Source organism: Nannocystis sp. (genome assembly GCF_016714285.1).
GTDB lineage: Bacteria > Myxococcota_A > Polyangia > Nannocystales > Nannocystaceae > Nannocystis.
On record NZ_JADJNN010000003.1, the window covers coordinates 570,277 to 626,913 of the forward strand.

49 protein-coding genes and 1 tRNA gene (2 of these 50 cut by a window edge) are annotated in these 56,637 nt (G+C 70.5%); 28 read left to right on the plus strand and 22 right to left on the minus strand.

All coding sequences use genetic code 11. The features are described from left to right. A protein-coding gene (locus IPJ59_RS09950) for an HAD-IG family 5'-nucleotidase (protein ID WP_293271075.1) crosses the window boundary here: on the minus strand, positions 1-1,160 show its 5' portion. The gene continues 382 nt to the left of window position 1, outside the view; 1,160 of the gene's 1,542 nt are visible here — the first part of the coding sequence; it begins with the start codon at positions 1,158-1,160; the stop codon falls past the left edge of the window. A gap of 217 nt (positions 1,161-1,377) precedes the next feature. Here IPJ59_RS09950 and IPJ59_RS09955 point away from each other — a divergent pair, with 217 nt between their 5' ends. Beyond that, positions 1,378-2,088: a Crp/Fnr family transcriptional regulator gene (locus IPJ59_RS09955; RefSeq protein WP_293259040.1), complete on the plus strand. Its 711-nt coding sequence runs from the start codon at positions 1,378-1,380 to the stop codon at positions 2,086-2,088. A 4-nt stretch (positions 2,089-2,092) separates the two neighbouring features. On the opposite strand, the gene IPJ59_RS09960 is transcribed toward IPJ59_RS09955, so the two are convergent. The 3 genes from IPJ59_RS09960 to groES all read right to left on the minus strand — a co-directional run bounded on the left by IPJ59_RS09960 (position 2,093) and on the right by groES (position 5,020). After that, complete coding sequence (locus IPJ59_RS09960) at positions 2,093-2,914, minus strand: SDR family NAD(P)-dependent oxidoreductase (RefSeq protein WP_293271077.1); 822 nt, start codon at positions 2,912-2,914, stop codon at positions 2,093-2,095. Between the two features lie 120 nt (positions 2,915-3,034). Beyond that, on the minus strand, positions 3,035-4,678 hold the full coding sequence (groL, locus tag IPJ59_RS09965) for a chaperonin GroEL (RefSeq protein ID WP_293259036.1): 1,644 nt from the start codon (positions 4,676-4,678) through the stop codon (positions 3,035-3,037). A 48-nt stretch (positions 4,679-4,726) separates the two neighbouring features. Further along, positions 4,727-5,020, minus strand: coding sequence for a co-chaperone GroES (gene groES / locus IPJ59_RS09970; RefSeq protein WP_293259034.1), 294 nt, complete (start codon positions 5,018-5,020; stop codon positions 4,727-4,729). A gap of 302 nt (positions 5,021-5,322) precedes the next feature. On the opposite strand from groES, the gene IPJ59_RS09975 reads away from it, so the two are divergent. Further along, positions 5,323-5,901, plus strand: coding sequence for a hypothetical protein (locus IPJ59_RS09975; protein WP_293271079.1), 579 nt, complete (start codon positions 5,323-5,325; stop codon positions 5,899-5,901). Continuing rightward, the gene (locus IPJ59_RS09980; RefSeq protein WP_293271081.1) at positions 5,898-6,512 is read left to right on the plus strand and encodes a hypothetical protein; all 615 of its coding nucleotides are present in this window, start codon (positions 5,898-5,900) and stop codon (positions 6,510-6,512) included. The genes IPJ59_RS09975 and IPJ59_RS09980 overlap by 4 nt, the downstream gene beginning before the upstream one ends. Positions 6,513-6,563: 51 nt before the next feature. Here the strand turns inward: IPJ59_RS09980 and panC are convergent, their stop codons facing one another. Both panC and panB read right to left on the minus strand, forming a co-directional pair. Continuing rightward, positions 6,564-7,409, minus strand: a complete 846-nt coding sequence (panC, locus tag IPJ59_RS09985) for a pantoate--beta-alanine ligase (protein WP_293271083.1) — start codon at positions 7,407-7,409, stop codon at positions 6,564-6,566. Between the two features lie 69 nt (positions 7,410-7,478). Next, entirely contained in the window at positions 7,479-8,408 is a 930-nt protein-coding gene (gene panB / locus IPJ59_RS09990; RefSeq protein WP_293271084.1) for a 3-methyl-2-oxobutanoate hydroxymethyltransferase, read from the minus strand. A 255-nt stretch (positions 8,409-8,663) separates the two neighbouring features. Between panB and IPJ59_RS09995 the strand changes: the two genes are divergently transcribed. The 3 genes from IPJ59_RS09995 to IPJ59_RS10005 are packed head-to-tail and all read left to right on the plus strand — an operon-like array spanning position 8,664 to position 13,332. Next, entirely contained in the window at positions 8,664-9,629 is a 966-nt protein-coding gene (locus IPJ59_RS09995) for a hypothetical protein (RefSeq protein WP_293271086.1), read from the plus strand. A gap of 27 nt (positions 9,630-9,656) precedes the next feature. Then, positions 9,657-11,165: a DUF1501 domain-containing protein gene (locus IPJ59_RS10000; RefSeq protein WP_293271088.1), complete on the plus strand. Its 1,509-nt coding sequence runs from the start codon at positions 9,657-9,659 to the stop codon at positions 11,163-11,165. A gap of 13 nt (positions 11,166-11,178) precedes the next feature. Continuing rightward, entirely contained in the window at positions 11,179-13,332 is a 2,154-nt protein-coding gene (locus IPJ59_RS10005; protein ID WP_293271090.1) for a hypothetical protein, read from the plus strand. Here IPJ59_RS10005 and IPJ59_RS10010 read toward each other — a convergent pair whose 3' ends face one another. Continuing rightward, the gene (locus tag IPJ59_RS10010; protein ID WP_293271092.1) at positions 13,333-14,250 is read right to left on the minus strand and encodes a hypothetical protein; all 918 of its coding nucleotides are present in this window, start codon (positions 14,248-14,250) and stop codon (positions 13,333-13,335) included. Positions 14,251-14,405: 155 nt separating this feature from the next. On the opposite strand from IPJ59_RS10010, the gene IPJ59_RS10015 reads away from it, so the two are divergent. Then, entirely contained in the window at positions 14,406-15,401 is a 996-nt protein-coding gene (locus IPJ59_RS10015) for a hypothetical protein (RefSeq protein ID WP_293271094.1), read from the plus strand. Positions 15,402-15,510: 109 nt separating this feature from the next. On the opposite strand, the gene IPJ59_RS10020 is transcribed toward IPJ59_RS10015, so the two are convergent. Continuing rightward, positions 15,511-16,497, minus strand: coding sequence for an SDR family oxidoreductase (locus IPJ59_RS10020; RefSeq protein ID WP_293259014.1), 987 nt, complete (start codon positions 16,495-16,497; stop codon positions 15,511-15,513). Between the two features lie 80 nt (positions 16,498-16,577). Here IPJ59_RS10020 and IPJ59_RS10025 point away from each other — a divergent pair, with 80 nt between their 5' ends. Continuing rightward, positions 16,578-18,176 (plus strand): hypothetical protein, encoded by a 1,599-nt coding sequence (locus tag IPJ59_RS10025; protein ID WP_293271096.1) that lies wholly within the window; start codon positions 16,578-16,580, stop codon positions 18,174-18,176. A 173-nt stretch (positions 18,177-18,349) separates the two neighbouring features. Next, entirely contained in the window at positions 18,350-19,408 is a 1,059-nt protein-coding gene (locus IPJ59_RS10030) for a hypothetical protein (RefSeq protein WP_293271098.1), read from the plus strand. Between the two features lie 95 nt (positions 19,409-19,503). On the opposite strand, the gene IPJ59_RS10035 is transcribed toward IPJ59_RS10030, so the two are convergent. From IPJ59_RS10035 to IPJ59_RS10050, 4 genes are all read right to left on the minus strand, one after another. Beyond that, entirely contained in the window at positions 19,504-20,352 is an 849-nt protein-coding gene (locus IPJ59_RS10035) for an SDR family NAD(P)-dependent oxidoreductase (RefSeq protein WP_293259008.1), read from the minus strand. 24 nt (positions 20,353-20,376) lie between these two features. Next, a complete protein-coding gene (locus IPJ59_RS10040) occupies positions 20,377-21,513 on the minus strand; it encodes an acyl-CoA dehydrogenase family protein (RefSeq protein ID WP_293271100.1) in 1,137 nt (378 codons plus the stop codon). Positions 21,514-21,716: 203 nt separating this feature from the next. Further along, entirely contained in the window at positions 21,717-23,810 is a 2,094-nt protein-coding gene (locus tag IPJ59_RS10045) for a hypothetical protein (protein ID WP_293271101.1), read from the minus strand. A gap of 321 nt (positions 23,811-24,131) precedes the next feature. Then, positions 24,132-24,929 (minus strand): sterol desaturase family protein, encoded by a 798-nt coding sequence (locus IPJ59_RS10050; RefSeq protein ID WP_293271103.1) that lies wholly within the window; start codon positions 24,927-24,929, stop codon positions 24,132-24,134. A 104-nt stretch (positions 24,930-25,033) separates the two neighbouring features. On the opposite strand from IPJ59_RS10050, the gene IPJ59_RS10055 reads away from it, so the two are divergent. The 10 genes from IPJ59_RS10055 to IPJ59_RS10100 all read left to right on the plus strand — a co-directional run bounded on the left by IPJ59_RS10055 (position 25,034) and on the right by IPJ59_RS10100 (position 34,305). After that, entirely contained in the window at positions 25,034-25,756 is a 723-nt protein-coding gene (locus IPJ59_RS10055) for a hypothetical protein (RefSeq protein WP_293271105.1), read from the plus strand. A gap of 80 nt (positions 25,757-25,836) precedes the next feature. Further along, positions 25,837-27,072, plus strand: coding sequence for a serine/threonine-protein kinase (locus IPJ59_RS10060; protein ID WP_293271107.1), 1,236 nt, complete (start codon positions 25,837-25,839; stop codon positions 27,070-27,072). A 211-nt stretch (positions 27,073-27,283) separates the two neighbouring features. Next, positions 27,284-27,406 carry a hypothetical protein gene (locus tag IPJ59_RS10065; RefSeq protein ID WP_293271109.1) on the plus strand — a complete coding sequence of 41 codons (123 nt, stop codon included), beginning with the start codon at positions 27,284-27,286 and terminating at the stop codon, positions 27,404-27,406. Then, a complete protein-coding gene (locus tag IPJ59_RS10070; protein WP_293271111.1) occupies positions 27,403-28,320 on the plus strand; it encodes a hypothetical protein in 918 nt (305 codons plus the stop codon). Before IPJ59_RS10065 ends, IPJ59_RS10070 begins: the two co-directional genes overlap by 4 nt. Positions 28,321-28,363: 43 nt before the next feature. Beyond that, complete coding sequence (locus tag IPJ59_RS10075; protein ID WP_293271113.1) at positions 28,364-29,515, plus strand: hypothetical protein; 1,152 nt, start codon at positions 28,364-28,366, stop codon at positions 29,513-29,515. 100 nt (positions 29,516-29,615) lie between these two features. Then, the gene (locus IPJ59_RS10080; protein WP_293271114.1) at positions 29,616-30,395 is read left to right on the plus strand and encodes a DUF4215 domain-containing protein; all 780 of its coding nucleotides are present in this window, start codon (positions 29,616-29,618) and stop codon (positions 30,393-30,395) included. 100 nt (positions 30,396-30,495) lie between these two features. Then, positions 30,496-31,278, plus strand: coding sequence for a DUF4215 domain-containing protein (locus IPJ59_RS10085; protein ID WP_293271116.1), 783 nt, complete (start codon positions 30,496-30,498; stop codon positions 31,276-31,278). Further along, entirely contained in the window at positions 31,232-32,134 is a 903-nt protein-coding gene (locus IPJ59_RS10090) for a DUF4215 domain-containing protein (RefSeq protein WP_293271118.1), read from the plus strand. The genes IPJ59_RS10085 and IPJ59_RS10090 overlap by 47 nt, the downstream gene beginning before the upstream one ends. A gap of 133 nt (positions 32,135-32,267) precedes the next feature. After that, the gene (locus tag IPJ59_RS10095) at positions 32,268-33,416 is read left to right on the plus strand and encodes a hypothetical protein (protein WP_293271120.1); all 1,149 of its coding nucleotides are present in this window, start codon (positions 32,268-32,270) and stop codon (positions 33,414-33,416) included. 49 nt (positions 33,417-33,465) lie between these two features. Next, positions 33,466-34,305: a DUF4215 domain-containing protein gene (locus IPJ59_RS10100; RefSeq protein ID WP_293271122.1), complete on the plus strand. Its 840-nt coding sequence runs from the start codon at positions 33,466-33,468 to the stop codon at positions 34,303-34,305. Between the two features lie 109 nt (positions 34,306-34,414). Here IPJ59_RS10100 and IPJ59_RS10105 read toward each other — a convergent pair whose 3' ends face one another. The 3 genes from IPJ59_RS10105 to IPJ59_RS10115 all read right to left on the minus strand — a co-directional run bounded on the left by IPJ59_RS10105 (position 34,415) and on the right by IPJ59_RS10115 (position 37,364). After that, positions 34,415-35,242 carry a hypothetical protein gene (locus IPJ59_RS10105; protein ID WP_293271124.1) on the minus strand — a complete coding sequence of 276 codons (828 nt, stop codon included), beginning with the start codon at positions 35,240-35,242 and terminating at the stop codon, positions 34,415-34,417. Between the two features lie 253 nt (positions 35,243-35,495). Then, positions 35,496-35,564, minus strand: a tRNA-Leu gene (locus IPJ59_RS10110). Positions 35,565-35,687: 123 nt separating this feature from the next. Then, complete coding sequence (locus tag IPJ59_RS10115) at positions 35,688-37,364, minus strand: ABC1 kinase family protein (RefSeq protein WP_293271126.1); 1,677 nt, start codon at positions 37,362-37,364, stop codon at positions 35,688-35,690. Positions 37,365-37,557: 193 nt separating this feature from the next. Between IPJ59_RS10115 and IPJ59_RS10120 the strand changes: the two genes are divergently transcribed. From IPJ59_RS10120 to IPJ59_RS10135, 4 genes are all read left to right on the plus strand, one after another. Then, positions 37,558-38,373, plus strand: coding sequence for a hypothetical protein (locus IPJ59_RS10120; RefSeq protein ID WP_293258980.1), 816 nt, complete (start codon positions 37,558-37,560; stop codon positions 38,371-38,373). Between the two features lie 89 nt (positions 38,374-38,462). Beyond that, positions 38,463-39,305 (plus strand): tRNA 2-thiocytidine(32) synthetase TtcA, encoded by an 843-nt coding sequence (gene ttcA / locus IPJ59_RS10125; RefSeq protein WP_293271128.1) that lies wholly within the window; start codon positions 38,463-38,465, stop codon positions 39,303-39,305. A gap of 393 nt (positions 39,306-39,698) precedes the next feature. Beyond that, positions 39,699-39,932 carry a hypothetical protein gene (locus IPJ59_RS10130; protein WP_293271130.1) on the plus strand — a complete coding sequence of 78 codons (234 nt, stop codon included), beginning with the start codon at positions 39,699-39,701 and terminating at the stop codon, positions 39,930-39,932. A gap of 131 nt (positions 39,933-40,063) precedes the next feature. Next, positions 40,064-42,295 carry a bifunctional serine/threonine-protein kinase/formylglycine-generating enzyme family protein gene (locus tag IPJ59_RS10135; RefSeq protein ID WP_293271132.1) on the plus strand — a complete coding sequence of 744 codons (2,232 nt, stop codon included), beginning with the start codon at positions 40,064-40,066 and terminating at the stop codon, positions 42,293-42,295. Positions 42,296-42,358: 63 nt separating this feature from the next. Here the strand turns inward: IPJ59_RS10135 and IPJ59_RS10140 are convergent, their stop codons facing one another. Together IPJ59_RS10140 and IPJ59_RS10145 are read right to left on the minus strand one after the other, a co-directional pair. Next, positions 42,359-43,123: a carbon-nitrogen family hydrolase gene (locus IPJ59_RS10140; RefSeq protein ID WP_293258972.1), complete on the minus strand. Its 765-nt coding sequence runs from the start codon at positions 43,121-43,123 to the stop codon at positions 42,359-42,361. Between the two features lie 106 nt (positions 43,124-43,229). Further along, positions 43,230-44,402, minus strand: a complete 1,173-nt coding sequence (locus tag IPJ59_RS10145; RefSeq protein ID WP_293258970.1) for a methionine aminotransferase — start codon at positions 44,400-44,402, stop codon at positions 43,230-43,232. A gap of 30 nt (positions 44,403-44,432) precedes the next feature. On the opposite strand from IPJ59_RS10145, the gene IPJ59_RS10150 reads away from it, so the two are divergent. Both IPJ59_RS10150 and IPJ59_RS10155 read left to right on the plus strand, forming a co-directional pair. Next, positions 44,433-45,767 (plus strand): pyridoxal phosphate-dependent aminotransferase, encoded by a 1,335-nt coding sequence (locus IPJ59_RS10150; RefSeq protein WP_293258968.1) that lies wholly within the window; start codon positions 44,433-44,435, stop codon positions 45,765-45,767. Positions 45,768-45,862: 95 nt separating this feature from the next. Further along, the gene (locus tag IPJ59_RS10155) at positions 45,863-46,570 is read left to right on the plus strand and encodes a hypothetical protein (protein WP_293258966.1); all 708 of its coding nucleotides are present in this window, start codon (positions 45,863-45,865) and stop codon (positions 46,568-46,570) included. Between the two features lie 91 nt (positions 46,571-46,661). Here the strand turns inward: IPJ59_RS10155 and IPJ59_RS10160 are convergent, their stop codons facing one another. Next, positions 46,662-49,826, minus strand: coding sequence for a serine/threonine-protein kinase (locus tag IPJ59_RS10160; RefSeq protein WP_293271134.1), 3,165 nt, complete (start codon positions 49,824-49,826; stop codon positions 46,662-46,664). A gap of 61 nt (positions 49,827-49,887) precedes the next feature. Further along, on the minus strand, positions 49,888-50,517 hold the full coding sequence (locus IPJ59_RS10165) for an RNA polymerase sigma factor (protein WP_293258962.1): 630 nt from the start codon (positions 50,515-50,517) through the stop codon (positions 49,888-49,890). Between the two features lie 155 nt (positions 50,518-50,672). Here IPJ59_RS10165 and IPJ59_RS10170 point away from each other — a divergent pair, with 155 nt between their 5' ends. Then, positions 50,673-52,106, plus strand: a complete 1,434-nt coding sequence (locus IPJ59_RS10170; RefSeq protein WP_293258960.1) for an ADYC domain-containing protein — start codon at positions 50,673-50,675, stop codon at positions 52,104-52,106. A gap of 65 nt (positions 52,107-52,171) precedes the next feature. Here IPJ59_RS10170 and IPJ59_RS10175 read toward each other — a convergent pair whose 3' ends face one another. Further along, positions 52,172-53,125, minus strand: coding sequence for a ketopantoate reductase family protein (locus tag IPJ59_RS10175; RefSeq protein ID WP_293258958.1), 954 nt, complete (start codon positions 53,123-53,125; stop codon positions 52,172-52,174). A 234-nt stretch (positions 53,126-53,359) separates the two neighbouring features. Here IPJ59_RS10175 and IPJ59_RS10180 point away from each other — a divergent pair, with 234 nt between their 5' ends. Further along, on the plus strand, positions 53,360-53,506 hold the full coding sequence (locus IPJ59_RS10180; protein ID WP_293258956.1) for a hypothetical protein: 147 nt from the start codon (positions 53,360-53,362) through the stop codon (positions 53,504-53,506). Between the two features lie 54 nt (positions 53,507-53,560). After that, on the plus strand, positions 53,561-55,141 hold the full coding sequence (locus IPJ59_RS10185) for a c-type cytochrome (RefSeq protein WP_293271136.1): 1,581 nt from the start codon (positions 53,561-53,563) through the stop codon (positions 55,139-55,141). A 50-nt stretch (positions 55,142-55,191) separates the two neighbouring features. On the opposite strand, the gene IPJ59_RS10190 is transcribed toward IPJ59_RS10185, so the two are convergent. Next, positions 55,192-56,037 carry a hypothetical protein gene (locus IPJ59_RS10190; protein WP_293271138.1) on the minus strand — a complete coding sequence of 282 codons (846 nt, stop codon included), beginning with the start codon at positions 56,035-56,037 and terminating at the stop codon, positions 55,192-55,194. Then, a protein-coding gene (locus IPJ59_RS10195; protein ID WP_293271140.1) for a DUF4178 domain-containing protein crosses the window boundary here: on the minus strand, positions 56,034-56,637 show its 3' portion. It continues 194 nt past the right edge of the window; 604 of the gene's 798 nt are visible here — the last part of the coding sequence; the start codon falls outside the window, past its right edge — the gene reads right to left on this strand; the stop codon is at positions 56,034-56,036. The genes IPJ59_RS10190 and IPJ59_RS10195 overlap by 4 nt, the downstream gene beginning before the upstream one ends.

Below are 56,637 nucleotides of genomic sequence, written 5' to 3' on the forward strand. Positions count from 1 at the left end.
CTGATGTCGTCGGCGAGGGAGATGCGCAGCCAGGTGAGGTGCTCGATCTCCTTGAGGGTGACGTGGCGGTCGCGGCGGACGTCGAGCTCGTGCTCGAGGTCCTCGACGACCAGCGCGGTGCGCCAGCCGGAGCTCTTCTTGCTCTTCACGATGTCGCCGTAGATGTGGTCGCCGACGTAGAGGACCTCGTCGCTGTGCACGCCGAGGGCGGTCTGCAGGCCCTGCTGGTTGCCGCCGAGGTAGATGCGCCCGCGCTTGGGCTCGGGCACCGGCTTGCCGAGCGGGCGGTCGGCGAGGTCGAGCTCCTGGAAGGCGGCGGCGCCGGTGAAGAAGTCCGGCTTGCGCGCGCCGACGATGACCCAGTCGAAGTAGTCGCGCCAGTGGTCGTAGGCCGCGAGCTGACCGCCGAGCACGTAGCGCATCACGTGGTCGGTGTAGGGCAGCAGGCTGTTGGTCAGCAGGAACAGCTTCTTGCCGGCGCTGCGGAACTTGTGCAGGGTCTGGCCGAGCTCGGGGTCGATCTGGAAGTAGCGGCCGATGTCGCCCTGGATCAGGTCCTTGAGCGAGCCGTCCTGGTGGGCCTGGTCGATGCACTCGCGCACGTCGAGCCAGGCCTGCGCGTAGGTCGGCGGTCCGCTCGGCCACAGCTCGGGTCGGTGGTCGATGAGGTCGACGACCTCGGCGAACAGCGTGACCTCGGGCAGGGCGAACAGGGTGTCGACCGGGGCGAAGCGCTCGCGCTCGGTGCCGAGGCGCTGCGAGCGGTACAGCGACTTGCGCTCGGGCCGGGGCAGCAGGCGCTTGCCGTGGAAGGCGCGGCCGACGTAGCCGTGGCGGTCCATCTTGATGATGTTGCCGTAGCGCTTGTCGACGACGAGGCCGCGGATCGCGAAGGTCGGGTCGGAGCGGATCTCGCGGAGGGCCTCGGGGTAGCCGCGCTGCAGCAGCTTGTCGAGGGTGCAGCGGATCGACAGCGCCTCGAGCTCGTCCTGGCGGTAGAGCGCGAGGGTGTAGTCCATGTCGAAGCCGATGACCGTGATGCGGTCGAAGGCGAGGTCGCGGTTGGTGAAGATGCGCCGGGTGTACGGCGCCTCGAGCACGAGCTCGGCGTCGGCGAGCAGCTTGCGGATCGGTGTCGGGAGCCCGGACGCGAGGGACATGCGAGGCCCACGAGCCTATCAGGGGCGCAGGCTGCGGCCGTGATCGCGTTCTGGATCGCTGAATTAATTCGCGCAGAAACGATGAGTTGGTTTTTTTATGTGTATTGGTATCTGCATTGGACCCGCCGACGCAGGGTGCGGCGCCTTACGCTTGCCAGAGGCTTCGTCGCCCAGTTCACGCGGTTGCGAGAATTCGTGGGCTTCCGTACGGTGAGCCATGGTCGCAGCACCCCCCACGCTCAAGGATGAGAAGCGCGCGCTCTGGTACCTGCGGAAGATACCGCTGCTGGAGGGGTTATCCGCGGAGCAGCTGCGCGACCTGGTCCCGGAGGTCGAGGTCCGCGAGCTGCAGCGGCGCCAGATCGTGTACCTGCCCGGCGATCCGGGCGAGCAGGTGTTCTTCATCCAGGGCGGCCGCATCAAGTGCAGCAAGGTGTCGCGCGACGGCAAGGAGCTGACGCTGACCTACGTGGCGGCGGGCGAGTTCTTCGGCGAGCTGTGCGTGCTCGAGGGCCAACCTCGCGAGGAGATGGCCGAGGCGATGAAGAACTCGATCATCACGGTGCTGCCGCGCGAGGCCATCCGCGAGCTGCTGATGACCCAGTCGAAGATCGCGTTCCGCTTCATCAAGGTGGTCGGCGACCGCCGCCGCATGATGGAGACGAAGATCGAACACCTGGTGTTCCGCGACGTGCACGCCAAGCTGGCCGCGCTGCTGCTCGAGCTGGGCAAGGAGCACGGCAAGGAGACCGAGGACGGGCTGCAGATCGACCAGAAGATCACGCACCAGGAGATGGCCAACCTGATCGGCTCGACGCGCGAGACGATCTCGCTGACGCTGTCGGCGTTCAAGCGCAAGGAGCTGATCTTGCTGCAGGGGCGCACGGTCGTGCTCACCGACCTCGACGGGCTCGCGGCCCTGACCTGATGCGCTAGCCCCCCGTGAGGCCGCGCCGGGCCAGGTAGCGCCGCTTGGCCGCGGCGCCACGCTTCTCGAGCAGGGGTCGCAGCCAGCGGCCGAGCCCGGGCGAGAGGTAGCCGAGCGTCGACAGCTTGCCGGACATGTACGGGATGTCGACGTCGAGGCCGGTCTTGTCGCTGCGCACGCAGTCCATGACGACCGCCGCGACCTGCTCCGGGGTGACCATCGGCTGCGAGAAGGTCAGGTCGCTGACGTGCTCGAAGTCGTCGTCGAAGAAGTTGGTGTCGACCGGCCCGGGGTTGACGTTGGCGATCCGGATGCCGCGTCGCCCGAGGTCCTCGGCGGCCGAGAGGGCCCAGAAGCGCAGGCCCGCCTTGGTGCCCGAGTAGACCGCGGAGCCCGGCACGCCGAGCTTCCCGGCGAGGCTGGCGACGTTGACGATCACCCCGCCGGGGGCCATCAGGTCGGCGACCACGCGTGTCAGCACGACCGGCGCGACGAGGTTGACCGTGAACATGTCGGCGAGCTGCTGCGGCCGGTGGCGCAGCATGTCGCCGCGGTGGTGCAGGCCGGCGTTGTTGATCACCACGTCGAGGCGGCCGAGCTTCTGGATCACCGCGTCGGGCAGGGCCGTCAGCGCCTTGAGGTCGCCGACGTCGAGCGGGAAGGCGACCGCGCGCGGGCCGAGCTCCGTGCAGGCCCGCGTGAGGCGCTCGGCGCCGCGGGCCACCATCGCCACCTGGGCCCCGGCCGCGACCAGCATGCGGGCGACGGCCAGACCGATGCCAGAAGACGCGCCGGTGACGATCGCTACGTGGTCCTTGAGATCCATGGCCGCGAAGATAGCTGCAGCGTGCGCCGGCATGAAGGGCTTTAAATGGGGACGCCCCGCGCCCCACCGAAGTGGAGCCGCGGGGCGTCGCATCGAACCGCAGGGCGGTCGATGCCTGGACTACATGTCCATGCCGCCCATGCCACCGCCGCCGCCGCCGGGGCCCGGAGCCGGGGCATCCTTCTTCGGCTTCTCGGCGATCATCGCCTCGGTGGTCAGCATCATGCCGGCCACGGACGCGGCGTTCTGCAGCGCGGTGCGGACGACCTTCGTCGGGTCGATGACGCCGTCCTTGATCAGGTCGACGTACTGGCCGGTGCGGGCGTTGTAGCCGTAGCCGGCATCACCCGCGCGGACCGCGTTCATGACGACGCTCGGCTCGCCGCCGGCGTTGATGACGATCTGGCGCAGGGGCTCCTCGATCGCGCGACGGATGATGCTGATGCCGACCTGCTGCTCGTGCGTCGGGGCCTTGAGGCCGTCGAGCTGCTTCTGGGCGCGGATGAGGGCCACACCGCCGCCGGGGACGATGCCCTCCTCGACCGCAGCGCGGGTCGCGTGCAGGGCATCCTCGACGCGGGCCTTCTTCTCCTTCATCTCGACCTCGGACGCGGCGCCGACCTTGATCACGGCGACGCCGCCGACCAGCTTGGCGAGCCGCTCCTGCAGCTTCTCGCGGTCGTAGTCCGAGGTGGTCTCCTCGATCTGGGCGCGGATCTGCTTGACGCGGGCCTTGATGTCGTCCTTCTTGCCGCCGCCGTCGACGATCGTGCAGTTGTCCTTGTCGATCGTGATCTGCTTGGCGGTGCCGAGGTCCTTGAGGGTCAGGTTCTCGAGCTTCTCGCCGAGGTCCTCGGTGAGGGCCTTGCCGCCGGTCAGCACGGCGATGTCCTTGAGCATCTCCTTGCGACGGTCGCCGAAGCCCGGGGCCTTGACGGCGGCGATCTGCAGGGTGCCGCGGATCTTGTTGACCACGAGGGTGGCCAGCGCCTCACCGTCGACGTCCTCCGCGATGATCAGCAGGCTGCGGCCCTGCTTCGCCACCTGCTCGAGGATCGGCAGGAGGTCCTTCATCGTCGAGACCTTCTTCTCGTAGGTGAGCACGTAGGCGTCGCTCAGCGACACGACCATGCGCTCCTGGTCGGTGATGAAGTAGGGGCTCAGGTAGCCGCGGTCGAACTGCATGCCCTCGACGACGTCGAGGTCGGTCGTGTTGGCCTTGTTCTCCTCGACCGTGATCACGCCCTCCTTGCCGACCTTGCTCATCGCCTGCGCGATCAGCTTGCCGATCTCCTCGTCGCCGTTGGCGGAGATGGTGCCGACCTGCGCGACCTCGTCGTCGCTGCTGGTGGCCTTCGACTGGTGGGTCTTGATGTGGTTGATCACGGACTCGACCGCCTGGTCGATGCCACGCTTCAGCTCCATCGGATCGTGACCCGCGGCGACCATCTTCAGGCCCTCGCGGTAGATCGCCTGGGCCAGCACCGTCGCGGTGGTGGTGCCGTCGCCGGCGATGTCGGAGGTCTTCGAGGCGACCTCCTTGACCATCTGGGCGCCCATGTTCTCGAACTTGTCCTCGAGCTCGATCTCCTTGGCGACGGTGACGCCGTCCTTGGTGACCGTGGGGGAGCCCCAGGACTTCTCGATCACGACGTTGCGTCCGCGCGGCCCGAGGGTGACCTTCACCGCGTCGGCGAGGACATTGACCCCGCGCAGGATCGAGTTGCGGGCGTACTCATCAAAACGTACTTCTTTGGCTGCCATGGGAATTCTCGCTTGTATCTGCTGGAAGTTTGGGGGGAGGGGCGCGGACTAGCCTTCGAGCACGGCGAGGATCTCCTCCTCGCGGAGGATCATGTGCTCTTCACCGTCCAGCTTGATCTCGGTGCCGGAGTACTTGCCGAACAGGACCTTGTCCCCGGCCTTCACGTCGAGCGGGGTGCGCTTGCCGGTGTCATCCGACTTGCCCTGACCGACGGCGATCACGACGCCGCGTGCGGGCTTCTCTTTGGCGGCGTCCGGGATGAAGAGACCGCCAGCGGTCTTCTCTTCCTCGGCCATACGCTTCACCAAAACTCGATCGTTGAGCGGACGAACCTTCGTCATTGCAGTCTCCTGTGGTGCTTTTGTCAAAATGGGCGACGCCTGGCCCGCGTGGGCCCGACATTGGGCGCTCGCAGGCCGTGGACCAAACCCCCATGCCGCCGGTTTGGCGGGCTCCTGGGGGACATTGCTAGCAGTCGCCATGGGGCGAGTGCTAACGCGGCCGGAGTCTAGGACCATGGCTGTGAGCGTCAACCCCCGTCGCGGCCAATTTCAGAGCTCGCTTTGGCCCAGGGCCACCAGGTTTGCTCACATAACTTCGTGATGTGGCCCGCAGACCCTGCTAGCTTGCTGAGATGGGGGGTATGGCGATGGTCGACAAGCTCGCGTTGGATGGTTCGCTCGAGGCCTTCTTCTTTGACCAGGTCGGTGAGGCGCAGGCCCGGGCCGGCGCCAATCTCCCGCGTGAAGTCGAGGCGTACGTCGTTCACCTGCTGGCTGCCTTCGTCCACCGGCCCGACGCGGTCGGCCGGCGCAGCGGCCCGCTCGCCCTGCAGTACCTCGCGGCTCGGGCAGAGGCGGGCAGCGCCCGGGCCCAGGCCCTGCGCTCGCTGGGGGACCGGGCCCTCTTTATTGCCGGTGTCGTGCCGCACAGCCTCGACCGCAGCCCCGTGAACGTCCGCTACGTGCGCTCGCTCGGGGCCAGCGCCTATCGCGAGGTCTCCGATGGTCGCGGTGCGCTCGCCGTGTTCCACACCCTGGCGGACCGCTTCGCCGACGCCGCCGAGGTGATCTCGGAGGCGACCGACGCTCGCGGCGAAGCGGACCGCGATCTCCTCGGCCTCTACGACCGCTGGCGCCGTCACGGCGAGGCCCGCGACGCCCGCCGGCTCCGTGCCGCTGGCGTCGTCCTCGATCGCCCAGGCACGGACACCCTGCAATGAGGGCCCTGCGCGGCCTCTACCGCGGCCTCGAAGCCCTCAACGGCGCCGACTCTGGCGTCGACCCGGTGGCCTTCCTGGTCCCCTTCACGGGCAGCGGCCCGCGCGAGGAGCTGGTCGTGGTCCGTGAATCCGAGGACGGCGTGGAGATCGCCCTCGCCCTCGCCGAGCACGCCCTCGAGCGCCTCGAGCGGCGCCCTCACGCCAGCGTCCTCGGCGACGCCGCCCTCGCTGATACCCTCCCCGTCGTCGAGGGCCTCAGCCATCTCCTCTACCTCGTCGAGGCCGTCCGCCGCGAACGTCCGGTCAGCGGCCTCGAGCTCGAGACCCAGGCCGAGGTCGACAAGCTCGCCCTGTGCCTGCTCGCCCGCTGGCCGGCCGCGCGCGACGACTTCCCCCGCCTCGTCGATCGCCTGCTGTGCCAGTGGAGCCCGCTGCCCGGCCAGAGCGAGTCCCTGCGCGAGCGCTACGCGATCGCCAACCGGGTCGCCCTCCGCTTCATCCGCGGGCTCGAGCGCTGCGTGCGTGCGGGTCAGCTCGGCGGTCTGCGTCGCCGCCTGCGTCGCTTCTGGTCGGCCGACATGCCCGGCAAGCTCGCCCTCGCCGGCGCCTGAGTTCACGGTCGCAGGCGCTCGGGAACTCAGGCTCTCGAGGCTCGCCTGAGTTCACGGCCGCAGCAGCGTGTTGTCGATCAGCCGCACCCCGCCGAAGAACGCCGCCACCGCGACCAGCACCGGGCCCGCGACGCTCGCCACTGGTTGCAGCTCGTCGGCGTCGACCAGCGACGCGTAGTCGACCCGCCCCGGCGCGAGCGCCTGCGAGGGATCTGCGAGCAGCGCCGCGCTGTCGCGTTCGCCGGCCGCGAAACGCTCGCGCACCGCCGCCAGATAGCGGCTGATCGCCAGCGCCTCCTGCCGCGCCGTGCCCTTGAGGTTCGTGTTGCGGCTCGACATCGCCAGCCCGTCCGGCTCGCGCACGATCGGCTGCCCGAGCAGCTCGCCGACGAGGTTCAGGTCCGCGTGCATGCGGCGGAGGATCGCCAGCTGCTGGTAGTCCTTCTCGCCGAACAGCCCCACGCTCGGCTGCACCAGCCCCCACAGCTTGGCCACCACCGTGCACACGCCGCGGAAGTGACCCGGTCGGCTGGCGCCGCACAGGTGGCGATCGAGGCCCTCGACCTCGACCCAGGTGCGGGTCCCGTTCGGGTACAGCGCGGCGCCATCGGTCGGACAGAACGCCACGTCGACCCCGCAGCTGGCCGCCTTCGCCAGATCGCCGGCCTCGTCGCGCGGGTAGCGATCGAGGTCCTCGCCCGGCCCGAACTGCGTCGGGTTGACGAAGATCGACAGCACCAGCTGCCCGGTCGCCCCGGCCCGTCGCCGGCCCTCGCGCAGCAGCGACAGGTGGCCCTCGTGCAGGTAGCCCATGGTCGGCACGAAGGCCACCGAGGTGCCCGCCGGCAGTCCAGCGCGCCAGGCCAGCAGCGCCTCGCGCGTGCGCAGCAGTTTCATCCTGTCCTTTGGGTCATGTCCGCCCACCGCCACCCTCCTGTCCTTTGGGTCATGTCCGCGAGGACAGCATCAGCCGGGCCCGTAGGTGCCGGGCCCCGCTGCAGTGGCCGGTCGGCTCGCGTCGGCCGCGGCGAAGCTGTGCTCCTCGCCGGGGAAGCGGCGCTCACGGACCTCGCGGGCGAAGCTGGCGAAGGCCTCACGCACGACCCCGGCCAGCTCCGCGTAGCGCTTGACGAAGCGCGGCTTGAAGCGGTCGTCGAGGCCGAGCAGGTCCTGCATGACCAGCACCTGCCCGTCGCAGCCGACCCCCGCGCCGATGCCGATCGTCGGGATCGCCAGGGCCTCGCTGACCTGGCGGGCCAGCGGCGCCGGGATGCCCTCGAGCACCAGGCTGTAGGCCCCCGCGTCCTGCAGCGCGAGCGCGTCCTGGCGCAGCCGCTCGGCCGCGTCCTGGTCGCGGGCCTGCACGCGAAAGCCGCCGAACTCGTGCACGCTCTGCGGCGTGAGCCCGACGTGGCCCATCACGGGGATGCCGGCCGACACGATCTTGCGCACCGCCTCGACCGTGCGGGCCCCGCCCTCGAGCTTGACCGCCTCGGCCCCGCCCTCCTGGATCAGCCGTCCCGCCGACATCAGCGCCTGCTCCGGGCTCACCTGGTAGCTCATGAACGGCATGTCGACGACCAGGTGGGCCCGCTGCACCGCCCGTCGCACGCAGCGCGCGTGGTAGGCCATGTGCTCGAGCGTGACCTCGAGCGTGTGCGGGTGGCCCTGCATCACCATCCCCAGGCTGTCGCCGACCAAAATGATGTCGACCCCCGCCTCGTCGACCAGGCGGGCGAAGGTGGCGTCGTAGGCCGTCACCATGGCGATCGCCTGTCCCTCGCGCTTGAGCCGCCCGAGGGAGGGAACCGTCACCCGCTTCGGCTGGGGGGTGGCGGCATCAGGCGCGGGGACGGGGATCTCTCCCGGTCCGCGATGGTTCGGCGGGGTCGACATGCGAGCGGCGCGGAGCATATCGCAAAGGCACTGAAGCGCGCCCGAGAAACCCCGAATCACCCCTTCAGACCCGGGGATCGAGTCGCCACAGTTTCGCGCAAACCGGTGCGTAAAATCACCGCGATCGCGCATCGAGAAATCTTTGTATGTTGGCTTCCTGAACGTGCCCAGGCAAATCTGGAGGCGATGCGATCGAATTGTCAGCTTCACTGCGCGGAGCATCGTTCTGGCCGCCCGCACGGCGCTAGCGAGCAGGTGAGCTCACCCGCTGGATTCCCGCGCTGGACCCTCGCGCTGCTGTTGCTCGCCGCCTGCGGTGATAACGGCAACAACGACGGATCTGGCGGCGACACCGACAGCACGGCCGCCAGCGACACCGACGCGCCGACCTCGAGCGACCCCAGCGCGGGCAGTGATGACACCGCCGGCGGCGAGGTCGGCCCCAACTTCGGCCTGCTCAGCTTCACCTTCTATCCCGCCGACGCCAGCCCCGCGCCGGCCCAGCTTGGCATGGCCGGCGCCTGGCGGACGGAGCCCTTCACCACCGACGACTTCTACGCCGTCCGCTCGCTCGCCCTCTTCTTCCCGCCGCCGCCGGCCAAGGCCGACACCCTCGAGGTCCACGACATGTCGGCCTACGATTGGGGCAAGGCCGACGCCTGGATCACGCTCGGCAACGGCCTGCGCCTGCACAGCGCCGACGCCGACGCGCTCGCCTGCCTGCAGGTGCTGGAGGACAGCTACCCGGTCTACCTCAGCGACGACGCCGCCTTCTTTGACAAGGCCTGCGCCCCCGACCCCGCGCAGTGGCAGCCCGCCACCGCCTACGACCTCACCGCCTACGGTGGCGAGGCCTTCGCCGACCAGACCCGCCAGGCCGCGATCACCACCCCGGGCGAGCTCGTGGTCACCGCGCCCGCGATCGACGTCTTCGACTTCCCGCTCGAGCAGGCCAAGGGCCTCGAGATCAAGTGGGCCGCCGACGACGACCCCGACGACCGCATCATCATCCGCATGTGGGATCAGTTCGGCCGCCAGCTCGTCGTCCACGCCAGCGACGACGGCAGCTACACGATCGCCGCCGTCGAGCTCACCAAGCTCGCGGCCGGGCCCGCCACCCTCACCGTCGCCCGCGAGCGCAGCCGCGAGCTCGGCCTCGCCGCTGGCAACCTCCGCGTCGTCGCCCGCACCGAAGTCTGGGCCTACCCCGACCTGTTCTAATTCTTAGCCGCCTCCAAGGAGCCCAGCATGCAGCGCAGAACCTTCCTCAAGACCGCCGGCGTCGCCACAGCCGCCGGCGCCGCCTTCAGCGTCCTTCGCCACCCACGGCGTGCGCAGGCCGCCTGGGGCGACTGGCCCGCCGACAAGCTGGACGCGATGATCCCCGGCGATCGCCAGGCCCAGAGCGTGCTCGAGCTTTACATGTACGGCGGCATGAACGCCTTCGACACCTTCTACACCGTGCCCAAGTGGGGCATGGGCAAGGAGCTGTTCCTCAACGCCTACCTCCCGGAGACCAGCGCCCGCTTCCAGAGCTGCGGCTACCCCGGCGAGCTCAGCGAGGCCTTCGCCGACGACGCGATGGGCGAGACGGTCCACCTCGGCCCGTGGATCTCGGCCCTGCGCGCTCGCCCCGACATCCTCGCCCGCATGCGCATCGTCGTGCAGCGCCACGACCTCCTCCCGCACGAGGGCGCCAACCCCTACGCATTGACCGGCAGCCGCCTCGGCTCGCCCCGCCTCGCCGGCGTCGGCGCGGCGATCCAGCGCCACTTCCTCGAGCAACCCGGCGGACTGCGGGCCACCCCCTACGCCTACGTGCTCTACCCCGGCGTCGAGTTCCCCACCGACAACGTCCGCGCCGCCTCGGCCGTGGGCTTTCATCCCGGCTCGGCACGCCCGCTCAGCGTCACGGTCGACCCCGACTCCCAGCTCGGCCTCCTGCTCGGCCGGCCCGCGGTGGCCGGGCGCCGCGAGCAGTTCGACGCCGCGATCGACCACTACCTCCGCGCCTACCAGCAGCGCTTCCGTCCCGGCGGCAAGGGTGCCCCGACCCGCGCCGCCGAGCGCAGCAACTACGAGTTCGCCCACTTCGCCCGCAACGGCGCGGCCCAGCTCGAGAGCGTGCTCCCGGCCAGCAGCTTCCAGCCGATCGCCGGCGAGGCCTGCGGCGACAACGAGGCCGTCGACAAGCCGGCCATGCAGGCCCGCCTCGCCGCCAACCTGCTGACCCGCACCACCGACCGCGCCCGCTACGTGCAGTGGATCGACGGCGGCCTGCGCCCCAACGGCGCCGGCGGCCACGACACCCACGACAACCACGTCTACGACGCCTCGCGCAACGTCGGCCACACCATGCAGGCGCTCGTCGACATCATCAACGAGCCCGGCGAGGGCGACCCCGACAAGCTCGACCTCGACACCACCATGGTCGTCATCAACACCGAGTTCGGCCGCACCCCGTTCCGTCAGGGCGACACCGGCCTCAATCACTGGCCGCAGGGCATGGTCAACGTGTTCATCGGCGGCCCCGTCTCGGCCAAGGAGAAGGGCATCTACGGCGCCATCACCGAGGACCAGGGCTTCGCCCAGAGCTACATCAGCCCGGCCGAGAACCGCATGCTCGTCATGATGGCGCTCGGCATCTACCCCTTCAGCTCGCAGACCTTCGCCGTCGGCGACGTCGCCGGCGGGGTCAAGGACGAGCTCGCGGCCGCAACCCGCCTGGCCCAGGTCTACCTCGGCCTCAAGGCCTGATCCGGAGGCACCCATGACCACCGCGCACACCCCCAGCACCCTCCGCGGCCTCATCGCCCTCGGCCTCGCTACGACCCCGCTCGCCTGTCAGGACGACGCCGCCGGCACCGCCACCGAGACCGCCGAGACCGACCCCCCCGCGACCGGCACCGGCGACGGCGACACCGATGTCCTCCCCACCACCAGCGCCGGCAGCGACAGCGGCGATGACGGCGGCGAGCCGCCCCCGCCCGGCGACCAGGCCGAGGACTGCGACGCCGGCGACGAGGCCTTCATCAAGCGCCTGATCCCGCTCGTCCAGGGCCGCAAGCCCGAGGGCATGCGCGAGGTCCTGCTGCTCGTCAGCATGATCGAACAGCTCGACGCCGCCGGCGTCGACGGCCGCGCCGTGGTCGCCCGCGGCCTCGCCAGCGGCCCGCTCTACCTCGGCCGCTGGCGTCAGTTCCTGTGGGAGCAGCTGCGGATCAACCGCATCGAGATCAAGTCGAACCTCAACTGCTACTCGGTCACCAACGGCCCCAACGCCGGCCCCGAGCTCGCCAAGTTCATCCGCGACAACGACGCCAACGGCACCAGCTTCGGCCAGAAGTTCAGCATGGCCGACGTCCTCGAGAGCAGCCTGCGCCTCGACGACCTGAGCCCGCTCTACCGCGCCGACATGTTCGCCCGCATGGCCCGCCCGCTCAGCGGGGCCAACATCAGCCCCGAGGAGTTCGAGGTCAACGCCCGCTCGAACTTCGGCGAGATCTTCGAGTCCGCCTACCTCGGCCGGCGCAGCGGCTGCCTCGAGTGTCACAACAGCGAGGAGTCCGTCACCTTCAACCCCGACCCCAAGCAGAACCACTTCTGGTCGATCCCCGGCAAGTTCGAGGCCGCGATCTACGGCGCCTCCAAGGGCCGCCCCGAGCAGGAGCTCTACGCCGCGTTCCGCGTCACCGGCTTCACCGTCGAGAAGGGCGGCGTCCAGGCCTGGGGCATGTCCTCGTGCGGCGGCTTCGACCCCGGCCGCGGCGGCGACCTGCTGAACATCCCCGGCTACCTCGGCGGCAAGCTCCCGGCCGGGCAGCACCTCTTCGACATCGACCCGCTGTTCAAGTCCGGCTTCGCCAGCCTCGCCGCCGACGGCCTCACGCTGGAGGACAACCTCGACGTCGGCCCCGACCAGGCGCTCGCCTACCTGACCGCGACCAACATCGTCAACAACGTGTGGAAGGAGCTGCTCGGCCACCCGCTGACGCTGGCCCACAACTTCCCGCGCAACGCGAAGCAGCGCGAGATCCTCCAGAACCTCAGCGAGGCCTTCGTCGCCGACGACTACTCGCTGCGCACCCTGATCACCGAGATCGCGGTCCACCCCTACTTCAACGTCGACGCCCCCGACCTCTGCGACACCTCGACGCCCTACTTCCTCGAGCCGGTCTACGAGCCCTACTCGATCACCACCGCCGACCCCAACCGCCGCGGCAACAACGTCGGCGACCGGGTGCAGCGCTTCAGCGCCTGGGTGCTCATCGAGTCGGCGATGCGCAGCATGTGGTGGGACCTCCCGGTCGGCCAGATCGCCGCCCAGGACTTCGACTACCCCGCGATCGACTTCCTGCGCGACACCGGCATCTTCCTCAAGGACGCCCAGAACGGCTTCAACGGCGTCGACTTCAACGGCCTGCTCGCGTGGGAGAACCGGCTCGCCAACGGCAGCAGCCCCGGGCTCAAGGGCGCGTGTACCGGCCCGCTCGGCCAGCCCTGCTCGCAGTACGAGTGGATCGAGCTCATGTTGGTCGCGGCCTCGAAGACCTCCGGCACCACGGTGCGAGACCTCGCCGCCGCGATCAAGGATCGCCTGATCACCGAGCCCGTGATCGCCGACGACGGCGAGCTCGAAGCGATCGCCGCGATCATGGGCCTGGACCCCGCGAGCAAGATGAGCGCCAACGACGGCGTCGCGCTCGAGCAGGGCGCGCGCCGCTACGCCGGCCTCCTCTTCAACACCCCGCAGTTCATGCTCTCCGGCGTCCCCAGCCGCGATCAGGACCCCGCCGCGATCCCCAAGTTCGCGGTCGCCGGCACCGATACAGAGGCGCTCTGCAAGCACCTCGCCCCGCTCATCCTCGCCGACACCTACACATTCACCTGCTCGGCCGACGGCATCAAGCTGGCGAAGAAGTAGTCACCGCCCGACGCCAGGCACCAGCGAACCTCGCGGCCGCAGCTCCGCCAGGCGCCGTTCTGCCAGCGCCCGCTCAGGCGCCTCTGGCTCCGGGAGGGCGAGGTACGCCTCCCACAGCCGCGCCGCGCTGCCGTTGTTGCGCGCGGCCTGCTGCTCGAGCGCATTCAGGTACAGCCGCTCGTGCAGCGGCAACAAGGTGTCGACCGCCCCGCGTTCGCTGCCCGGGGCGCGCAGCGCCAGCAGCTCGCGCTGGGCCGTCTCGGGCGCGCCCGCCCGGTCGTACACCAGCGCCAGCACGTACACCGAGGTCGCTCGCTGGGCCGTCGGTGCCAGCTCGCGGGCGCGGTAGGCCAGCTCGAGCGCTCGCGGCAGCTCACCCGCCAGCAACGCCGCGACCGCGGCCGCCCGGTCGGCGCGCCAGCCCTCGACCTCACCGCGCCGCTCCGCCTCGGCCAGCGCGGCGCGGGCCGTGCTCGCCTCACCCAGCCCGAGCGCCGCGTAGCCGAGGAAGTAATACGTCAACACCGGCGGCGGCTCGCCGCGCCGCTCCGCCTCGACCAGCGCCCGCGTCAACCAGGTCCGGGCTTGCAGGCGGCTCTCGCGGTAGATCTCCGCGAGCCGCGGCAGTCCGTCGATCAGGTCGATCTGCGGCGGATAGCTCGGCACCTTGACCAGCTCGCGCATCGCCGCCAGCACCAGCACGGACGGCGCATTCGGGCAGTCGCGGGCCAGCGCCGCCCACGGCGACTCGCCGCTGCTCTCCTCGGATTGCGTGCTGACGCGCTGGAGGATCCCCTCCGCCTGGCGCTCACGCTCGCGGCAGCCTGTCCATGGCCGTCCCCCGGCCTCCGCCCACACCGTCGGCCCCGGCGCCTCGACCGGCGCGAGCAACAGCGACCCCACCAGCAGCAGCGACATCGTCGGCGATCGTAGCAGCCCGCGACGAAAGTCGGCGACCGGCGCGAGCGACCTCCTCACCCTGCGAGGCAACTCCGGCCAACCGCTGGCCCTGCATACCCCACGCGAACAGGCAAAAATTTGGCCCCTGACCCGGCCCATGAAACCCTGCGTCCGTGACCCCGCCGCCGCGAAATCGCCGTCGCCAGCACCCGGCCAACCGCCGTCGACCGCGGCCCTCCGCGACCCACGGCGCCGCTCGCCGCCACTCACGCTGGCTGGCGCGCCAGCTCCAGCGCGCCGGCCTGTGGCTGCGCGCCCTGCCGGCCCGCCTACGCAGCACCGCCGACACAGCCGGATCTGGCCGCCTGCTGCGGCCCTGGTCCGAGCCCGCCGCGCCGCCGAGCAGCGCCGACACCGGCCTGCAGATCGTCCTCGACGACGACGACGCGACGACCCCCACCGGCACCCTCCGCACCCCGGCCGTCCCCGCCAGTGCCGCGCTCGGCGACCCTGCCGACTCCGCCGCGACCCTCACCGCCGACTCCGGCAACTCCCCTTCCCCCGTCGTTCCCCGCGCCCCGCGCCCGCTCCAGCGCGCCAGCGCCTTCAGCAAGCAGATCGCCCCGAAGGCCCTCGCCCTCGGCCGCGAGCTCGCGCCCAGGGCCGCCCAGCTCGGCCGACAGTTCGGCCGGCAACTTGGCCCGCTCGCCCGCCGCAGCGCGGCCGCGACCGGCCAGAGCCTCCGCGCCACCGGCCGCCGCCTGGCCAACTTGCGCCCGCTCCTGCGCCTGCTCGGCCGCTTCTTCGCCGCGATCGGCGCGGCGACCCTGTGGCTGCTCGGCGGCCTCGCCCGCGGCAGCACGATCGTCGGCGACCGCCTGGCCGGCGCGCTCGCCCGGCATCAGGCCCTCCTCCTCGCCCTCCTCACCCGCGCCCTGTGGTGGACGGCCCTGGTCCTGCTCTTCCTCGGCGGCCGCGCCCTCGTGGAGATCCACGAGCGCAGCCCCTTCCTGGCGACCGCACTGCCCTCATTGCTCGCGGGCCTGGCGCTGTGTGCATTCCTCCTGCTGTTCGCCAGCCAGGCGCGCATGCGCTGGGCGGCCTTCGCCCTCGGCCTCGGACACGGCGGGCTGCTCGCGCTGGTGTGGGTCGTCAGCGCGGTCGCGTGATCGCTGATCGCGGGGCACCGTCCCGCGGATCAATCGCTATTGCCGGGCGGAGAATCTATACACATTTCGCAGCGAGCGCCCGAGCCAAGCAGGCCAAACCCGGCCGGCATCAGTCTCCGTTTGGCCGGCGCGGCCGCCCGCCGATCGCCAGGCGCACGCGGAGCATCACCGGCATCACGGCGCCCAGCAGCCGCGCGAGCCGCGTGTCCGGGGGCTTGAACGAGTTGCCGCCGCCGGTGCGTCCGGCGACCAGGTCGCGCACGAATTCTTCATAGCTGGTCGGACGGATCCCCAGCGCTTGCAGCGTCGGGTGGACCTGCTCGAGTCGGTGCTCGCGGACCCAGCGGGAGATGACGATCACATGCTCCGCCGGGGTCGCCGGCACGCCCAAGATCTTCATCATCAGCCCCAGCGATCGCGGTGACCCGTTGATATAGCTGACAGGTCGGCCGAGCACGCGCCCCAGCACCTCGGCCATGTCCCACATCGTCAGCGCCGTCGGGCCGGTGACGTCATAACATTGGCCCGCGTGGCCCGGCTCGAGCAGCGCCTTGACGGCCACGGCGGCGACGTCGCGGACATCGACGAGCGGCATGGCCCCGTCGTCGTGGGGCGCGCTGATCACTCCGACTCGCTCGATCATGGCCCACGAGAACAGGGTGAAAGTCTGCATAAAGCCGTGCGGGCGGATCACGGTCCAGGCGAGCCCCGAGGCGGCGAGCGATCGCTCGATCTCCGCGTGCGAGCGGAGGTTCGGCGACTCGGAGTTAATGTCGGCCATATAGGCCGAACATTTGACGATGTGTTGCACGCCGGCCTCGCGTGCCGCCGCGATAAAGGCCTGCTCCCTGCGGATCAGCGTCTCGTCCGGCGTGCTGACCAGATATGCCTTCTCGACCCCCTCCAGCGCCGTCCGCAGGCTCGCCGGGTCGTCGAAGTCCCCCGCGATCGCCTCGATGCCGCGGGCGGCCAGCTTCGTGCGGTTCTCCGCGCTCCGCGCCATCGCCACGAACGGCACGCCTCGTGCCAGGAGCAGGTCGGCGATCACGGACCCGGTGTTCCCCGTCGCCCCGGTGACCAGAATGCGTCCGCCCATGTGCCCCAACGTACCCGATCCCGGCGCGCGGCGTCCTCGCCCCATGGCGGTCCGTCGCCCGTCCGCGTACCCTCGGGGCCATGCGTCGCGCCGCCCTCCTGCTCGCCGCTGGCATCCTCGCCTGTCACCCGGGCGGCGCCGCCGACGACACCGCCGACGCGGACGGATCGAGCGGCGACAGCGGCGAGGCGACGCCCACGCCCGACTTCCTGAACCCCGCCGTCGGCAGCTTCCGCGTCGACGCCAACCAGACCGAGCCCGAGCTCCTGGTCGTCCAGGACATCGTCGTCGGCGTCACCGAGGTCCTGCTCGACGGCCACTCGCTCGGCACCCTGCAGGGCGACGGCGCGGTCGGCAGCCTCGGCCCCGACGCCCTCTCGCTCACCGTCCACGGCGCGCTCACGGTCGGCAGCCACACCCTGCAGCTGCTCACCCGCACCGCGGACGCTCCGCGCTACTCGGTGGAGCTCGAGATGAAGGTCGAGGCGCCCGAGCCCGCGACGCGGCCGATGTGGAGCGCCACCCTCGCGCCCGAGCTCGTCGGCACCGGACAGGTCCTGGTCAGCTCGGGGGTCGGCGCCAGCGGCCTGCTCGGTCTGCTCGCCGCCGGCGACCCCGACCCCGAGCTGCGCCTCTTCCCCGCCGATGCCACGCGCGGCTGGACCACGGAGCCGGTGCTCGTGCCGCTCGAAGGACATGTCCTCCTGGACATGTCCTTTACGCCAGCCGTCTCCGCGATCGCGAAACCGTCGGTGGACGGCGCGCCGAAGTCCATGCGGGTCGCGTACAACGTCGGCCTCCCGGCGACGCAGGTCGTGACCCGCGAGGTCCAGCAGGGCGCCGACCCGCAGATCCAGGACCCGGTCATCGCCTTCGACCTGGGCGACGCGCTCGGCGAGCTGCAGTTCGAGTGGGCCGCCTTCGGCCGCCCTGTGGTCGTGGGCGACGCCTTGATCGCCGAGCTGCACGCCGCCCCGGACGCCGAGCAGCCGCACCCGGGCGACCACCGCCTGTTCGCCAGCCTGTGGCGCGGCCCGGCGCTGGGCTGGACCCCGCCCCAGCAGATCGGCACCGCCGCCCCCGCCGACCTCGACGCCCTCGGCCCCGCACCTGTCCTCCCGGACATCCCGTCGGATCACAGCAACACCCTCGCCGTTCGCCTCGGCGGCGCCTTCCCGGCCCTGCTCGAGCTCAGTGACACCGGCGCAGTCGCCCTCACCGTCCCGCCGCTCACGGCCCCGCTCGACGTCAGCGGCGACATCACCCTCGCCACGATCGTCAGCAACTTCGGCAGCCGTACGGTCGCCGCCGTCGACACCGCCGGCCGCGTCAGCGTCAGCATGCTCGAGACCAGCCACGGCAACACCCCGCGCCGCGCCTCGCCCAAGCCCGCCACCCTGCCTGGTGTCCCCGCCACCGGCGCGCTCGCCCCGGGCGTCGCCCGCGGCTACCCCTTCTTCCTCGTCCCCTACGGCGCCGCCGCGCCGGTCCAGGTCGTCGCCAGCGACGGCGAGAACAGCTTCGTCCAGCCGCTCGCCGACCTCCACTGCGACGCGGTCGCGCTCGCCGTCACCCTCGCCGGCAACGACCCGAAGCACGCCGTCCTGCCCTTCGCTTGCCTGCTCGACGGGGAGCTGCGCCTCGGCCAGCTCGCGGTCGACCCGGCGCCGGGCCCGTAGGCGTCTGTCGCCTCTGGGCCCCGCGCGCCCGCGCAGGCGCTCGTCTGGCGCTTGCTTGGCGCTCGTTTGGCCCCGCGCGCCGCGCAGGCGCCGTCTGGCGCTCGTTTGACCGCGCGCGCCCGCGCAGGCGCTCGTCTGGCGCCGTGCGGCCGCCCGTGATACTTCGGCCGCCCGTGTCGCGCCTCAAGCGGATCCTCCTCGCCCTGACGATCTTGCTGCTGGTCCTGATCGGCGTGGTCGCCTGGATCTTCCGCTCGCGCGCCGAGCCGATCCCGGAGCAGCTCGCCGAGATCAACGTCGCCGAGGCCGACCCGATGAAGGTAGTGATCCCGGGCAGCGCCGGCCTCCCGGACCTCAAGCTCGCCGACCTCAAGGGCAAGACGGCGTACCTGGTCGTCGGCGACCGCGAGAGCATGCAGGCCGGCGAGAGCAAGCTGTTCGACCGCGCGCTCGGCCGCTGGCAGCTCCCGGCCGACGTCGTCGGCTACGCGATCGCCGACACCGAGGGCTTCAAGCTGTTCTCCAGCAAGATCGACGAGATCCTCGGCCCGATGCGCCCGGAGATCCGCCTCCCCCTCTACGTCGACTACGAGGGCGCGATCACCAAGGCGTTCAAGCTGCCCAAGGGCCACGTCGGCGTGGTCGTCCTCGGCCCCGACGGCGCCGTCACCCTGCGCCACAGCGGACCCCCCGTCGACAAGGACGACAAGATCCTCAAGGAGCTCAAGGCGGCCCTGCGCGCCGAGGAGCCGGTGCTCCCGCCCGCCCCCGCGTTCAAGGTCGGTGACCTCGACAACGCCGCCTGCGAGGGCAAGACCTGCATGTTTGTGTTCCTCGCCCGGCCGGTGAAAAAGACCGAGCTGCCCGGGGTCGAGGGCGGCTTCGACGGCGACATGGAGGCCACCTGGAAGCAGCTCCTGGACCCCAGCGTCCGCCTCGCGGGGCTCGTCGCCGACAGCGACAAGAAGCTCAAGGCGGCCGAGGAGGCCGCCGCCAAGGTCCATGTCGCGCTGGTCGGCACGCTCGAGGGCCTCGAGCTGTCGCAGTGGAAGACCGTCGCGGCGGCCGACGAGTCGCGCGCGCCCTTCGAGATCCCGGCGGCAGAGGCCGCGCTGGTGATCGTCGATTCCAGCGGCAAGCTGGCGCTGCGCGAGCTCGGGCTGGTGCGGATGCACAAGCTGAGCCGCGTCTCCGAGCTGCTCGGCGTCGACCTCAGCGACCGCCGCGAGTGAGGCTCGCACGGCGCGGACCCGCGACGATTTTGAATCGTAGTACATGTCTGTTGAGACATGTACCAATAGCAATGCACACAGGACCGCGCACGGGCTCAGGCGCGGCGCAGGGAGGCCGGGCGGGTGCCGTCGAGGTCGGTGAAGTCGTAGGTGACGGCGAGCTCGGCGACGACCAGGGCCTCGCCGCTGCGCGTGAGCACCTGCGGGTCGGCGGCGAGGGCCGCGACGGCGCGGCCGCTGAGGGTCGGAGATTCGCCGTGGGTCGGGTCGAAGCCGAGGCGCTCGGGCTCGCGCAGCAGCCGTTCGGTGCGGACGATGCCGGGCCACAGCGAGACGGCGGCGACGTTGTGCGGGCGCAGCTCACGGGCCATGTCGCGCGACATGCGGTCGACGCCGGCCTTGCCGACCCCGTAGGCGACGCTGATCGCGTAGATCTTGGCGCCGAAGGACGAGACGTTGACGATGAGGCCGCGGCGGGCCGGGACCATGATCTGCGCGGCGTGCACGGCGGCGACGTAGTGCGAGCGCAGGCCGACCCGGTGCATGAGGTCCCACTGGGCGACTGGCAGCTCCCAGAACGGACCGGCGATGCGACCCTCGGGGATCGCAAACGCGTTGTTGACCAGGAGGTCGAGCCGGCCCTGCTCGGCGTGGACGCGGGCGAACAGCGCCGCGACCTGCTCGTCGCTCGCGTGATCACAACAGATCGCAATCCCCACACCCCCGAGCGCGCGGACCTCCTCGGCGGTCTGTTCGATGCTGCCGGGGAGGCCCCCGGGGGCGGTGGAATTGGTGATGGAATCGGCCGTGGTGCGGCCGGTGACGTAGACGGTGGCGCCGGCCTCGGCGAGGCCGAGAGCGACGCCCTTGCCGACGCCTCGACTGGCGCCGGTGACGATCGCCACGGCGCCGCGGAGACGGTCGGGGCTGAGAGGTGCGGACATTGGCGTGGGCTCGATTCGTGGCGCTCAGAGGCTGCTGGTGTCGCCGTCGACGCCGAGCAGGACGCGGCCGGCCAGGATGGCGCTGGTGGGGCCGACCATGATGTGCTGGGTCGCGACGTGGACGTCGCGAAAGCAGCGCTGCAGCGGGCTGCCGCTGTAGATCGATGTGGCGCCGCCGGCCTCGTAGGCGTGGTCGACGACGCTGGCGCTCGCGCTGGCCGCGTGGCAAGCGGCGGCGCGGAGCAGGGCGCGGGTGCGCAGGCCGGCGTGGCCGAGCGCGCTGACCTCATCGGCGGCGAGCGTGATCGCGGCGTGCAGGCCAGCGCGGGCGGCCAGCAGCTCGGCCTCGCCGCGGGCGACGTGCAGCTGCACGAGTTCACGGTGGGCGATCGTCTTGCGAGCGCCGCCGGGTTGCTTGTGGGCCGCGAGCGCGAGCAATGCGTCGAGGGCGTTGCGGGCGATGCCGAGGCTGACCGCGGCGACGCCAGCGGCGAGGGTTCCGAAGAAGGGCTGGCGGTAGAGCGGGGCGTCGATCGTCGGGGCGGCCAGCAGCGAGAAGCTGCGCGCGTGCGCGACGACGAGCTCGTCGACCGAGATATCGTGGCTGCCGGTGCCGCGCAGCCCGCTGGTGTCCCAGGTGTCGTGGATCTCGAGCTCGTCGCGCTGGAACAGCAGACTGCGCAGCTCGGGGCGGGCGGGGTCGCCGGTGTCGACGAGCACGCCGCCCATGAGCCAGCCGGCGTGCTGGCAGCCGCTGCAGAACGGCCAGCGGCCGCGCACGCGATAGCCGGCCTGCTCGCGGGTGGCCCGGCCGAGCGGGGCGAACACGCCGCCGGTGATCACGTCCGGCGGTGAGAACACCTCGCGGGCGGTGGCCTCGGGGAGGAATGCGCTCATCAGCCCGGAGGTCGCGCCGATCATCGCGCACCAGCCCGCGGAGCCGTCGGCGCGGGCGATCGCCTCGAGCACCGCGGCCAGCGTGGCCACGGATGTCTCGGCGCCGCCGAATCGTTGCGGGACGAGCAACTTGAAGATGCCGGCGTCGACCAGCGCAGCGACGGCCTCGGCGGGCAGTCGGCGCTGGCGCTCGATCGCCTCGGCGTGTGGGCGGATGAGCTGCGCGGCGGCCTCGGCCCGGGCCACGAGGGGAGCGTCGATCATGTCGGCGGATGGTAACAGGGTCGGGGACGCGATCGAGTGCTCGCGCGCGGACGCGGCGTCATCGAGTCGCGGCCCGCCGCCGAACTTTCGCGTCGTGTCCTGGGATATCCTCGGCGGATGGTGGGCTGGCGTGCCCAATCTGACGAGCCTGTGGAACCCGAACGCTTCACGACCAGCGCGCGTGCACGGGGCCACAACGCCACCTATGGTCCGGTGAAGCTGCTCGTGTTCGACGGAGTGTCGTGCGGGTTCTCGACGACGATTTTGTGATCGCCGGCGAATCCACCGTCGTCCTCGAACAAGATCTCGCGCGACGAGATCACCGCGACGAGCAGCCCGCGCTCGGCCAGCGAGACCCCGTCGACCCGGACCACCGCCTCGCGCGAGAAGCCGGTGCCGGTGACCGCGAAGCCGGGGCCCGTGCTGTCATCGCCGTATTTGAGGGTGGTCGGCATCACCGCCGCGATCGCCGGAATGCTCGGACTCGGCACCACCGCCGCCATCGCCGACCCGTACTGGCCCTCGGCGCTGGCCAGCAGCTCGCCCTCGCCATCGAGGAAGTCGACCGCGAGCGGCCCCGTGATCGGGCTGTAGTCGGCGTCGAGGACCATCGCCGAGAGCACCACCGGCGTGTCGACGATGGCACGATACGGCGCCGTCAGCAGCACCCTGGCCGGCGGCCCCGAGGCGGGCTGCATGCGCCGCATCGCGGGCCGCACGACCCAGTCGGCCGCGCCCGCCGGGAGCGGCCCGGCCGCGGTGGACAGGTCGACCGCGTAGCGAAACAGCACCGGGGCAGGATCTTGCGGGGTGTAGCTGGCCTGGACCTCGCCGTCGGTCAGCGTGAAGCTGGCGGCCTCGACCACCGGTGACGCATCGAGGGTGACCGTGGCGCCCGCGAGCGCGGCCGCGTCGACGCCGATCAGGTCGGCGATCTCGTCGGCGCCGATCGACAGGTCGGCGGCCACCCCGAGCTGCGCCGGCACGACGACGATCCGCGCGTCGACGAAGCGACCGGCGTCGCCGCCCGCGATCACCTCGTCGGCGATCACCCCCGCGAGCGCCACGCCGGGCGAGAGCTGACGCTGCAGGTTGGCCTGCTCGAGCAGCTGCGGCGAGAACTGGACCTGGCGGTCGGCGCCCTCGATGCCCGCCAGCAAGATCGCGTCGCTGTCGTCGCCCGCGGCCTGCACCTGGCGATCGAACTCGTACAGCAGGTGATCGATCGAGGTCGCCGGGCAGTCGGCGCACAGCTGCTCGCCGTCGCCGCGCGCCAGCCAGTCGCGAAACAGGTCGGCCTGCGTCGCCGCCGGCGCGTCGTCGGTCGGCGCTCCGCCGGACGGCGCGGACAGCATATCGAACACCGGCAGCAGCGAGGCCGCCATCTCGCGCTGCAGGACCGCGATGTTGTCGTCGCCCGGCGCGCTCTGCAGCCCGTGCAGGCCGGCGGCGATGGTCGCCAGCGTGTCGTCCTCGCCGGCGCGAAAGCCAGGCCCGGGCAGCGGCGCCGGGGCCCCGCAGGACTTGTTCCACGGGACGATGAGGGTCGGCGGCGTGGTGTAGTTCGACTTCTCCATCAGGTTGAGGCTGATGCCGATCGGCCACGGGATCAGCGACGCCGTGAGGCCGTAGCCGCTGTCATATTCGATCGCCGGCACGAAGGCGCGACCCGGGACGATGAAGGCCGTGAAGCCGACGATATATGGCCCGATGCTGTACGCCACCGCGAACGCCGACATCGACGACAGATACTCGGTGGTGATGAAGTCGCCGTCGGGGCTCTTGGCGCAGCCGACCGCCGCGGTCACGCCGAAGTGGCCGAAGTCGGGCGGATAGTAGACGTTGGTCGACACCTGGGTCGCCTTGTAGATGCCGTCGCGGCCGAGCAGGAGAAACTCGTAGATCGCGTTCTCCTCGACCAGTGAACCCGAGGTCAGGCTCGCGCTCACCCAGCAGAGCGACCCGTTGATCGTGCCGATCTTCTCGGCCGGCTTGCCGACCCCACACGCGGCCGTCGCCGGCGGTGTGCGGGCCGCCCAGGACGCCCGCACCGGCGCCACCCCGCCCGCGCGCCGGTGCGGGCCGTCAAGCTGCGGACGGACCACGCTGGCCGAGCGCGCCGTCAACTCCGCGTCGCCGGGCGGGTCGAGCCGGACCTCCGCCTCCTCGCTGACCAGCTCCACCCCGCCCGCGCGTACGCGGGCATGCAGGCCCACGGCGCTGCCACCCTTCACCGCCTCGTCCGCGCAGGCGGCGAAAACAACGAGCGAGGCGGCGAGGACCCGGCGGAGAGACATCGCCGCAGTCTACGTGCCCCGCTCCGGGTCCCTCCCTGCAATCCATGCGTGAAGCCCCGGCGCTGCGAGCGTCGATGATGTCGGCGGATGGGAACAGGGTCGGGACGCGGCGGCATGCGCGATCGCGGGTCAAGCGGGAGTCTGCGGCGTGGGACGGCCTCCGCGGGGACTTGATGGGGCTTCATGCTGGCTTCATGCGGGGATGTTAGGTCTGGCGACCATGCAATCCGGATCGAATCTCCGCGCTCGGAGGACCCTGGCGGTCCCGGTGACCCTTGGTCTCGTGGCTGCGCGTCGAGGAGGAGGGAAAGTCGGGCCGGATCAATGCTCGGCCCTCGGGTGGGCCCGGGCCCGCCGCTGCGCGGCCTCGGCGAGGCTCATGTACGTACCAAAGAGCTGATCCCAGATCGTGAACACAAACCCGTAATTCTTGCTCCCGTGGATGTTGTGGTGGGGATCATGGGGCGCCCCGCCGCCGCCCCAGGCGAACGGTAACCAGCGGTGGGGGGACCAAAAAACGTCATATCCCGAGTGCTCCTCGATCAGGCACGCGACCCAGAGTGCGACGAATATCCAGAAGCTCAGCGGGTGCACCGAAAACAGCAGGGCCGGGGTCACCACACAGACGATCACAACGGCATCCTCGAGCGGGTGGACCCAGCCCCCGGCCCACGAGAAGGGGTAGAGGTACTTGTGATGCACGCAGTGGACCTTGCGCCGGAGCAGCGGGACCGCGTGCATGAATCTGTGCTCCCAGTAGATCAGGAAGTCACTGACCAGGAAGCAGGCCAGCACCTGCCACAGCAGCGTGAACAGGTCGGGCGCCTGCTGGGGCAGGGCGATGTGCTCGTCGGCCGCCCACCAGCCGAGAGCGTTGGCGCCGACGTAGATAAGCATCTGTGGGACCGCAGCCCGCGCGATGTCCTGCCTGCTGGGCCAGCGATCCGCGACGATCTTGTTGCGCGCCCGGCGGCGCAGATCTTTGACCGTGAACCCGAGGCAGACCACGGTAAACGACAGCAACCCCACGGTCGCCGGGAACAACCAGTGATCGACGATCCCCGCGCCGTGGGTGAGGATCGCGTGCCACACAGGCTGGAGGATCGGCTCGGCGCGCATCGGCCTGCGCAGGCTATCACGGCACGCTCCCGCGCGAACAAGCGTGGCGCGCCGGGTCTTTGGCTCTGGGAGTGGGACAGTGGCGGGTGTTATCGTCGCCGGCCGTGCCCGACATCAGCGCCGCCGTCGCTCCCCTGATCAAGCTCCTGGCGCCGTTGCTCGGCGAGCTCCTGACGGCGTTTCTTCGCACGACCGTCGGGATGGTCTGCCTCGGCACGGGGCTCGCGGTGACTGCGTTTGTCATGGCAGCTCGCGTCTCGCCGCTCCACGGGCTCCTCGCGGCCTGCATCGCCGTGGTCGCGTGCACGGTGATCGGCGTGATCGTGGCGACCAAGCGGGCCGTCGCCGCCAGCCTGATCCGTGGGGTCGGCGAGCTGCACCTGGGAAAGCAGACGACGCAATGGTTGTTCGCCCAGCTCCTTGGCGTCGACGACCGCGCAGAGATCGGAGCTCGTGGTGGCGTGGTCGCCACCACGATCGAGCTGCTCCCCCTCGCCCAGGCGGAGCAGCGCCTCGCCCAGGTGGTGCATCGCGCCGTTGCTCCGGACCCGGCTGCCACGGGCGTCCGCGTGTGGCTGCAGCGCAAGCTCGTGGCGCGGCTGCTCGGCGCCATTGCCCAGGTGACGGTCACCAGGTTCCGCAGCGCCGCCGCTTCGGCCGGGGGCATCGACCTCATCCGCGTGCGCGACGAGCTGGCCGAGCGCATGGATGCCATGATCCGCGAGCGCATCGCGGGAGGCACCCGAAAGGCCACGATCTTGCTCGTCGGGGCTGCCGTGGTCCTCGCCATCGGTGGTGCGTTCGGGGTCAGCCAGCTCCGCTGGTAGCGGTCTTCGCCGGCGGATGGTCACGGGGTCGGGGACGCGATACAGTCCCGCGCGATGGCGCGCGTCGCCATGAGACCCCCATGTCCAGCTCCGGCCAGCGTACCCAGCTCAAGCTCGTCACCGTCGGCGACTTCGACCCGCAGTCTGACAACGCGATCGAGTACGACTTCATCGGCCGGGTGATCGCCGGGCGATATACGGTCCGCGAGCACATCGGCGGCGGCGGCATGGCCGATGTCTTTCGTGCCAGCGACGGCGAGCTCGGCATCGACGTGGCGATCAAGCTGCTCAAGCCGCGCATGGCCTCCGACGAGCTGCGCGCCCGCATGGTCCAGGAGGCCCAGGCGGCGGCCCAGGTCCGGCATTCGAACCTCGTGCGGGTGTTCGGCACCGGCAAGCTCGACGCCACCGCCTATATCGCGATGGAGATGCTGCGGGGCCCGAACCTCGAGCAATACCTGCGCGCGCGCCCGCAGCAGCGCCTGCCGTGGCACGAGGCGCTGGAGCTGCTGCTGCCCGCGATCGCGGCGCTGCACGCCGTGCACGAGCGGGGCTTTGTCCACCGCGACATCAAGCCCGGCAACATCCTCGTCACCTCCGAGCCCGGCTGCCCCCCGACCGCCATCGTGATCGACCTCGGCCTGGTCAAGCCCGACCGCGCGCTCCGCAACGCCGCCAGCCCGCCGACCACCGAGGCCGGCCGCATGCTCTGCACCCCCGGCTACACCTCGCCCGAGCAGGCCGCTGGCCTCCCCGTCGACCGCCGCTCGGACGTGTATTCCATGGCGATCACCCTCTACCGCGTGCTCGCCGGGCGCCTCCCCTTCCACGACGCCCGCGGCCAGCCCGTGTTCGTCGTGCTGGCCAAGCATATCTACAATGAACCGACCCGGCTCGGCGAGGCCGCCGCGGGTGCCGACATTCCGCCGGCGATCGCCGCCGTCATCGAATCGGCGCTGCGCAAGGACCCGAAGGACCGCCCGCAGACGATGCTGGCCTTCGCCGAGGCGCTGCGGGCCGCCGCCGCGGGCTCGGCCCCGACGCAATCGTCGCTGCGCCGCCGGCCGCACGCGCTGCTGCTCGTGCTCGCCGCCGCCGTGGCGATCGCGTGGCTGTTCGTCCCGGCGCCGGCGTCCCCGCGGACGGTGAATCTCGGACCCGAGCGAATCGCGGTCCCGGCACCTGGCAGCTGGGTCCTCGCCGACGCCCGCAGATTCCCGCCGACAGATCCTACGTCGAGCGACGCGACTGCCCACATATCCCCCACTCCTGCGCCACGCGACACGACTGCCCACATCCCCGCCAGCGCCGGGTGACACGACTGCCCACATATCCCCGCCTGCGCCCGCCCCGACGACCAGGGCTGGCGAGCAGCACGATCTCGCGGCCGCGGCCCGCCGCGCCCTCGCCCGGCGTACTTCCGCGGTCCAGCGCTGCGCCGACGCGAGCACCGGCGGCAGCAATCGCCTGGCCGTCGCGATGAAGATCGATATGGAAGGGCGCGTCTCCGCGCACGTCGTCGACGCCGTGGACACCCCCCTGAGCCGCTGCGTCGACCAGGCCCTGCGCCACACGCCCCTCCTGCCGCCCCTCAAGCCCCTGTCCTTCGTGCAAACCTTCAAACTGCGCGCGACGCCTCGCCACCCGTGAACTCGATGCACCTCCACCTCGCCCTGATCGTCGCCCTCGTCGCCCCGCCGCGGAGCCTGTCGCCGGAGGCCGGCGAGCACAATACGACGGCGATGCGCTTCTACGACGCCGGCCAGTTCGCGCCCGCGGTCGACGAGTTCTACGCGGCCTATCGCGCCATGCCCGACGCCCGCCGTGACCGCGAAGGTCGCCAGCTGCTGCTCGGCTCGATGCACATGACGCTGCTCAATCTTCACGACCAGACCGGCGAGGCGGCGCCGCTGTGCCGCCTGCAGGGCATCTTGCAGGAGCACGCCGACGCGCTCGCGGCCGCGTTCCCCGAGGACCCCGAGATGCTGGAGATCGCCAACGCCCGGGCTCGCCACGAGGCGGTGACGCAGAAGCTCGCCGCCTACGGCGACAATCCCTGTGCACCGCTACCGCCGCCGCCCGCACCCGCGCCCGCGCCCGTCGTCCCCGCTGCCACGATTCCCGTCCAGCCCGCTCCGGCGCCCGCCGCAGCGCCGACGAGCGCGACGCCTGCGAGTCCCGACGCGATCCCGCCGCGCCAGCTCAGGATCGCCGGAGGCATCACCCTGGGCCTCAGCGCGGCGCTCCTCGGCGTGATGACCTACGGCCTCGTCAGTGACGCCAAGATCCGTGCGCGCGTCAGCGAGATCGACGACAAGCCGCCCGACTGTCCGCTCAGCCCAAGCGAACATGAGGAGTTGCTGGGCCTGCGCAAGGATGCAGTGACCAGCCGCGGGATCGCCATCGGCACAGGCATCGCCGCCGGAGTGACGACCGCGCTCGGCGCAACATTGTTCGCGCTGGCCCGCCGTGGCACTGGCAAGAAACGCTGGTCCGCTGCGCCCTGGTGGTCGCCCTCCGGCGCCGGCCTGACCCTTCGCGTGCAGCTCGGCGCTGCACGCTGACCCACGCACGATATACAACGACGCTCCCCTCGAGGTCTCTCTCATGACATTCCCCCGCGCACTCCACCGATCGCTCGCCTGGCCCCTGCTGGCCGTCGCCTGCCAGCAGGGCGGCGACGTCGGGACCGCGGAGCCCGAACCCGGGACCGCGAGCACCTCGTCGACGAGCACCCTCGTCGACCCCACGAATACACCGACGACCGGCGTCTCGAGCCCCGTCACGACCGACCCGGGTTCCACGAGCACCAGCGGAGACGCGAGCACCTCGACCGGCAACGTCGACACCGGCCCGGACCCCGCGAGCTCCTCGAGCGATACGACCGGCGATCCCCCAGCGCCGGGCTGCGGCGACGGCGAGCCCGGCCCCAACGAGGAGTGCGATCTGGGCGCGGCCCAGAACAACGACCACGGGGTCTGTACCCTCGAGTGCAAGATCGCCAAATGCGGCGACAAGCTGATCTGGGACGGCGAGGAAGCCTGCGACAACGGCACCGACAACAACGATAATCTGTACGGCGGCTGCACCACGCAATGCCAGCTCGGCCCGCGCTGCAACGACGGCATGCTGCAAGGCCCCGAGGAGTGCGACCTCGGCGAGGGCAACGGCGACGGCGAATTCCCGCCCTACGGCGTCCCCTGCGACGACGGCTGCCGCTTCCAGGCCCGCCTGGCCTTCCTGTCCAGCGTGGCCTACAAGGGCGGCGACCTCGGCGGAGTCGAGGGCGCGCACCTGAAGTGCCAGAAGCTGGCCAAGCAAGCGGGCTTCGATAACTCGGCCGCCTTCAAGGCCTGGCTCAGCGACGGGCAACACAGCCCGTTCCAGGACTTCAATCATGCTCTCGATACGGTCGGGCTGGCGTACGTGCGCCCGGACGGGGTGCGCATCGCGGATGACTGGGATGACCTGATCCTGAACGGGCCCGGTGATGGGATCGTCCTGACGGATACGGGGGAGAAGCTGCTGAGTGTCGGGGTGTGGACCGGCACGGCGCCAAGCGGCAAGGTCTTCGACCCTGCTGCCACCTGCAAGACGTGGAGCAGCTCGTCCGCGCTCGACAAGAGTCGGAGAGGCCTCTCGGGCGTCGACAAGCAGAAGGCTCAGGCGTGGATGCAGTGGGTCGCGGACAAACAGTGGACAAACTACACGAGTTTTGGCTGCGATGTTTCGTATCGCCTTTACTGTTTCGAGCAATAGGAGCTTATCTGCAATGAATACCACATATCCCGAACACAGGTATTCGGGCGGCGCCATGCTGGTAACCCTGTGCAGCCCCATTCTGATGGCTGCGTGCGCGGTGGAGAAGATCGACGCGATTCTTGCGGACCGCGGGGTTACGGACTGCTCTTCAAGCACCGGCGACAGCAGTGGAGGCTCCGAGACATCCACGAGCACTAGCACAGGTACGTCCACAGGCGCGTCGAGCAGCGCTGAATCCACCACATCCGGGGGCGGGACAAGCGGCACCAGCTCCGGCTCGGAGAGCACCGGCCCGTCAGAGCCGGTGTGTGGCGATGGCGTCGTCGAGGGTGACGAGACCTGTGATGACGGGAACGCGACCCCGGGCGACGGCTGCCAGGAGTGCGCGAGAGACTCCATTATCTTCATCACCAGCGAGGTGTACCAGGGCTTCGCGCTGGGTGGACTCTATGGCGCCGATCAACGCTGCCAAAGCCTCGCCGCAAAGGCCGGACTTCAGCGGTTTCTCACTTTCAAGGCGTGGCTCAGCACGCCGAGCATGTCGGTCGCGGACCGGCTTCTGCACTCGCGTGGCCGCTACGTTCTTGTCAACGGGCTGGTGGTCGCTCAGGACTGGGAGGCTCTGACGTCGGGTACTATCGAGACCACAATTACGGTCGACGAGAAGTCCCAGACGCAGGACACGCGCGCCTGGACCGGCACCTTGGCGAGTGGTGAGCCGGCCGCGGGTTCTGAGTTCTGCGAGGATTGGGACGACGACTCAGGACTCCTGAAATTTGGAGGCACCGGACTGAGCGTGAATACTGACGCCGCCTGGTCATTCTTCGAGAATGGCCCCTGTGATTCCGAGTTCCGGCTCTATTGCGTGGAACAATAAGAGTTTAGCTGCAATGAATACCATACTTCCAGAACACACATATTCTGGCGGCGCCATGCTGGTAACCCTGTGCAGCCCCATCCTGATGCTTGCGTGCGCGGTGGAGAAGATCGACGCTATACTTGGGGACGGCGAGGTTACGGACTTTGCTTCGAGCACGGGCAACAGCAGTGGAAGCTCCAAGACATTCACGAGCACGAGCGCAGGTACCTCGGTAGGCGAGACGAGCAGCTCTGAATGCACGACATCTGGGGGCGAGACAAGTGCCACGAGTACGGGCTCCGAGAGCAGCACAGGCCCCTCCGAGCCAGTGTGCGGCGACGGCGTGGTCGAGGGTGACGAGACCTGCGATGATGGGAACGCGACCCCGGACGATGGTTGCCAGGAGTGCGCGAGAGATTCCATCATCTTCATCACCAGCGAGGTCTACCAGGGCTTCGCGCTGGGTGGACTTGATGGAGCCGATCTACGCTGCCAGAGCCTCGCCGCGAAGGCCGGACTTGAGCGCTTCCTGACCTTCAAGGCGTGGCTGAGCACGCCGAGCATCTCCGTGGGGGATCGGTTGCTGCATTCACGCGGGCGCTACGTCCTGGTCAACGGGCTTGTGGTTGCTCAGAACTGGGACGCCCTCACGTCGGGGACCATCGAAACCACGATCACCGTCGACGAACACTCGCAGACACAAGACACGCGCGCCTGGACAGGTACGCTGGCGAGCGGAGAGCCGGCCCTGGGGTCCGAATTCTGCGAGGACTGGGACGATGACTCAGGATTACTGAAATTCGGAGGGACTGGACTCAGCGTGAATACCGACGCTGCGTGGTCCTTCTTCGAGCATGGCCCTTGCTTCTCGGAGCTCCGCCTTTATTGTGTGGAACAGTAACCGCATCAACAACAAGAGTCTCGGCCTGCTGTGTGTGGTGCCGCTGCTCGACGCCTGCGGCGTCCAGCAGATTGATGACATTCTCGCCGAGCGCGGGGTTACGGACTGCCCCTCGAGCATCGGCGAAAGCAGCGTAGAGCCTGACAGGTCAACGAATGCCGACGCGAGCACCAGCACCTCAATGGGAGCGATGAGTGGTTCCGGCACATCGTCGACCAGCGGGGAGCCATCGAGCAGTACATCCGGCTCCGATAGCACCGGGCCATTACCGCCGGTTTGTGGAGATGGGGTCATCGAGGGCGACGAGACCTGCGACGACGGTAACGACATACCCGCGGATGGGTGTCAGGAGTGTGCACGAGACTCCATCGTGTTCGTCAGCAGCGAGGTATACCAGGGCTACGCACTCGGCGGGCTCTACGGTGCAGATCAACGCTGCCGCAGCCTGGCTGCCAAGGCAGGTCTCGACCGATTTCTCACCTACAAGGCGTGGCTGAGTACGCCGGCCATGTCCGCCGCGGATCGGCTTGTCCATTCTCGCGGTCGTTACATGCTGGTGAACGGGCTGGTCGTCGCACAGAACTGGGATGCGTTGACCTCTGGGACGCTGGAGAACCCGATCATGGTCGACGAACACTCCCAGTCGCAGGACTCGGCGGTTTGGACCGGGACACTGGCGAGCGGACAGCCGGCGGTTGGCTCCGAGTTCTGCGAGGACTGGGACGACGACTCCGGGTTGCTGAAATTTGCTGGCACTGGATTCAGCACCAGTGTCGACGCCACCTGGTCGTTCTTTGAGCAGGGGGGCTGTGGGTCGGAGCTGCGCCTGTATTGCGTGGAGCAGCAAGGCACGTGATCCCGATGCACCTTCTCCTCACGTTGCTCGTCGCCCCGCCGCGGAGCCTGTCGCCGGAGGCCGGCGAGCACAACACGACGGCGCTGCACGCTAATCGCTCACGAGATACACGACTCCCCCATCGAGGTCTCTCATGACATTCCCCCGCGCACTCCTCCACCCGCTCGCCTGGCCCCTCCTGACCGTCGCGTGCCAGCAGGGCGGCGATGTCGGCAGCGGGGAGGGCGAACCCGGGACCGCGAGCACTTCGTCCTCGAGCACCGGCATCGACCCGACCAACACCCCGACGACCGGCGCATCGAGCCCGATCACGACCGACACCTCGGCGAGCACCAGCGAACCGGACACGAGCAGCTCGACCGGCAACATCGACACGGGCCAAGCGCTCACGAGCTCAAGCGGGACGACCGGCGATGCCCCCTCGCCGATCTGCGGCGATGGCGAGGTCGGCCCCGGCGAGGAGTGCGATCTGGGCGCGGCCGAGAACAACGATCACGGCGCTTGCACCCTCGAGTGCAAGGTCGCCACCTGCGGCGACGAGCTGATCTGGGACGGCGAGGAGGCCTGCGACAACGGCGCAGACAACAACGATAACGTGTACGGCGGCTGCACCACGCAATGCCAGCTCGGCCCGCGCTGCAACGACGGCATCCTGCAGGGCCCCGAGGAGTGCGACCTCGGCGAGGACAACGGCGACGGTGAATTCCCGCCCTACGGCGTGCCCTGTGACGACGGCTGCCGCTTCCTTGCCAGGCTGGCCTTCCTGTCCAGCGTGGCCTACAAGGGCGGCGACCTCGGCGGCGTCGAGGGCGCGCACCTGAAGTGCCAGAAGCTGGCCAAACAGGCAGGGTTCGATAACTCGGCGAAATCCAAGGCCTGGCTCAGCGACGGGGAGCACAGCCCGTTTCAGGACTTTGATCATTCGCCGAGTACGGTCGGGCTGGCGTACGTGCGCCCGGACGGGGTGCGCATCGCGGATGACTGGGATGATCTGATCCTGAACGGGCCGGGGGATGGGATTATCGTGACGGATACCGGGGAGAAGCTGGTGGGGAAATACGTCTGGACCGGCACCGCTCCGAGCGGCAAGGCGTTCGACCCGGCCGCGACATGCAAGACGTGGAGCAGTTCCTCGGCGCTCGACAAGAGCCGCGTCGGGCTCAGCGGAGTCGACAAGCAGCAGGTCCAGGCGTGGATGCAGTGGGACGCGGACAAGCAGTGGACGAGCTACGTCAGCTACAATTGCAACAACGCCAACCGAATCTACTGCTTCGAGCAATAACGGAGACTAACCTGTGAACTGCTCTACACATTTTCGACGCTGCCATGATTTGGGTGCGCTGTCGTTCTTGATGATCGTCGTCGTGCTGTCGACGGCCTGCGCCGTCGAGCAGATTGATACGATCATCGACCAACGCGGAGTCACCGACTGTCCGTCAAGCACGAGCGCGTCCGGGGGGTCTCATGAGACCTCGACCGGCACCACGACCAGCACAGGCTCATCCTCTTCAGGCAACTCGGCCACATCGTCGACGACCAGCGGCGAGACCGCAAGTGGGAGCAGTGGATCCGAGAGCAGCACCGGGGCCCCGCAGCCTGTGTGCGGCGATGGCGTTGTGGATGGCGACGAGACCTGTGATGATGGCAACGATGTACCGGATGACGGATGCCAGGAGTGCGCGAAGGACTCGATCGTTTTCATCAGCAGCGAGATCTATCAGGGCTTCGCTCTTGGTGGATTAAAGGGTGCAGATCTACGTTGCCAGAGCCTCGCTGCCAAGGCTGGGCTTGATAGATTCCTGACATTCAGGGCGTGGCTGAGTACACCGTCGATGTCCGCCTCTGACCGCCTGCTGCCTTCACGTGGCCGTTACGTCCTGGTCAACGGGCTGGTCGTCGCGCAGAACTGGGACGCGCTGACCTCGGGGGGTCTAGAGAACGCGATCGCGGTCGACGAGCACTCGCAGACGCAAGCCTGGGGCGTATGGACGGGGACCCTGCCAAGCGGACAACCCGCGCTGGGCTCGGAATTTTGCGAGGATTGGGACGACGACTCTGGTCTTCTTAGATTTGGCGGCACCGGTCTGAGTACGAGCATCGATGGGACTTGGTCATTCTTTGACCAGGGGCCGTGCGGCTCTGAGCTCCGGATATATTGTGTGGAACAATAGGGGCCGAGGCGCCGCGGTCGATGTGCGTCGTGGCGAGGTTGAGCAGGGTCTGAGCTCTCGCGCCCAAAGCTCCGCGCGAGCGGGCTGGAACGGTGACCGCGTCTTACAACTACGGGGAATACACGGTCCATCCGTCGTCGCACTGGCCGAGGGGAGGCTCGAGCGGGAACTTTTGCAAGCAGTCGAAGCGCACCATGGCCGATGAGGCGGCGAGGCACTGCGCGAAGGCGCAGGCTTCGGGCATCGTCCCAAAGAGAGCGTCCCCCACAACATAGTCCAGATCTGCTGCGCCCCAGAAGCGCCGGACGGCCATCCCGTCGTCGCGTATCAAGACGTAGCCGTTGTAGGAGTACTGTCCCCCGAACTTCGACCAATTCCAGCGGACGATGCCGGGCGTGCGATCGCGGAGCGCCGTCAACGCACACACGAGCGCCTCCGGGTTTGCCAACATGAGCCCGCCGTCAGGCCCGCAGTCTGGGAAGCAATCGAATTCTTCTTTGGCCTGAACGATCGGACACAGCGTCTCGCCGCACGTCGGCAGGGAGGGCGCATCACCCCATCCCCCCTCCTGGTCGTCGAGGATGCACGCGCACACCGGGCCTTCCGTGTCCCCCGTCGTGTCGCCCCCCGTATCCTCACAGGCGAAGTCGACGTCGTCGTCCGTAGTCCCACCGGTAGTCCCGCCGGTAGTCCCGCCGGTGGTCCCGCTGGTGGTCCCGCCGGTAGTCCCGCCCGTCGTTGTCCCGGTTCCGGTGGCCTCGACGTCCGTCGTCCCAGGTTCGGTCGTCGGCGTCGTCGGCATGTCCCCGGTGGTGGCCTGCGCGTCGCTGCTGCTCCCCGCCGTGGTCGTCCCAGTGTCGTCCCCGGTACCCGGACAGCCGGCGAGCAGGGATGCAAGGACAACGAGTTTGAGCAGCGGCGCAACGGACGGAGTCATGCTGGGAGCAAGGCAAGACATGTGCCATGACGATGACCCGCAGGCCACCACATCGGCCCCCACGCGGGAGCGAATGTTCCGCGCCCACCCGCAGCCCTTGCACATGACCGGCGCGTCGCTGCGCACCTGTCACCGACAAGGAGAAGGTCAGGCAGCTCGCGGATAACGGCGTGATGGGCGTCCCTGCAATCCCCGCGTGTAGCCCGACGCGGTGCCATCAGTATTCAACGCGAGAGGCTGCCCGGCGGCGGCCTGGGCATTACAGGGCTTGAACCTGTACGCATCGATCCTTAGTCGATTGCTCTACCAGTTGAGCAAAATGGGGTGGCCAACGCCCACGTGGCAGCCTCTCGCGGGGGCGAGTGTAGGGCAGCGCTCGCTCGCGGGGCAAGGGGGGCGGTTGCGGGCGCGTTGGCGCCCGCGTGGCCGCGTTCCGCATCTCGCATCAGCGCAGGCGCAGGATGCCGTAGAGCGCGAGCGTGTAGAACACGGCCGACGCGATCGGGATGCCGAGCAGGCCGAAGGTTGGCAGCTGCAGGCCGAGGCAGTAGGTGCCGCAGGCGAGGCAGGTGACGGTGAGGGCGGCGCGGACGGCGGTCTTGACCTGGAGGTTGGTGGCCTCGTGGTGGGTTTTGAGGGTGCCGGGGGCGATGCCGATGGCGAGTTTGCCGTCCTGGATGTCGCTGAGGATCGCCGGGAGGACGCGGGGCATGGCGTGGGCGGCCCGGGAGAGCAGCTGGAAGTCGGTGACGAGGAGCTGTTTGATGCGGTCGCTGCTGTAGCGTTCGGCGACCATCTGGGTGATGAAGGGGCGGGCGAGCTCGATCGGGTCGATGTCGGGGGCGATGGACTTGGCGAGGCCCTCGGTGGTGACGATCGCCTTGAACATCATGGTGAAGTCCGAGGGCATGCGGACGTTGTGGCGGGTGGCGGCGGTGACGAGCTCGCCGAACAGGACGCCGATCTGGATCTCCGAGAGCGGGACGCCGCCGAGGTAGCGCTCGGCGATCTCGATCGCGTCGGCCTCGAACTCGTTGTAGTTGACCTTGCCGGTGGGGATCGCCAGCTCGTAGAAGCAGCGGGCGAGCGACTCGAGGTCCTCGTTCAGGACGGCGTGGAGGATGTCGATGAGGCGGTCCTTCATCGCCGGGGTGAGCCGGCCGACCATGCCGCAGTCGATGATAGCGAGGCCGCCGTCGGCCTGGACGAAGACGTTGCCGGGGTGGAGGTCGCCGTGGAAGAAGCCGTCGACGAACAGCATCTTGTAGGCGGTCTTGAAGTAGACCTCGACCAATGGGCGGGTGTCCTCGCCGCTGGCGAGCACCTCGCTGAACTTGCGGCCCTCGGCGAACTCCATGCACAGGACCTCGGTGCTGCTGAGATCCTCGAAGACCCGCGGGATGCGGACGCGCGGGTCGTCGGCGAAGTTGCGGCGGAAGCGGGCCATGTTGCGCAGCTCGCAGCGGAAGTCGAGCTCCTGGGCGAGCGACTTGGCGAAGCCGCGGAGGACGCCGCCGAGGTCCATGGCCTCGGCCTCGACGAAGGACTCCTCGACCCAGTTGGCGATGGCGCGCAGGATGTTGAGGTCGCTCTCGATCTTGGGGCGCAGGCCGGGGCGCTGGACCTTGAGCACCACGGCGGTGCCGTCCTTGAGGGTGGCGCGGTGGACCTGGGCGATGCTGGCGGAGGCGAGCGGGGTCTCGTCGAGGGTCTCGAAGTGCTCGCGGAAGCCGGGGCCGAGGGCGCTGCGCAGCTGTTGGACGACCTGGTCGAAGGGCAGCGGGCTGACGTTGTCCTGCAGCTGGGTGAGCTCGTGGAGGATCGCGGGCGGGAGCAGGTCGGGGCGGGTGGAGAGGATCTGGCCGAGCTTGATGAAGGTCGGGCCGAGCTTGGCGAAGGCGGCGACCAGGCGCTTGCCTGTGTCGGGGCTGCCGATGGCGGCGCGGGTCAGGTCGGCGCCGGCGTAGTCGATCTGCAGCTCGCGGCGCAGCTTGAGCTGGGCGAAGAACCAGCCGAAGCCGTGACCGACGAAGACGGTGGCGATCTCGCGGAAGCGGGCGACGTCCTTGGCGCCGGTGACGAGCGCGCGCGAGGAGCTGACGATGGTGCGCAGGACCGACACGCGCCGGAGAGTAACCGGTCCGTGGCCGCCCGGCAGCCGGGGGTCGGCGGGGCACGGTCCGTGGTGGCGGGCGCACGCCTGGCGCGGCCGCTGGTCGCGAGCGGTCGCTGGTGGGCAAGTGGCCGGGGTCTGCTCCAGGCGCGAGCTATCGGCGGGTGCGGGGGCGGGCTATCCTGGCGGCTGCGGAGGGATGATGCAGCGGACGACGGCGTTGGTGATGGCGATCGTGGCGGTGGCGGGCTGTGACGCGAGCTCGCAGGAGGCGGTGGCCGCGAAGGCGCGGGCCCAGGCGGAGGTGGCGTCGCGCGAGGCGGAGGTGCTGGCCGCGCGGGCGCGGGCGGGGGCGGGCGAGATGGCGGACGCGGCGTCGCGGGAGGCGGGGTCGCTGGCCGAGAAGACCTGGGCGGGGGCGGGCGAGGTGGCGGAGGCGGCGAAGCGGGAGGCGACCGAGCTGGCCGAGAAGACGCGGGTGGGGGCGGGGGAGCTGGCGACGTCAGCGGGCGAGCAGACGGCGGCGGCGGCCCGGGTGACGGCGGAGTGGGCGACGAAGATGCTGCAGCGCGGTGAGCTGACGGAGACGGCGAAGGCGTGGCTGCGCAAGGGGTCGGAGCTGTCGCAGGGGGGGATCGAGGCGGTGCTGGCGAAGGGCTCGCAGGCGGTGCCGGTGGCGCTGGCGATCGGCTCGGCGCTGGCGGCCGCGGTGGACTCGGACACGATGATCGAGCCGATCTATCAACCCGTGGCGCGGGAGGGGGTGGGCAGCGCAGAGGCTGACGCGGCGATCCGCGGGATGACGCGGGTGGAGGTGGTCGACGGGGTGCAGGTCGGGTTCAAGGAGCTCACGAGCCTCGACCTCGGGCACCGCATCAGCGAGACGGCGTACCTGGTGGTGTGGCGGCAGGGCGACCACCTGGTCGGCTTCGTGTTCCGCTCGCGGCGGGACATCGCGATCGGCGAGCTGGTGAGCCTGGCACCGAAGCTGATCTCGCTGGTGCGGGCGCAGCTGTAGGTGGTTGCCGATCGGTGAGCTGAGGCCGGGGCTGATCGGGCTGGTGCGAGGTGGTTGCCGGGTTTGGCGGGGCCTGGTATGCGAGGGACGTGTCGCGGCTGCAGCAGGGCCTGTTGCGCAAGATCTCTCAGGCCAATCGGCGCTTCGGGCTGATCGAGGCCGGGGACCGGATCATGGTCGCGATCTCGGGGGGCAAGGACTCGTGGGGGCTGCTGCACCTGCTGCGGGCGTATCGGCAGATGCTGCCCTTCGACTTCAGCCTGGTGGCGGTCAACCTCGACCAGGGTCACCCGGGCTTCCCGGTGCAGGTGCTGCGCGACTACCTCGAGCGCGAGGGCCACGAATATCGCATCGTCCAGCGCGACACGTACTCGGTGGTGAAGCGGGAGATCCCGGCGGGCAAGGCGTATTGCTCGCTGTGTTCGCGGCTGCGGCGGGGGATCCTCTACAATACAGCGGTCGAGCTCGGGGCGACCAAGATCGCGCTCGGGCACCACCGCGACGACCTGATCGAGACATTGCTGCTCAATCAGCTGTACGCGGGGCAGATCAAGGCGATGGCGCCGCTCCTGCGATCGGACGACGGGCGCAACACGATCATCCGACCGCTGGTGTTGTGCGAGGAGAAGGACCTGGCGGCCTTCGCGGTCGAGCAGGGCTTTCCGATCGTGCCGTGCGACCTGTGCGGCTCGCAGGAGCAGCTCAAGCGCGTCGAGGTGCGACGATTGTTGGTGCAGCTGGAGCAGCATAACCCGCAGGTGCGGGCGAACCTGCTGGCGGCGGCGGGGAACCTGAAGCCCTCGCATCTGCTCGACCCGCGGGTCCGCGGGGCGGCGGAGGCGGGCGAGGACGAGAGCGTGGCGGCGCTCGACGGTGGGCCGCTGCTGCCGGCGCAGGGGCTGCTGCGGGCGATCGGATCGGGGTCATTGTGATGAGTTGCATGCGGCGGTGGCTGTTGTTGCTGTTGGGCCTGACGGGCTGCGGCGAGGCGGTGGGGGTGTGCGCGCAGGTCGAGGTGGCGGCGGGGCTGCAAGTCGTGCTGCACGACGCGATGGGGCCGCGCGAGCACCCGCGGCCGGGCGCCTACACATTCACGGTGACCACCGAGTTCGGGGCATTGACGTGGATGTGCACGATCGCGGCGGGCGACGATGTCGGTAGCGGCTGCGCCGGGGATTATGTGCAGGCGGGCGGGCCCGGCGGGCCCGGGAGTCGGGCGAGTCGGGCGAGTCGGGGGGCCGAGCGGGTCGAGCGAGTCGGGCGGGTCGGGCGGGTCGGGCGGGTCGGGCGATGGGTCGAGCGGGGGTGGCGACGATGCTGCGGCGGTGTTGCTGGTCTCGGCGGTGGCGGGCGAGGACGAATTTTGGCTGGCGCTGACGCGTCTCGAGAGCAACGTGTGGACCGGGCCGGCCGAGGCCCGCGTGGAGATCGAGCGGGACGGGGAGCTGGTCGCGGACGAGGTGTATATGCCGAAGTACGAGTATTCGCAGCTGAGCGGTGGTCGTGGCTGTCCGCAGTACTGGGTGCTCAAGGGCGCCGTGCCGAAGATCGGGCTGTGAGGCGGGCTGTGAGGCGGGCTGTGAGGCGGGCTGTGAGGCGGTTGGCGCTCGCGCGCGTCCGGTGATGGGCAGGGTCGCGCGCACGTGGACGGGGTCGGGGTCGCGGAAGGTGTGGCATGCTGGGCGCCCGCATGACCGCCCCCATCACCGATCCGTACAAGCTTGTCGGGGCGAGGATCGCCGACAAGTACACGATCGAGGCCGTGATCGATCGCGGTGGTTATGGCCTGGTGTACCGCGCGTTCCACGAGATCCTCGGGGTGCCGGTCGCGCTCAAGTTCTACACCGGGCTGAGCCAGGCGCCGCCGGACAAGCAGCAGGAGCTGCACGACCGCTTCGCCCAGGAGGGCGGGCTCTTGTCGTCGCTGTCGACCCGGTCGGCGAGCATCGTGCAGGCGCGGGACATCGGCACGCTCGTCACGGAGGACGGGATCAAGATGCCGTACCTGGTGCTCGAGTGGCTCGAGGGCGAGTCGCTCGAGCGGCTGCTGCACAACAAGGAGAGCCCGGCGCGCGGGCGCAAGCATTCGTGGATGGAGGCGTTCTACCTGCTCGACGGGGTGGCGCGGGCGCTGGCCGTGGCGCACGCGGCCAACGTGGCGCACCGCGACATCAAGCCGGGCAACTTCTTCGTGCTGGGCAACGACCTGAGCTCGGGGGTGATGCTCAAGCTGCTGGACTTCGGGATCGCCAAGGTGATGCCGGCGGACAAGGGGGTCACGCAGGGGGCGCTCAGCGAGTTCACGCCGATGTACGGGGCGCCGGAGCAGTTCGACCGCCAGCACGGGGCGACCGGGCCGTGGACGGACGTCTTCGGGTTCGCGCTGGTGATGCTCGAGGTGCTGCGCGGGGGCCAGCGGGTGTTCGGCGGCAAGGAGTTCATGGCCCTGGCGATCGCCTGTCAGGATCCGAACAACCGGCCGACGCCGCGGGCGCTGGGGATCGAGACGAGCGACGCGGTCGAGGCGGTGTTCGCGAAGGCGCTGGCGGTGAAGGTCGCCGATCGCTACGAGCACATGGCGGCGTTCTGGAACGCGCTGGGCGTGGCGCTCGAGGTGCGGGACTTCTTGCCAGTGGTGGCCGACGGGCGCGGGGTCGGGGTCGAGGCGCGGGCCGGGGCGAGCCTGCGTGGGCGCGTCGCGGACGTGTCGCTGCGGGCCCCGGCGCTCGCGGCCGCGGGTGTCAGCGCCAGCGGTAGTGGGCTCGGCGGGAGCAGCGGGAGCGGCAGCCGGAGCTCGGCGCTGCGAGATCTGCCGCCGAGCACCAGCGGCTCGGGTCCGGCGACGGGCGGCGACGGGGCCGACATCTTCACCCGCAGCTCGCCGCCGTCGCGGGCGAAGGGTCGGCGCACGGGGCTGGTCGTCGGCGGGGTGGTGGCCGGGCTGGTGGCGGTGGCGGCGGTGGTCGTGGTGATGATGCTGCCGGGGCGCGGAGGACCGGGCGAGCCGGCGGCGGGGCTGCCGGCTGCGGGGGCCATGGTCGGCGGGACGCCATCACCGGCGGCCACGCCAGTCGTGACGGCGGAGCCGGTGTCGCGCTGTCCGGAGGGGATGGCCTTCATCGCGGGCGGCAAGTTCTTCATGGGTTCGGACAGCGTCGACTCGGCGGCGTTGATGCGCTTCTCGCGACCGGCGCACCAGCAGACGGTCGGCGACTTTTGTATGGACCTGCGCGAGGTGACGGCGGGCGAGTACGCGGTATGTTCGGACAAGGGCGAGTGCAAGCGGGCGTTTCGCGACGCGTTCTGGCCGATGGGGAAGTCGGAGAAGAAGAAGGCGTGGGAGGAGAGCCGCGCGGCGTACAGCGTGCTGTGTAACGACGGGCAGCCGGGTCGCGAGTCGCACCCGGCCAATTGTGTGACCTGGGAGCAGGCCGACGAGTACTGCCGCAATCACGGCAAGCGGCTGCCACGCGAGGCGGAGTGGGAGTTCGCGGCGCGGGGTTCGGACGGTCGGCGCTTCCCGTGGGGCGACGACCCGCCGGGTCCGCGCCAGCTCAATGGTTGCGGCAAGGAGTGCGTGGCGTGGCGGGCGACGGCGAAGCTGCCGGAGCAGAAGCCGCTCTACGAGGTGGACGACGGGCACCTGGGGACGGCGCCGGTGGGCAGCTTCCCGGCGGGCAAGACCCAGGCTGGTCTTTTGGACATGGTGGGCAACGTGTTCGAATGGACGGCGGACGACTTCAAGGTCTACCCGGACGCGCCGGCGGACACGATGACGCCGCCGGAGGGCGCCAAGGTGATGCGGGGTGGGGCGTTCAACAGCACGGTGGCGGACCACGCCGAGCCGGCGCTGCGCTTCCCGCAGGACGCGACGGCGCACATCCACGCGGTCGGGTTTCGCTGCGCGGCCGAGCCGAAGTGAGACGGGGGTCAGGCGAGGGGTCGTCCTCGACGGGACCGGCCATACCGGGCCGAGTGTCAGCGGTCAACGGCGGTCCTTGAGCACGGGGAAGCGCTCGCGGGCGTCGCGGACGAGCTCGGGGCGGAGGTCGGCGAGCAGCATGGTCGGGGCGCCGGCGGCGGAGGCGAGGGTCTCGCCCCAGGGGTCGATGATGCGGGAGTCGCCGCTGTAGTCGAGGCCGCTGCCGTGGCCGACGCGGTTGACGCCGACGACGTAGGCCTGGTTCTCGATGGCGCGGGCGTGCAGGAGGGTGGTCCAGTGCAGGCGGCGGCGCTCGGGCCAGTTGGCGACGACGAGGTAGGCGTCCGTGGTGGGGGCGCAGGCCCAGAACTCGTCGGCGAAGCGGAGGTCGTAGCAGACGAAGAGGGTGCAGCGCAGGCCCTCGATGTCGACGGTGACGTGGCTGTCGCCGGCGGCGTAGTGCTCGTGCTCGCGGGCGAAGCTGAAGGGGTGGATCTTGCGGTAGCGGTGCTGTTGGCCGGCGGGGCCGGCGAGGATCAGGGTGTTGTAGGGCTTGCTGGCGCCGGGGAGGTCTGGCATCTGCGCGACGGAGCCGCAGATCCACAGGTTGTGGGCGCGGGCCTGGTCGGCGAGGAAGCGGGCGCTGGGGCCGTCCTCGGGCTCCTGCACGCGTTCGGTAGCCATCGAGAAGCCGCAGGCGAACATCTCCGGGAGCACGACGAGGCGGGCCCCGGCGGCCGCGGCCGCGGCGATCCACGGGCGCAGGTTGGCGTAGTTGCTGGTGGGGTCCTCCCACACGATGTCGCTCTGGATCGCGGCCACTCGCATTGCTGCTGTCCTTTCGTGCATGTCCTCGGGGTCAGGTCGCGGGAGCTCGTGCGTCGCATCGGCCCTCGCTGTGTCAGGCTCGGGTCAGCCCAAGGTCAGCCCAAGGTCAGGTGGCCGGGCGCAGCTTCTGGAGCCGGCGCAGGCCCTCGTCGAGCACGTCGTCGGTCTTGCAGAAGGCCCAGCGGACCAGGTGACGGCCCTCGTGCTGGTTGATGTAGAAGGCGCTCGGGGGGATCGCGGCGACGCCGTACTTCTCCGGGAGCATGCGGCAGAAGGCGACGTCGTCGTGGAAGCCGAGCGAGCGGATGTCGGTCATGACGAAGTAGGTGCCGGCGGGGGTGAGCACGTCGAGGCCGATCGCCCGCAGGCCGTCGCACAGGCGGTCGCGGCGGGCCCGGTACGCGGCGCTGAGTCCGGTGAAGAAGGTGTCGTCGGCGAGGTAGGCGGGGACCAGCGCGTGCTGCAGCGGCGTGGCCGTGCAGAAGGTCACGAATTGATGGGCGCAGCGCAGGGCGGCGGTGAGGGCCGGCGGGGCGCAGGTGTGGCCGACCTTCCATCCGGTGAAGCTGAAGGTCTTGCCGGAGGAGGAGATGAGTACGGTCCGCTCGCGCATGCCGGGCAGCGCGGCGAGGGGCACGTGCGTCCCCTCATAGACCAGGTGTTCGTAGACCTCATCGGTGATGGCGAGGAGGTCGTGCTCGCGGCACAGGGCCGCGATGTGCTCGAGCTCGGTCTGGCTAAACACCTTGCCGGTGGGGTTGTGCGGGCTGTTGAGGAGGATCGCCCGGGTCTTGGGTGTGATCGCGGCGGCCAGTTCGGCGGGGTCGTAGCGGAAGTCGGGGGCGCGCAGGGTGACGACCCGCGGGACGGCGCCGGCCATCGTGATGCTGGCGCGGTAGGAGTCGTAGAAGGGCTCGAACAGGACGACCTCGTCGCCGGTGTCACACAGGGCCTGGAAGGCGGCGCAGATGGCTTCGGTGGCGCCGGAGTAGACGGTGATCTCGGTGTCGGGGTCGTAGTCGAGGCCGTAGAAGCGGCGCTGGTGCCCGGCGATCGCGCGGTTCAAGTCGGGCACGCCGGCCATGCGGGCGTATTGATTGTGGCCGGCGCGGATGGCCGCGATCGCGGCGTCCTTGATGAACTCGGGGCCGTCGAAGTTGGGGAAGCCCTGGCCGAGATTGACCGCGCCGTGCTGCAGCGCGAGGCGGGTCATCTCGGTGAAGATGGTGGTGCCGAAGCCCTGAAGCCGGGCGCTGAGGTGCGGTTGACGGCTGCTCATGCTGCGGCGAGTGTGGCATAGTCCGGCGCGATGTCGGACGCTGCCAAGCCCGCTCTGCACGACCTCACCGCTCACGCGACGCACGTCGGCGAGGCGCCGACGCGACGGCTGTCGACGATGGCCGGGGCGCTGGTCGGCTCGGAGATCTTGAAGATCGCGGCCGACATCCGCGGCCTGGTCGCGCAGGGCCACAAGATCTGCAACCTGACGGTCGGCGACTTCGACCCCAAGCAGTTCGCGATCCCCGAGGCCCTGCAGCGCGCGGTGCAGCGGGCGCTCGAGAACCACGAGACCAACTATCCGCCGGCCAACGGCATGCTCGAGCTGCGCCACGCGCTGCAGCGGTACTACGAGCGGGACCTCGGGCTGCGCTACCCGCTCGACTCGTTCCTGGTCGCTGGTGGGGCGCGGCCGGTGATCTACGGCACCTATCGCACGCTGGTCGACCCGGGCGACACGGTCATTTATCCCGTGCCGAGTTGGAACAACAACCACTACGTGCACATGAGCGGGGCTCGCGGGGTGCAGGTGCTGTGCGGGCCGGAGACGCGGTTCTTGCCGACCGGCGATGCGCTGCTGAACGAGCTGCCGGCGGCGCGGCTGGTGTGCCTGAACTCGCCGCTGAACCCGACGGGCACGGCGATCGACGCCGACGCGCTGCGGGGGATCTGCGAGGCGATCCTGGCCGAGAACCGGGCCCGCGAGCGCTACGGGGCGCGGCCGGTCTACCTGATGTACGACCATATTTACTGGATGTTGTGCTTCCACGGGACGCACCACGTGACGCCGCCGGGGCTGGTGCCGGAGATGGCCCGCTACACGATCTTCGTCGACGGGATCAGCAAGGCCTTCGCGGCGACCGGGCTGCGCGTGGGCTGGGCGGTCGGCCCGGTCGATGTGATCCGGCAGATGTCGGCGGTGCTCGGGCACGTGGGCGCCTGGGCGCCGCGGCCGGAGCAGGTCGCGACGGTGGCGCTGCTCGACGACCCGGACGCGATCCGCGAGTACCACCGCGGCTTCCTCAGCGGCATCGAGGCGCGCCTCGACCTGCTGCACCGCGGTTTCCAGGCGCTGCGGGCCGAGGGCCTGGCGGTGGACAGCATCCCGCCGATGGGGGCGATCTACCTGACGGTGCGGATCTGCCCGTTCGGGCAGACGACCCCGGCGGGCCAGGTGCTGCGCACCAACGAGGAGATCCGGCGCTACCTGTTGCACGAGGCGGGCCTCGGCATCGTGCCGTTCCAGGCCTTCGGGGTGCCAGGCGACGAGGGCTGGTTCCGGCTCAGCGTGGGGGCGGCCAGCGAGGCCGAGATCACGGCTGCGCTGCCGCGGCTGGCCGCGGCGATGCGGGCGCTCCGGTCCTGAAGGTCTCGCGGGGGAGCTGACGACAGCTGTGAGTCGACGCGGGGGCGGGAGCCGCGGCGCGCCTGTGCAGCGGCTGTGGTAGCGTCCGGCCTCGCATGTGGGTCACGGCGCTCGTGCTGCTCGGCGTGGCGATCCTGGCGGTGCTCGCCGGGGTGTTCGGCCTGGTGTGGTTCTTCAAGGGGGCCGAGCGGACCAACCGCGTGCTGCGAAAGATCCCCGTCACGCGGGTGGTCGACGCGGTGCCGGGGAAGATGGCCCGCGTGATCGGCAAGCTCAAGCCCGCGGGCGGCCCGTTGCTGCGCGCGCCGCTGTCGGGGCAGCCGTGCGGGTACTTCCAGGCGGTCGCGCAGGAGTGGCGGCCGAGCGGCAACGCCGAGGGCTGGGTGCAGCTGGCGTACGAGGAGCAGTGGTGCGACTTCTGCCTCGACGATGGGACCGGTCGGGTGCTGGTCCGGATGCTTCGCTCGCAGATCTCGGCGGACCTCGAGGAGGCGTCGTTCTCAGATCCGATGATGCCAGCGAACGCGCCGCAGGAGGCGTTCCTGCGCCGCCATCAGGCGAGCCATCCGCCCGACGGCAAGCCGCGGGCGCGGCTGCGTTTCCTCGAGAGCCTGTTCGAGCTCGACGAGGAGATCACGGCCTACGGGGTGGTGCGGATCGAGGCGGAGGGCTCGGGGCTGGCGGGGGTGCGGGTGGTGCTCGAGGCGCCGATCGGGGCGCCGCTGCTGGTCAGCGACGACAAGCACATCGCTCGCTCGCCGTCGCCGGGGTCGACGGCGATGTCGATGTCCGCGATCCGCTGAGGGGGGTCAGCGCTGATCACGAGCTCTGGGTCGCGGTCCCAGACGCGACACATGAACTTCTGCGGTGCGAGGATTCGCGGCCAGAGCGGTGTCAGGGCCGGGTGGCGAGGGCGTCGGCCTCGGGGGCGAAGGCGGGGCCGAGGGCGCGGTAGCTGCGGATGAGTTCGGTGGCGAGGGCGTCGGCCTCGGACGTTTCGCCGGCGGCCCGTAAGGCCTGGACGAGGGCTGCGCGGACCTCGAGGAGCTCGGGGTAGTCGGGGTCGCAGGTGGCGGCGTAGCCGGTGGCGGCGCGGCGCAGGGCGGTGAGGGCGGCCGGGATGTCGCCGGTGCGGAGGGCGATGCGGCCGCGGTGGTAGTCGAGGTAGTGGCGTGGGGGGCCCGAGATAGTGGGGCCGGCGAGCGACTCGATCTCATCGAGTATCGCGGCGGCCTGCGCTGGTTGATCGATGGCGATCCGGGCTGCGGCCTCGATCAGCCCGAGCGCGGTGCGGGTCTCGGGGGGGAGCTCGGACCAGGCGGGGGCGGCCTGGGCTTCGGCGAGTAGCGCGAGGGTCTCGGTGGAGCGGCCAGCGGCGTTGAGCCCATACATTCGAGACCACAATGCGGTCGCCCAGCGCGATGGACCGTGCCTGGCGAGCTCGTGGACGGCCGCATCGAGCTCATCGGCTCGCGCGTCGCGGTGGAGTTGCGGCTGCAGGAGCGCGAGGGCGACGCGTGGGCTGTTCGGGCCAAAGGCGGTTCGTGCCAGGTTCGCGGCCTCGTCGGCGAGGGCGGGCGCAGCGGGGTCACGCCGCTGACTGGCGATTCGTGCTTCGAGCTCAACGATCGGAAGGAGCAACGCCGGGTTGGCGGTGGGGAGTCGCCCGGCGAGGGCACGGGCGCGGTGGCACAGTGCGAGCGCCTCGGCGAGGCGACCGAGCGCATAGGCGGCGTTGGCCTGGCCCTCGAGCAAGGGGAGCAACGCGGGGTGGTTGGCGCCATTAATTTTTTCGCCCGCGGCAGCGGCGGCGGCGAGCAGTTCGGCGGCGCGGTCGAAGTCCCGCTGTTCGCCGCGGAGCAGGCCGAGGTTGTAGCGCGAGACGATCGCCTCGGTGGACACGCCGTCGTTGATGCTCTCGGCGATCCGCAGCGCGGCCTCGTAGCCATGGGCGGCGGCCTCGGTGTCGCTGGCGGCGTCGTGGGCGACGGCGATGTTGTTCTCGACCAGCCAGGCGAGGCGTGGGTCGTCGCTGATTCGGCGCAGCAGGGCGCGGTCGATCGCTTCGTCGGCGAGGGCGCGCTCGGGCTGGCCCGCGAGCTCGGCGCGCACGAAGATGCGGCGCGCGAGGGCCTCGACGGCGCTGCGATCGTCGCCGCTGGCGAGGGCCAGCTCGAGGCCGGCGCCGAGGGCTGCATCGGCGCCGGGGACGTCGCGCTTCCACTGCAGGGCGTCGCCGCGGACGACCTCGGCGAGGGCGACCAGGGGCTCGTAGTTGAGGGCGCGGGCCCGGGCTGCGACCTGGCTGGCGCTCGCGAGGGCGCCGTCGTAGTCGCCGAGGTCGATCGCGGCGCGGGCCCGCTCGAGCACGGCGCGGCCGTCGGCGACGCGGGCGCGGGCGTCGGGGTCGACGGGCGGCGCGACCTCGGCGAGCAGGTCGTCGACGTCGGCACAGAGCGAGAGCGGCGGGAGGGCAGCGACGGCGCCCGGGGCCTGCTCGACGCGGGCCTGGTCGGCGACGACGAAGGCGCTGACGAGGCCGTCGACGCGGGCGAGCTGGCGCTCGAGGCAGGCGAGCGAGCGGTCGTGCAGGGTGTCCGAGAGCTCGCCGGCGGCGTAGGCCCGGCAGCGGTCGCCACGGAGGGCGACCCACTGCTCGACCCAGGCGGCGAGGCGCGGCTCGAGCAGGGTCCAGGTCTCACTGCCGAGCGAGCCGGCGCTGGTGGTGAAGGCGGTGCGGGCGGCGGCGATGCGCTCGTCGTTCCACACCGGTGCGGTCGCGGCGGCGAGGCCCTCGCAGCGGCCGCCGTCGGTGGCGCCGAGCTGCATGGCGCCGACGCTGGCGCCGGCGCTGAAGAGCATCAGGCCGAGGGCGCCGGCGAGGCGACGACGACGACGCGCCGGATCGTTGGCGAGGGCGGCGAGGGCCGCGGCCATGTCGGGGAAACGATCGGCCGGCGCGCGGGCGAGGCCCCGCAGGACCACGCGATACAGCCACGCGGGTACGTCGCTGCCGGCGGGCGCCTCGGCGGGGCGATCGCTGGTGACATGTTCGACGAGCTCGGTGAGGCTCTCGCCGGCGAAGGGCAGGCGGCGGTAGAGGCCCTCGTAGAGGGCGACGAAGAACGAGAACTGGTCGCTCGCGGGGGTCAGGGGCTCGCCGAGGAGCTGCTCCGGGGACATGTAGGCCGGCGTGCCCATCATGACGCCGGTGCGGGTGAGGCGGAGGTTCATCAGGGAGCCGGGCGCCTGTGCCTCGTCGGCGGGGCTGGCGTCGCTGCGGGCGAGGCCGAAGTCGAGGACCTTGACGCTGCCGTCGTCGCCGAGGATCGCGTTGGCTGGTTTGAAGTCGCGGTGGATGAGGCCGGCGGTGTGGGCCGCTTGCAGGCCGCGGCCGGCGGCGGAGAACACCTCGACGACGCGACGCCACGGCTGTTTGGTCTCGAGCCAGCGGTCGAGGCTGCTGCCGCGGACGAACTCCATCGCCACGAACACGCCGCCCTCGGCCTCGCCGACCTCGTGGACGGCGACGATGTTGGGGTGTGAGAGGCGGGCCATCGCCTGGGCCTCGCGCTGCAGACGGACGCGGCTCTGGTCGCCAGAGCCCTCGCTGCGCAGGACCTTGATGGCGATCTTGCGGTCGAGGCGTTCATCGTAGGCGGTGTAGACCACGCCCATGCCGCCGGCGCCGAGGCGGCCGAGGACCTGGAAGCGGCCGATCTTCACCGCGTCCTCGGCCTCGCCGAACATGCGAAACTTGAGGGCCTGCCGGCGGCGGCGCTCCTCGGGGTCGGCGAGGTCGGGGCGGGCGAGCGGGGCGTGGCGGCCGGATGCGAGGGTCTCGAGGACGCCGAACTGGGCCGGGGTGGTGTCGGCGCCCTGGCGGGCGGAGGTGGCGAGCAGTCCGAGCGATGCCGCGGGCTCGGGCTCGGGCTCGGGCGGGACCCGGCGCAGGGTCGGCTGGGAGCCCTGGGTCGCGGCGAGGCCGAGCTGGCGGACGTCGGTGGCGTGGGTCGCGGCGAGGTCGCTGGGCGGCGCGGGATTGTTGGCGTCGGTCACGCGGGCCTCGGGTCGTGGGAGTCGGGCATGCACGGGGGGCAAGTGGGGTGTCGCGGCGATTTCAATTGCCACGACCCGCGCGCCCGAGGTCGCCACGCAGGCGGCGGGCCCAGCCGTCGAGGTCGCAGAGGGTGCTGCGGGCCAGCGCAGGGGTCTCGGCGACGCGGGCGATCTCCTCCTCGAACAGCTGCTTGGCCCGGCGGATGCGGGTGCGCACCGTGCCCTCGGGGAGGTCGAGCACCTCGGCGAGCTCGCGCGCCCGCAGCTCCTCCCAGTAGTAGAGCTCGAGGATGATCTGCAGCTCGAGGGGGATCCGGCGCAGGGCGTTGAGGATGAGGCGCTCCTCGCGGGCCCGGACCAGCGCGCTGGAGGGCGTGGGCGCGATGTCCTCGATCGAGCTGGTCAGGAAGTTCGGGACCTCGCGCCGCTGCCGGCGGCCCTTCTCCTCGAGGTACTCGAGCAGGACGTTGCGGGCGACGCCGAACAGGTAGTAGCGGAAGGCCTGCGGGTTGCGGATGCGGGCCTGGGTCTCGATGCAGCGCAGGAAGGTGCGCTGGATCAGGTCGTCGGCGTCGTGGTTGGCCTTGTTGTGGAAGAAGCGGGCGATCGCCTCGTAGTGGCGCTCGAACAGCTGCGCGCCAGCGCGCCGGTCACCGCGGCACCAGGCCTCGAAGAGCACCGCGTCGTCCATCGACCCGGCGAAGCTATCATGCGAGCTTGGTAGCGGGCAGCGGTCCACAGATGCTCCCGCCGAGAAAGTTTCGGCGCGGGGCAATTGAAAATCCGCTGGCACCCCACTGAACTAGCGACGAGAGCGAGCGCCCGGACGCCGGGCGAGACACCACCATGCAGCGACCCACCGCCTATCTTCCCCTGGTATCCCTCCTCCTCGCTGGCGCGTGTGACGACGCCGTGCTGGCCGACGCGGTCGACCGCGGGGCGCAGGACCCGGAGTTGGTCCAGCTCCGTCCCTTCGGCACGGACTCCTTCGGCGGGTCGACGCGTTTGAACACGGCGCAGCTGTTCCCGGAGGGCATGCCGCTACGGCACTTCGATCGCGACGGCGACACCGTGACATACGACGACGCCGCGGCCACGCGGGTCACCTTCATTCACGTGCGGGTGTACGTGGGCGGCGCGCTGACGACCTATACGGCCGCGGGGAACAACATCCAGCCGGATCTCGGGGCGCTGAAGATCAACGGCGTGAACTACCGGGCGGGTCAGCTGCTGGGTTCCGAGTGGCGCTTCAAGATCGCCGACAGCACCCACGCCCCGCGCTTCTTCACGATGCGCGTGAGCGGGGTCGGGATCGCCGCGATCCCCGGTGGGCTGGACCTGCCGATCTACAACTTCTCGCTGGTCCCGGGCGAGAACTATCATGTGCCCGGACCGTACTCGGCCTGTGCGGAGCTGGACGCGCTCAGCGCGTCCGGGGTCACGCTCAAGCAGGTCGGGGAGACGCCGCCGGGCGTGGCCAATAAGTTCAAGGTCAGCTTCGCCGCGGTGCTCTACCCGAACGTGAGGGTCAGCGAGCTGGGGACGGTGACCGAGGACGAGACCGTCGGCTTCATCGGCTGTGCCTCGGGTGCGATCGGCAAGGCGGGCCTGTGGGGTTACCCGTCGTGGGTCTCCAGCTACGGCGGTCGCAACGGGGTGCAGCAGCTGCAGGCGGCCAGCCGTGTGGTGCGGGCGGACATCTGCGGCGACGGTGTGAGCAACACGGCCGACGGCACGCCGCTGCAGGTGCGCGACCGCTTCTTCTCCGGGTTCGACGACGCGACCGAGGCCAGCGAGGCGGTGTGGGGCGACAACGGGTCGAACTGCGTGGTGACGAACGACCGTCTCGTCTCGGGCTCCACCTTTGATTGCGGCGGCGCACTGACCGAGGACTGCACGCAGCTCGCGTCGGACTGGATCACCGGTCCCGACCAGTTCATGTGGACCAAGCAAGGGCCCACCACGACCACCTACACGCCGTCGCACGCGTGCACGGTCGCGTCGGTCGAGCCCGGTTGCTCTGATCCGGGCGTCGAGGCCGTCGTCTGCGCTGAGGACAGCTACTGCTGCGATACGGCCTGGGACGGGACCTGCGTCGCCGAGGTCGCGTCGCTGGCGGCCGCGGACGAGGCCTGCTGCGCGGACAACGGCAACCCCGGCTGCGGCGACGCGACGGTCAGCGGCTGTGTCGCCACCTACGACCCCTTCTGCGAGGCGACTCGCTGGGACTCGTACTGCGCGCTCGAGGTCGAGAGCCTCGGCTGCGGCTACTGTCACTGAGTGGGGAACCCCGTGACCGCCTGCGCCGCGGAGCGCATGCGGTGACGGTCACGGACCGTGGGAGGTCACTCGTCGGCGCCGGCGGTGGTCGGGCCGGCGGCGTCAGGGCGGGTGGGGCCGCGGCGCTCGCAGTGCTCGATGAGGCGGGCGACCACCGCGTTGACCGGGGTGAACAGGCCGTGCTTGACCGCGAGGCGGGCGACGGCGAGGTTCAGGAAGTACATCTCGGTGGTGTCGCCGCGGCTGAGGTCTTGCAGCATGGCGTTGCGGTTGTCGCGGGTGTGGCGGGTGGAGACGAACACGCGCTCGAGGTCGTCGTCCGTGAGGGTGACGCCCTCGGCGGCGGCGACGGCCCGGGCTTCTTGGAGCAGCTCGCGGGCGAGGGCGTGCAGGGGTGGTGAGTCGAGCACGGCGCCGTTGCGCTCGCCGAGGCTGGCACACAGACCACATACGGCGAGGCTCCACAGCGACTTGCGCCACTCGCAGGCGGCCAGGCTGGGGACGACGCGGACGGGGTAGCCGGCGGCGGCGAGCAGGCGTTGCCAGCGGTCGCGGGTGCGCAGGGCGGCGGGGTCGTCGGCGGCGAGCTCGAGCTGGAACACGCCGCTGACGCGGACATTCGTGGGCGAGGCCAGGCCGGCGCCGAGCCAGCAGGCGACGCGCACGTGGGCGGCCGCGGGGGCGTGCATGCGGGCGAGGGCGGCGATGCCGAGGCCGTTTTGGCACAGGCCGAGGGTGTGCTGCGGGCCGGGGGCGAGCTGGGCGAGGGTGTCGGCGAGCTGGGTGGCCTTGACGGCGAGCAGCAGGTCGGCGCTGGCGGGGAGTGGTTCGGCGATGTCGACGACGGGGAGCTTGAAGTGGCCCTGTTCGGCGCCGGATAGCTCGAAGCCGTCGCGCAGGAGGCGGCCCACGCGGGGGCCGCGGGCGACCACTGTGACGGGGGTGACGGCGGAGAGGCGGGCGGCGAGGTGGAGGCCGACCGCGCCTGCGCCGACGATGTAGAGCGGGGGTGTGGCCATCGACGCGGCCGATGGTACACGCGAGGCTCTCGTCGCGTCAGCTTGGCGACCGCGCGAGGCTCTCGTCGCGTCAGCTTGGCGACCCTGCGAGGCTCTCGTCGCGTCAGCTGGGCGACCGCGCGAGGCTCTCGTCGCGTCAGCTTGGCGATGACCTCGAAAGAACTGCGGGAGGGGGCGAGCGGAGCGGAAATTCCTTCGCTTTGGGCGGCCCGCGGCGGCCGCTAAGGTGTTCGCATGTTTGCCTTTTCGACACCGATGATCGTGCTGGTGGTGGTGTGCTTCAACACGACGCTGTTTGTCTCGCTGGCGTCGTATCTGTACCGTCAGCGCAGCGCGACGGCGAACCTGGGCCAACACGGCCAGGGCAGCCAGGGGGCGTAGCGAGGGCTTGCGCGCGGGTCGGGCTCCGGCCTACGGTGCGGTCGGAGCATGATGATGCAACGACGCAGCTGTGTGGCGGGGATCTCGACGCTGATCGCGGTGGCCGGCTGCGGGGACGCGGGCGGCGGCAGTGGCGGCGCGGGGACGGACACTGCCAGCAGCACCGGGGCGGCGCAGGGGCCTGGGAGTGACACCGGCGCGGCGCCGACGACGGGCGGGGTGACGGGCGAGAGCTCCGGTGAGAGCGCGGGCGAGAGCGGCAGCAGCACCGGGCCCGCGACGATGCCTGGGCCGTGGGACTACGGGGTCTTCATTCCGCCCGAGCCGCAGGCGCCGGGCGACCCGACCAAGGGCTACGAGGCGCTGCTGACCCGCGGGTATATCACCTGCGGGATCCCGTGGTTGTTGTTCGGGCTCGCGAAGCCGGTGCTCGGGGCCTATACCGATGGTGAGCCGCTGCCCGGGCGCTCCGGCAAGAACGCGCAGGTGCCCTACAACTGGACGGTGCACGAGGTCGACGGGGCCGAGATCGTGTCGCAGAACTGCCTGACCTGCCACGCGGGCAGCTTCAACGGGCAGCGCATCGTCGGGCTCGGAACGGCCGACGCGGACTTCACGGGCGACATGAGCGCGCTGCTCAACGCCTTCCCGATCCCCGACATCCCGATCCCGGGGATCGAGCAGATGACCCGCTTCCTCAACCGGGTGAAGGTGCTCGGGCCGCAGACGGTGATGCGCACGGTCGGCACCAACCCGGCCGAGGCGGTGGCGATCACGCTGGTGGCCCACCGCGACCGGCACACGCTGGCGTGGAGCGACGAGAAGCTGCTGCCGCTGCCGGAGCTGGTGGTGCCCTCGGACCCGCCGCCGTGGTGGCGCGCGCACAAGAAGAACGCGCTCTTCTACAACGGCATGGCCCGCGGCGACCACCGCGGGACGATGATGCTGGCGACCGCGCTGTGCACCGACAGCGTCGCCGAGGCGCAGCAGATCGACAGCTACTTCAACGACATCCAGGCCTTCGTGCGCTCGGTGCAGGCGCCGAAGTATCCGTTCGCGATCGACGCGGCGCTGGCGGCCGAGGGGGCCGTGGTGTTCGCGGCCAGCTGCGCCGGCTGCCACGGGACCTACGCGGCGAACGACGCCGACGACACCTACCCGAATCTGCTGTTCCCGCTCGACATCATCGGCACCGACGCGGTGGTCGCCGAGGGCGGGACCAAGTACGCGCCGCAGCTGGTCGAGTGGTACAACGAGTCGTACTACGGCTCGATCACGCGGATGGAGCCGAATGACCCGTTCCCGGGCTACATGGCGCCGCCGCTCGACGGGGTGTGGGCCAGCGGGCCCTTCCTGCACAACGGCTCGGTGCCGACGATCGCGGCGGTGCTCGACAGCAGCAAGCGGCCCAAGTTCTGGCGCCGGGTCGACTATGACAGCGCCCACTTCGACGAGGCGGCGCTAGGCTGGCCCTACATCGAGCTGCAGTACGGTCACGCCGACGCGGCCGCCGACGAGAAGAAGTTCATCTACGACACGACCCAGTTCGCCCACAGCAAGGTCGGGCACACCTTCGGCGACGCGCTGACGCCGGACGAGCGCGAGGCGGTGCTCGAGTACCTCAAGACGCTGTGATCGCGGCTGGCCCGCGGGACATGTCTGGAAGGACAGCTTGACCGTGCTTCTCAAGCCGCTGTGATCGCGGCTGGCCCGCGGGACATGTCTGGAAGGACAGCTTGAAAGCCGCAGGGGTCGCGCCCGTCGACGCGGCCCTGGCTGGCGATCGCGGCGAAGCGGGCGAACAGGTCCTCGCGGAACCAGCGGCGATCGACCGCGGCGCGGGCGGCCTGATGGTGGCGCGCGCCGTGGAAGGCGAAGCGCTCGAGCGCGGCGTCGTCGTCCCACAGGCTGACGGTGACCGGGCGCAGCCACGGCAGCTCGCCGACGCCGAGCGCGAGGCGCAGGCCGGGGCTGGCGAGCAGGTCGCGGTTGATCGCGGGGACGCGGCGCCAGAACGAGGGCAGGGCGCGCAGGCGCAGGCTGGCGCGGGTGATCACGACGACAGGGAGCGGCGGGAGCTCGAGGGTGGAGGGCGTGAAGGGGCAGTGGCCGGCCCAGCTGCCGCGGCTGCGGCGGGGCAGCAGCTTGACGGTCCACAGCTCGGAGCTGTGCTCGCGCCAGGCGCGGAGCAGCGGGGCGGCGGCGAAGAAGTCGTCGGCGGCCTGCTCCGAGGACCACGCGGCGAGCAGGGCGTAGCGGCCGAGGTCGGGGCGCAGCGAGAAGCCGGGGCTGGCGCCGGAGCCGAGCAGGCGGTGGAAGTCGAGGCCGAGGGTGGCGGCGAGCGGGCGGCGGGCGAGGCCCATTTGGCGCAGGGCCCAGAAGCGCTGGCCCGGCGGGTAGCGGCAGATCGTGAAGGTGATCAGCGGGACGCCGGGCGGGGCGCGCAGGCGGGTCGCGAAGTCGCTGGACTGCGTGGCGAGCGACGCGACGTGTGGGGCCGACGCGGGCGGTGGGTCGGGGGAGGCGCTCACGAGCCGGGCAGGAAGTGGACGTCGTGGGCGGACACGGAGGTGGCGGCGCCCATCAGCACCTGCTCGCCCCAGCGCTCGATCCACAGGGTCTGGTCGGGGCCGGCGCGGTAGACGTAGGTGGCGACGCGCGGCAGGGCGGGGCGACCGTGCATGCCGACGCCGGCGGCGCTCGACTGGCCGCGACGCTCGAGCGCGTAGTCCTGCTCGGCGTGGAGGATGTGGCGCGGGGGCTCGCCGCTGAGGCCGTGGCCGCGGACCGGCTCGCACAGGAGGTAGCGGTCCTGGTCGGGCGCGCCGACCAGCCAGCGGGTGCGGTCGGCGTCGGTCATCACGGCGACGACGGTGACCTGGGCGCCCTCGCGGAGGTTGATGACGCCGTCGACGAGGTAGTCGCCGTCGCGCTGGGGATCGCCGGTCTCGACGCTGACGACGTCGCCCTGGCGCAGGCCGGTGATGCCGAGGTCGGCGGCCTCGGGGTCGACGTCGATGGTGCGTGGGATGGTCGGGCCGACGCGGCCCTGCAAGCGCTGGGCGACGCGCTCGCGGATCCGCCGGCTGACGGCGTCGTGCAGGAGGCCGCCGTTGCTGCCGCCCGCGCCC

What these genes read in the sequence shown, in the direction of transcription:
- IPJ59_RS09955 (WP_293259040.1), top strand. Translation starts at nt 1,378, where the DNA reads ATGGTCGCAGCACCCCCCACGCTCAAGGATGAGAAGCGCGCGCTCTGG.
- IPJ59_RS09960 (WP_293271077.1), bottom strand. Translation starts at nt 2,914, where the DNA reads ATGGATCTCAAGGACCACGTAGCGATCGTCACCGGCGCGTCTTCTGGC.
- groL (WP_293259036.1), bottom strand. Translation starts at nt 4,678, where the DNA reads ATGGCAGCCAAAGAAGTACGTTTTGATGAGTACGCCCGCAACTCGATC.
- groES (WP_293259034.1), bottom strand. Translation starts at nt 5,020, where the DNA reads ATGACGAAGGTTCGTCCGCTCAACGATCGAGTTTTGGTGAAGCGTATG.
- IPJ59_RS09975 (WP_293271079.1), top strand. Translation starts at nt 5,323, where the DNA reads ATGGCGATGGTCGACAAGCTCGCGTTGGATGGTTCGCTCGAGGCCTTC.
- IPJ59_RS09980 (WP_293271081.1), top strand. Translation starts at nt 5,898, where the DNA reads ATGAGGGCCCTGCGCGGCCTCTACCGCGGCCTCGAAGCCCTCAACGGC.
- panC (WP_293271083.1), bottom strand. Translation starts at nt 7,409, where the DNA reads ATGAAACTGCTGCGCACGCGCGAGGCGCTGCTGGCCTGGCGCGCTGGA.
- panB (WP_293271084.1), bottom strand. Translation starts at nt 8,408, where the DNA reads ATGTCGACCCCGCCGAACCATCGCGGACCGGGAGAGATCCCCGTCCCC.
- IPJ59_RS10000 (WP_293271088.1), top strand. Translation starts at nt 9,657, where the DNA reads ATGCAGCGCAGAACCTTCCTCAAGACCGCCGGCGTCGCCACAGCCGCC.
- IPJ59_RS10005 (WP_293271090.1), top strand. Translation starts at nt 11,179, where the DNA reads ATGACCACCGCGCACACCCCCAGCACCCTCCGCGGCCTCATCGCCCTC.
- IPJ59_RS10010 (WP_293271092.1), bottom strand. Translation starts at nt 14,250, where the DNA reads ATGTCGCTGCTGCTGGTGGGGTCGCTGTTGCTCGCGCCGGTCGAGGCG.
- IPJ59_RS10020 (WP_293259014.1), bottom strand. Translation starts at nt 16,497, where the DNA reads ATGGGCGGACGCATTCTGGTCACCGGGGCGACGGGGAACACCGGGTCC.
- IPJ59_RS10025 (WP_293271096.1), top strand. Translation starts at nt 16,578, where the DNA reads ATGCGTCGCGCCGCCCTCCTGCTCGCCGCTGGCATCCTCGCCTGTCAC.
- IPJ59_RS10035 (WP_293259008.1), bottom strand. Translation starts at nt 20,352, where the DNA reads ATGTCCGCACCTCTCAGCCCCGACCGTCTCCGCGGCGCCGTGGCGATC.
- IPJ59_RS10040 (WP_293271100.1), bottom strand. Translation starts at nt 21,513, where the DNA reads ATGATCGACGCTCCCCTCGTGGCCCGGGCCGAGGCCGCCGCGCAGCTC.
- IPJ59_RS10045 (WP_293271101.1), bottom strand. Translation starts at nt 23,810, where the DNA reads ATGTCTCTCCGCCGGGTCCTCGCCGCCTCGCTCGTTGTTTTCGCCGCC.
- IPJ59_RS10050 (WP_293271103.1), bottom strand. Translation starts at nt 24,929, where the DNA reads ATGCGCGCCGAGCCGATCCTCCAGCCTGTGTGGCACGCGATCCTCACC.
- IPJ59_RS10060 (WP_293271107.1), top strand. Translation starts at nt 25,837, where the DNA reads ATGTCCAGCTCCGGCCAGCGTACCCAGCTCAAGCTCGTCACCGTCGGC.
- IPJ59_RS10075 (WP_293271113.1), top strand. Translation starts at nt 28,364, where the DNA reads ATGACATTCCCCCGCGCACTCCACCGATCGCTCGCCTGGCCCCTGCTG.
- IPJ59_RS10090 (WP_293271118.1), top strand. Translation starts at nt 31,232, where the DNA reads ATGGCCCTTGCTTCTCGGAGCTCCGCCTTTATTGTGTGGAACAGTAAC.
- IPJ59_RS10095 (WP_293271120.1), top strand. Translation starts at nt 32,268, where the DNA reads ATGACATTCCCCCGCGCACTCCTCCACCCGCTCGCCTGGCCCCTCCTG.
- IPJ59_RS10105 (WP_293271124.1), bottom strand. Translation starts at nt 35,242, where the DNA reads ATGACTCCGTCCGTTGCGCCGCTGCTCAAACTCGTTGTCCTTGCATCC.
- IPJ59_RS10120 (WP_293258980.1), top strand. Translation starts at nt 37,558, where the DNA reads ATGCAGCGGACGACGGCGTTGGTGATGGCGATCGTGGCGGTGGCGGGC.
- IPJ59_RS10135 (WP_293271132.1), top strand. Translation starts at nt 40,064, where the DNA reads ATGACCGCCCCCATCACCGATCCGTACAAGCTTGTCGGGGCGAGGATC.
- IPJ59_RS10140 (WP_293258972.1), bottom strand. Translation starts at nt 43,123, where the DNA reads ATGCGAGTGGCCGCGATCCAGAGCGACATCGTGTGGGAGGACCCCACC.
- IPJ59_RS10145 (WP_293258970.1), bottom strand. Translation starts at nt 44,402, where the DNA reads ATGAGCAGCCGTCAACCGCACCTCAGCGCCCGGCTTCAGGGCTTCGGC.
- IPJ59_RS10150 (WP_293258968.1), top strand. Translation starts at nt 44,433, where the DNA reads ATGTCGGACGCTGCCAAGCCCGCTCTGCACGACCTCACCGCTCACGCG.
- IPJ59_RS10155 (WP_293258966.1), top strand. Translation starts at nt 45,863, where the DNA reads ATGTGGGTCACGGCGCTCGTGCTGCTCGGCGTGGCGATCCTGGCGGTG.
- IPJ59_RS10165 (WP_293258962.1), bottom strand. Translation starts at nt 50,517, where the DNA reads ATGGACGACGCGGTGCTCTTCGAGGCCTGGTGCCGCGGTGACCGGCGC.
- IPJ59_RS10170 (WP_293258960.1), top strand. Translation starts at nt 50,673, where the DNA reads ATGCAGCGACCCACCGCCTATCTTCCCCTGGTATCCCTCCTCCTCGCT.
- IPJ59_RS10175 (WP_293258958.1), bottom strand. Translation starts at nt 53,125, where the DNA reads ATGGCCACACCCCCGCTCTACATCGTCGGCGCAGGCGCGGTCGGCCTC.
- IPJ59_RS10180 (WP_293258956.1), top strand. Translation starts at nt 53,360, where the DNA reads ATGTTTGCCTTTTCGACACCGATGATCGTGCTGGTGGTGGTGTGCTTC.
- IPJ59_RS10185 (WP_293271136.1), top strand. Translation starts at nt 53,561, where the DNA reads ATGCAACGACGCAGCTGTGTGGCGGGGATCTCGACGCTGATCGCGGTG.